This is a genomic window from Ornithinibacillus proteolyticus (genome assembly GCF_039581225.1).
Taxonomy (GTDB): Bacteria; Bacillota; Bacilli; order Bacillales; family Amphibacillaceae; genus Ornithinibacillus; species Ornithinibacillus massiliensis.
On record NZ_JBCPXV010000001.1, the window covers coordinates 57672 to 115342 of the forward strand.

Genomic DNA, 57671 nt, shown 5'->3' on the forward strand with positions numbered 1-57671 from the left:
AGGATTCTCCTATACTCACCGGTTTTTTTCTATTAGTAGTTAGTTAAATATTGATCTCTTTCCCATGGATGTACGCTTGTTCTAAACATATCCCATTCAATCTCTTTCGCTTCGATATAATGTTCAAATAGATGCTCGCCTAGTGCTTCTACAATAACTTCATCATTTTTAAGTTCTTGTAATGCATCAATTAGTGATGATGGTAAATCTTTAATTCCAACTTCATCACGCTCTTCTTTTGTCATAACATAAATGTTACGATCAACTGCAGGTGGTGGTGTCATATTGTTACGGATTCCATCAAGTCCCGCTGCTAATAAAACAGATAATGCCATATATGGATTAGCTGCTGGGTCAACACTTCTTGCCTCAACACGTGTACTTAAACCACGAGAGTTTGGAATACGCATTAGACAGCTTCTGTTTGCTGCAGACCATGCTACATAGCTTGGTGCCTCATAGCCAGGTACTAAACGCTTATAGGAGTTAACTGTTGGATTAGTTACTGCTGTAAATCCAGTCGCATGCTTCACAATACCTGCAATAAATTGATAAGCAGTTTCACTTAATTCTAAATCTCCACTTGGATTGTAGAATGCATTTTCTCCACCTTTAAATAGAGACATGTTCGTATGCATTCCAGAACCGTTTACTCCAAATAATGGCTTAGGCATAAACGTTGCATGAAGATTATGTTTTCTAGCAATTGTCTTAACAACTAGCTTAAACGTTTGAATATCATCCGCATGTTTTAATGCATCAGAGTATTTAAAGTCAATTTCATGTTGTCCAGGAGCAACCTCATGGTGAGATGCTTCAATCTCAAAGCCCATTTCTTCTAATTCCAATACGATATCACGACGGCAATTTTCCCCTAAATCAGTCGGTGCTAAATCAAAATATCCACCATGGTCGTTTAATTCTAAAGAAGGATCTCCCTTTTCATCTAATTTAAATAGGAAAAATTCTGGTTCAGTTCCAATATTAAAGGCATCAAAGCCAAGCTCTTCCATTTTCTTTAAATTACGTTTTAAGTTATAACGTGGGCACCCTTCAAATGGTGTACCATCAGGACGATAAATATCACAAATAAAACGGGCAACTTTTCCCTTTTCTGACGTCCAAGGGAATACGACAAATGTATCTAAATCTGGATATAAATACATGTCAGATTCTTCAATACGTACAAATCCTTCGATAGATGAGCCATCAAACATCATTTTGTTATCAAGCGCTTTTTCTAATTGACTTAATGGGATTTCCACATTTTTAATTGTTCCTAACATGTCTGTAAATTGAAGTCGAATAAATTTAACGTTTTCTTCTTTGATTTTTCTTTCAATCTCTTCTCTCGAGTAACCCATAAATTTCTCTCCTCCTAAATTATAATCAGTATATTTAATAGGAATTCACTTCCCCTATACCTACCTATTCACAAAAAATCTAGCAAGTTCCCCTTGTCGTAGATTAGCTTTACCATATCGATTCGCTTCGGTAATTTCTTGTCTTAAAATCGTTCGAAGCTGCTTATCTGTTAGAACAGATTTCTTCTCTTCTGGTAATGCCTTTTCCTTTTCTTCTGTTTTCTCTACATCAGAATCTTCATCAATTAGTAATAATTTAATCCCTGCAAGGTTTAGACCTTTATCTAGATAATTCTTAATTTCTAGTAGACGATCTACATCATTGAATGAGAATAGTCGCTGATTCCCTTTTGTTCGCTCAGGATGAATTAAATCATTTTCTTCATAGTAGCGAATTTGCCTTGCGGTTAACTCGGTAAGCTTCATTACAATACCGATTCCAAACAAAGGCATGGAGCGTCGATCCTTATCATTCATGATTATGACCTCCCTTATCTACAAAATTATTATATTAAATGTCAGTTATTCTGTCAACCGAATGTTAGGAAACTTAACATAAACAATGTGTGTTAAGTTCAATCCGTTATTTCTTATCTAAAATAGCTTGTACAGCTTCCATTAACGCAATCTTTACATGTGCATACGTAAGTCCACCCTGTACAAAGGCCGTATAAGGTTTTCGAATCGGGCCATCTGCTGACAATTCTATACTTGAGCCTTGAATAAATGTTCCAGCAGCCATAATGACATCATCCTCATATCCTGGCATTTCACTAGGGTATGGCGTTACAAATGAGTTGACAGGGGAGTTTTGCTGGATTGCTTGGCAAAAGGCTATCATTTGTTCTGCTGTTTCAAATGTTACAGACTGAATTAAATCGGTTCTTTTTTCTTGGTAATGTGGCGTTGTCATAAATCCTAGCAGTTCTAATAGTCTGGAAGTAAAGACCGCTCCCTTTAATGCCTCTCCTACCACATGCGGAGCTAAAAAGAAGCCTTGATACATTTCCTGCAGTAAATGGAAAGTAGCCCCTAATTCCTTCCCGAGACCTGGAGCAGTTAAACGATATGCGCATAATGTCACTAAGTCTTCTTTTCCTACAATATATCCGCCAGCTCGTACAATTCCACCACCTGGATTCTTAATTAATGAACCTGCCATGATGTCTGCTCCAACATGTAGAGGTTCTTTCTCTTCTACAAATTCCCCATAACAATTATCCACAAACACGATTAGATCATCCCGAATCTCCTTGACAAAGCGTACCATTTCTTCTATCTCTTCTATCGTAAAAGAAGGGCGATCGGCGTAGCCCTTAGAGCGTTGGATAGCAACCACTTTCGTACGATCATGGATTACTTCTTTTATTCTAGGGAAATTGATCTGACCTTCTTCTGTTAATGGTACTTCGTTGTATGTAATCTGGAAATCCTTTAATGATCCTGTCTTCTCCCCTGTAATGCCAATCACAGATTCCAATGTATCATAGGGCTTACCAGTAATATAGACTAATTCATCACCTGGTCTAAGTAACCCATATAACACCGTTGTAATGGCATGTGTTCCCGATACCAATTGTGGTCTAACGATTGCAGACTCCCCACCAAATACATCGGCATAGACTGATTCTAACGTGTCTCGTCCAATATCGTCATAACCATAGCCACTGGTAGAATTAAAGTGGCTATCACTAACTTTATTCCTTCTAAAAGCATCCAATATTCGTTTTTGATTTATTTCTACTGTTTTATTAATCTCTCGATGTATTTCTGCGATATCTTTTTCTGCTTGTTCTACGAATTTCTCTAACATGTTACGTATTTTTCTCCTTTACTATTCCATTAAGTGGATGCTCTGCACGAATAAATCCACTTAAGCTATATGATTCTGTTTCCTCATCAAAGTTTTTCTCCAAAAGAATTGTCTCATGCTCAAAGCGATTTAGCAAATCACCCTTATCCGCTTCTACTAAAACACGATAAGAATCCCATTCATTCGTTAATACTTCTTCTATCTTTTTTACTAATCGATGTAAATCCCTGCTCTCTAGTGCACTAAGGACAATATAAGGGCGATTTTTTGGAATGAAATCATCTTTTAGTAAGTCCTTCTTATTATAAACAGTCAGCATTGGTATCGTACTACATTCTAACTCATCCAATAATTTGAGCACGGTTTCTTGGTGTTGCTCATTATCCGGATGTGAACTATCGACAACATGGAGAATAAAGTCTGCTTCACTGACCTCCTCCAAGGTGGAGCGAAAGGCTGCGATTAACGTCGTTGGAAGCTGTTGAATAAAACCTACCGTATCGGTTAATAGCACATTCAAACCAGACGGTAATTGCAGCTTTCGAGTAAGTGGGTCTAGTGTTGCAAATAATTTATCTTCTTCTAAAGAATCGCTGTTCGTCAACCGGTTAAAAAGGGTTGACTTTCCAGCATTGGTATACCCGACAATGGCAATTTGAAACACTTCATTTTGTTTTCTACGTTTCCGATATTGATCACGCTGTTTCACAACTTGCTTCAAACGCCTTTTAATGTCATCAATACGCCTTCTAATATGTCTTTGGTCTGTCTCTAACTTAGTTTCACCCGGTCCTCGTGTACCGATACCGGCTCCCAAGCGAGATAATTGGACACCTTGACCACGTAATCTCGGTAATAAGTATTCCAGTTGTGCCAATTCGACTTGAAGCTTACCTTCTTTTGTTTTTGCTCTTGCTGCAAAAATATCTAATATTAGCTGGCTTCTGTCAATTACTCTTCTATCAAAGTAATCACTTAAATTCCGTGACTGCCCTGCAGATAATTCGTCATTTGAAATTACCAGATCAACATCTAGTTCATCTATCCTTTGCTTTATTTCCTCCATTTTACCTTCACCAATATAAAAAGCAGGATGAATTCGTTCCCTATTTTGCGTAATAACATCTACTACGTGACCACCTGCTGTATCGACAAGTGATACTAGTTCTTCTAGAGAAGACGCAAAATAATCATCCTGCAGCTGCGGCTTTTTTACAGCGATAACTACCACTTTTTCTTCGGGCATTGTGCTCATACTCTCCTTAAACTCCTATTATGATTCGTTTTCTCTTGTAAATGACACTTCTTACCAAATCGATTGAATGTCTTCTAGCTTTAAATCATTGCCTGTTAATAAAATAAGTTCATCTGGCGAAATGTTATCTTTGTATAATAATCGTACAGCTTGCATACGAATGGCGTGTTCCACTACATTACGGATAAAACGAGCATTGGAAAAGTTACGATTAGGATCGTTTTTTTGTTTATAGAGGAAATTTCTTAACTTCCATTCCGCATCCTTAGATAATTGATATTCTCTTTCCGATGCCATTTGTCTTGTTATATCCATCAATTGATCCACATCATAGTCAGGAAACTCAAGAATAAATGGAAAGCGCGACTTTAGCCCCGGATTTAATGTAAGAAATCGTTCCATTTCATCAGGGTATCCGGCTAGGATGAGGACAAAATCATTCCCATTATCTTCCATATGCTTTACAAGTGTGTCAATCGCTTCCTTACCAAAATCTCTTTCACCACCACGGGCCAATGAGTACGCTTCATCGATGAACAGTACTCCTCCAATCGCTTTTTGAATAAGAGCACGGGTCTTTTGAGCTGTTTGACCAATATATTCCCCAACTAAATCCGCTCTCTCCGCTTCAATAAAATGACCCTTTGACAGTAAATTCATATCAAAATATATGTTAGCTAATTTTCTCGCGACTGTTGTTTTACCAGTACCTGGATTCCCCTTAAAAAGCATATGCAACACTTGCTTCGTATTGGAAAGCCCCATTTGACTTCGTTTTTCATTTATGATGATCGTGGCATAAATTTCTTTTATTTTACGTTTTAAATCCGTTAATCCAACAAATGACGAAAGTTCTTGATCAATATGAGCAAAAGGGTCTTTGCCTACATATTCCTCATGATTATTGTTATCTATCTTAGTAACTTTATTATCTTGTAAAACAATATTAATTTTACCATTTTTGTGATGAATCTTTTGCGTAGCCAACTTTATCACTCCTTAGTCATGTTATTATACGTCTAGAAGGATAAAGTTGTGACAAATGCCTATAAGCCCCTAAACCATAGAGCAGAATAAAGGTCTGTCCTAGACGATACAACAAATGAGAAAGTTGCAATGTCAAGGACAGACCTATTGTGCTCCACACTTTATTTGAAGGATACACCCTGTTTATTCTTTATCAAGATTGACATTTTTAGCTGGTGCAAAAGTGGAAATAGCATGTTTAAAAATCAGCTGCTGCTTTCCTTCTGATTCTAACAATACAGTAAAATTATCAAACGCTTTGACGATTCCTCTTAACTGAAAACCATTTGTTAAAAATACAGTAACGGAAATATGCTCTTTTCTTAATTGATTTAAATATTGGTCTTGAATGTTTACTGATTGCGCCACCTAAGTTTCCTCCTCTTTTCTGTCTATACTATTATATTTCTACTTAACTTTTAAGAAATCCTGCTAAATCATGTAAAATCTCATTAACTTTTTCACTTACGGTTAATGGTGTAACTTGATACCAATGAACATCCATTTTGTTTTTAAACCATGTATATTGTCGTTTAGCATACCTTCTTGAATTACGCTTTAGTAATTCAACGGAGCTCTCTAATGACGTCTCTCCTTTAAGATACGGAATTAATTCTTTATACCCAATCGCCTTCATCGATGAAGCATTCTCATATCCGCAATTGATTAGTTGTTGAACCTCTTCTAACAATCCCGCACGAATCATCTCATCTATCCGCAGATTAATTCGTTCATATAACAAGGAACGCTCCATTTCTAAGCCGATTAACATCGAATCATAGGGCATTTCTTCTTGTTGTTGTGATTGATATTCCGTCATCGTTAATCCCGTTTTCTCATATACTTCTAATGCCCGAATAACTCTTCGATAATTATTAGGATGTATTTTTTCTGCTTGTGTTGGATCAACTTGTTTTAATCGATCATACAATGGCTCTATTCCATATTGGTTCATTTCGGCTTCAAGTGATTTCGTTAAAGCATCATCTCGCTTTTCTTTAGAAAAGTGGTAATCATATAGCACGGATTGTATGTAAAGACCACTTCCACCAACGATAATAGGAATGTGGTTTCGATCTGATATTTCCTTTATGTATTTTTGAACATAGTATTGAAAATCCGCAACCGAAAAGCTCTCGTGAGGATCTTTTATATCAATCATATGGTGCGGAATCCCTTGCATTTCCTCTTTCTTAATCTTTGCTGTACCAATATCCATGCCTCTATATACTTGCATGGAATCACCACTAATAATTTCTCCATTAAACTTTTTGGCAACTTCAATGCTTAAGTTTGTTTTCCCTACAGCAGTAGGACCAACAATAGCTATAACCTTTTGTTTCATTCATCTTCCCCTAATAATTCATTCTATTATTTATATGCACGATATGCAGATAGCATCCAAACATATTTTTCATAGCTTCCTAGAAGCGTAATTAATAAGTCCTTTGTAGGCTCGTCATTTCTTTCGTCTGCAAGCTTAAATCCGACTTCTTTAATCTCTGCAATGAGTTGTTTGTAATCGTCATGTAGTTGATCGAGTATTTCATCTTCTTTATCATCTGCGCTTGCTTCTACTAACGTCGCTTCTTTTAAGTATTTTGACATTGTTGCTAATGGTTTACCATCAATCATTAATATTCTCTCCGCTACTTCATCAAGGTCTTCTGCGAATTTGGCATACATTTCTTCAAACAATGCATGTAGTTGAAAAAAATGCCTTCCTTGAACAAACCAGTGATAACGATGTAGTTTTACATACATAACAAATTGATTCGATAGTAATTGATTTAAAAAATTTATCAGCTTTTGATTTTCCATCTGCACTCCACCTCTTTTGCTACTAAAAAAAGCAGTACCCTTCTAAAACTGGACATATCATCCCTTATTCTTAGGCTTTTATTACTAGCATTATCGAAGTGCAGATGAAATATACCTATTACATCACACGTTTAAACATTTTTTCTAACTCATACGTAGAAAAATGAATGATGATTGGCCGACCATGTGGGCATGTAAATGGATCAGTCGTTTTTCTTAAATCTTCCAGCAAGCGAAACATGTCATCATGGTTTAAGTGATGATTCGCTTTGATGGAACGTTTGCATGACATTAAAATGGCCGCTTCTTCCCGTATCGACTCTATATTAATTCGTTCATCATCCATAATTTGCTCTATCATTTCGCGAATGACCTCTTCTTCAAATCCCTTTGGAAACCAGTTTGGATAGGATCGAATAATATACGTTTGATTACCAAAATCTTCGAAGAATAGTCCAACATTTTCTAATTCATCTCGGTAATGTTCAATAAAGATAGACTCCTGCTTTGAAAACTCGAATGTTAATGGAATTAGCAGTTCTTGAACCTCATTGGTTGTGTTTCCTAACTTTTTCTTAAAGAATTCATATTTAATTCTCTCCTGTGCAGCATGCTGGTCAATCATATAAAATCCATTCTCATTTTGAGCAAGAATATAGGTGCCATGTAGCTGGCCAATTGGATACATGGTTGGAACTCGCTCTTCAGAAGGAATGACTTCTTCTTGTACTACAGGAGTCGGTGTAGTTACTTCTTCCGGTTCAGAATCAAATCGTTCTTCTTTTTCTTGATTATGATGGTGCTTCCCATCCTGTTCTACCATACTTTCTTGTTTTACTTCTGGTTGGTACGCTGGATAATTATCCAATTTACTCGTAGGTTCTATCGTTTCCTTTAAAAGGGTAGCAGACCGATCAAAATCCATTGTATGTTGAATCGATGGTCTAGGCTTTTCCACCGGTTTTTGTTCAATCTCTGGAATTAGTCTAGTTTGTCTAAATGTATCTTGTATCAGCTGCTCAACTAGTGTAAACAATTCTTTATCTTTACTAAAACGAGCCTCTAATTTCGTTGGATGGACATTAACATCAACTAAATAAGGATCCATTTCGATTGCTAGAACTGCAATCGGCGACCGCCCAATAGGTAGCAGCGTATGGTATCCACGAATTATCGCTTGATTCAACGGTATACTTTTAATATAACGACCATTTAATAGAATAGAAATGTAATTTCGTGATGCACGAGTGATTTCTGGCTTAGCGATAAACCCACTAATCTTGAAATCTAAAGTCTCCCCTTTAATAGGTAACATCTTCCTCGCGACACCCATTCCATATATTTGCGCGATTACTTGTAGTAAATCTCCAGTACCAGGCGTTTTAAATAAAGATTTCCCGTTATGTGTTGCCTCAAACCGAACTTCTGGATGGGATAATGCTAGCCTATTTAATAGATCTGTAATATGACCAAGCTCCGTGTGAATAGTCTTCATATATTTTAAACGGGCAGGTGTATTATAGAATAGGTCTGACACGGTTATCTCAGTACCTTTTCTAGCATCACTTTTCCCCCGCTCCGTTACGATGCCACCTTCAAGGGATAAGTACGTTCCAGCAGCATCCCCTTGAGAAGTTCTAATCGTTAATCTACTTACAGACGCGATACTCGCTAACGCCTCCCCACGAAATCCAAGCGTATGAACATGGAATAAGTCGGATTCATTTCTTATTTTACTCGTTGCATGGCGAAGAAAAGCTCGTTCCACATCCTCTTCAACCATCCCTTCACCATCGTCTGTAATTTTAATTTGCTCTAAGCCTGCTTCATGTAATTCTATTTTTATCCAGGTACTACCAGCATCAATACTATTTTCAACTAATTCTTTGACAACAGAGGCCGGTCTTTCCACAACCTCTCCTGCTGCTATTTTATTCGCTAGTGAATCTGGCATTTGAAATATTTTCATTAGAAAGAACCCTTTCTATTCATTACTACTTTGATATCATGTTTTGTTTCACTAATTTTTGCAAGCGATGTAATTCGTTCATGGCCTCTAACGGAGTCATATCAAATAAATCGATTTGATTTATTGCCTCTACTAGTTTCCTATCTTCCTGAGAAGGTGTAATCTTCTCCTTCACTGGTTTTTCTTCCTCCTCGAATAAGGAAAGCTGATTGGACTCTTGGATATTCTCCTTCACCTCATGACTTTCTAATTGCTCTAAAATAACACTCGCTCGTCCGATTAATTTATCAGGTAGGTTTGCAAGTTTAGCTACATGAATTCCATAGCTTTTGTCTGCTGCCCCTTCTTTTATTTGGTGTAAAAAGACGACATTTCCCTCATATTCTTCCGCACGTACATGAATATTTCGTAATCTAGCTAGATTTTCTTCTAGTGCCGTTAGTTCATGATAATGCGTAGAAAATAAAGTCTTAGCATGAATATGATCATGTATATATTCAACAATAGCTTGGGCAAGGGCCATACCATCATACGTACTAGTGCCTCGTCCAATCTCATCTAACAGGATTAGACTCCGCTCTGTTGCATGCTCAATGGCATGATTCGCCTCCAACATTTCGACCATGAAAGTACTTTGTCCGGATACAAGATCATCGGCAGCACCAATCCGAGTAAAGATTTGGTCAAAAATCATCAACTCCGCTTCATCACATGGTACGAAACAACCAATTTGCCCCATAATAGCGATTAATGCTAGCTGTCTCATATACGTGCTTTTACCAGACATATTCGGACCGGTGATTAATAGAATACTCTTCTCATCATCTAACACGATGTCATTCGGGACAAATGTTCCAACGTTCATCACCTGTTCAATTACAGGATGTCTACCATTTTTCACTTGAAGCTTATTTTCCGAAAACGTAGGACGATGATAATTATTAGCTTCACTGACAGTAGCAAAAGCTTGTAAAACATCAATTTTACTTACAACATCTGCCAAAAATTGAATTCTAGGAATTTGCGCTTTAATTTGCTCCCGTATTTCTGTAAATAATGTGTATTCTAATTCAACACTTTTTTCTTCTGCTTCTAAAATCAGCTGCTCTTTTTCTTTTAATTCAGGGGTAATAAATCGCTCTGCATTCGTTAACGTTTGCTTTCGCTCATATTTCCCTTCAGGTAACAGGTGTAAGTTAGCCTTCGTCACTTCAATATAATAACCAAACACCCGATTATACCCAATCTTTAATGATTTAATATTGGTTTCTTGCTTTTCCTTTTGCTCAAGTTCTGCAATCCATTTCTTTCCGTTTCTAGATGCGTCACGATAAGTGTCAAGCTGCTCGTTGTAACCATCCTTAATAATGGATCCTTCTTTAATGGAAATAGGTGGATCTTCCATAATACTTTGTTCTAGCAAATGAACTAAGTCCTCTGGATATTCTAGCGGTGTTGCTAAACTACTAATTTCTTTATTATCAATAGTCGAAAGTAGTCCTTTTATCTCTGGAATCCGTTTTAACGATTTTTTTAATTGTATAAGATCTCTTGCATTCACATTACCAAATGCAATCCTTCCAGCTAATCGCTCTAAATCATAGACAGATTTCAAACTATCTCGTAGTGCATCTCTCTCCATGAATGACTGATAAAATCCTTCCACCGCTTCTAACCGTTTCTCTATTTGTATGCGATCTAGTAGTGGACGTTCTAGCCATTTTTTTAACATACGCGAACCCATTGCAGTGACTGTCTTATCTAACACCCACAATAGACTACCGTGTCTTCCTTTGCGAAGTATTGTTTCTGTCAGCTCTAGGTTTCGTTTCGAAAACATATCCAGAGAAAGGAAGTGATCAAGCTCTAGTACTTCTGCCTGCTTTAAATGATCTAGTGACCTTTTTTGTGTATGTTGGACGTAATTTAATATCCTACTAAAAGCTTTCACTAATCTTTCATCATTTAGATTCTCACAAATGTCACGATACTCACCATTGAATGTAACCTCATCTTGATAGGATAATGTTACGTGTAACCGATCTGTTAATTGCTTTTGTAATTCCTCAGGGAGTTCAGAAGAGATAACAATCTCTTTAATCGGTTGATTATAAAACTCATGAATGACACGATCAAAATCAGAAGCAATCTGGGCAATGCGGCTCTCACCAGTGGAAAGATCACAATATACAATCACAAATGATCCATCATGAAAATGGGATAAACTGGCGATATAATTATTGTTCCGTTCATTTAACATAGCACTTTCCATTACAGTACCTGGTGTAATCAGTTGTACTACTTCACGCTTCACCACACCTTTGGCGGTCTTAGGATCCTCCACCTGCTCACAAATGGCTACTTTATACCCTTTTTCTACAAGATTCTTTATATAGTTTTCCGCTGCATGGTATGGTATACCACACATTGGAATAGGATCTTCTTTTCCTCCATCACGTTTCGTTAACGTAATTTCTAATTCTCTAGATGCCTGAATCGCATCATCAAAAAACATTTCGTAAAAATCGCCTAAGCGGAAAAATAGAAATGCATCTTTATATTCTGCTTTTATCTTTAAATATTGTTCCATCATCGGTGTATATTTTGCCATTACAAAATCCTCCAAAAGCCTACATATTATTCTATTATTATAGCATAAAATGAAAAGAAGGACTTATAGCTCAATTTACCAAAAAAAAACTTACGAGGAACATCCCCGTAAGTTGATTAATCTTTACTTCTACTAGTTGAACTACTTTCTAGAAAGTCTGGATTTAAATCACTCAATTCATCCTCGGTTAGTGCGTAATCCCAGCTTTCCTCTTCATCTTGATGTTTGTGAGCTTTAGGTTTTACTTTAACAAATACTTTTGTTTCGCCTAGCACTTGAACCAAAAATTCTCTTTCAATGTCTACAAGAATTTTATTTCCTTGGTTTGAAATTCTGCACTCCAAGCAATTAGGTTGTTGTAATACTTTACAAATCACATCATAATCATCGTTAATGCAATTCTCATCTAAAACACCTAGAGGGATATAGTCACAGTATGTTACTCGCTCTGTAACTACCTCTGTTTTTGTATTATCGTTATAAGAATACCAAATATTAATCTCATAGCTTCCGTTAACTTCAATGGTATCCTCTGATTTTTTCTTTGCATTATATAGATGATTTATTACCCAGCATCCAAGGATACTTGTAGGTCTATGTGATGGCGAAACGGAATGAGTTGCCTGTGTGAATTTTTTACCCTTACCGATAACCGCTTTTGTAATTATTTCTCGGTAGTCTTTATCTAGAAAACTCATAATGACGTAAACCTCCTCTTTTTTCATAGTCATTTTATGCAAGACAAATACCTAAAGTGCATAATGAATGAAGAAAGAGTAAAAAGGAATTTCGCAAAATGGGCAATAACCGTTTCACAGCAGGGCTTTTAAGGTTAATGGGAAAGCAAAAGAGCCTTTATAGCAGTCTCTTTAATTCTCACTTATTCCTAATTTATGTAAATGGTCACTATTATGATTTTTCAACTACTAACACGTTTAATCATGATTTCCTTATAGTACGATTTTACAAAGTCTTCGTAAAGTGAAAAAGTGGCTGAGAATAAAACTAAAAGAATTAAAACTAAATCCTCTTGTATCCCAGCCACTTCCGCTATTCTTTTCTATTTACATGCTTACTTCTTTAAGAGCGACCGCTTAATGGTCACAACCTACACTATTTTTTTCTCCTGTAGCTGTTTTCCCTGATAGTGGATCTCCACCAGTTGATTCAATTACTTTATTCGTTACTTCGCGTGCGATCGTTTTAGACACGAGCTGCAATACGTCATTGACAACGATTTGAGTTTCTTTAAATTCCTGTACAATTGGAATTTCGTCAATTTCTGCTTGTAGACGATCTATCTCTTCCTCTATACGTTTTAGCGCCTCTCTTTTTTCATAGGCTTGGAAGTTAACTGCTTGCTTCTGTAACGTCTTAATTTTTTGGATCAATTTTTGAACTTTTTTATTTTCATTGATCTTTGCTTCCACTTGCTTAAACCGATCAATTTCTTCTGTATTAGCAAGCATATCGGCTAATTTTTTTGCTTCTTCTAATATTTGTGTACGAGTATATTCAGCCATTTATTTCACCTCTACTGTATTTTCAACCATTACACCGTTCAATGACCATGTCTTTGCTTCGGTTATTTTTACCTCTACAATTTTACCAATTGCAGATTTTGGTCCTTTGAAGTTAACTAGTTTGTTCTTCTCTGTATATCCAGCCAGAACGTCAGGATCTTTTTTACTTTCGCCTTCAACTAGTACTTTGACAACTTTATTCTCATACGACTTCATGGAAGCCGCAGATTGCTTGTTGACAAGTTCATTTAAACGATAAAGACGTTTCTTCTTTACTTCTTCTGGCACATCATCTTTCTTCTTAGCTGCAGGTGTACCTTCACGAGGAGAGTAGATAAACGTATACGCAGCCTCGAACCCAACTTCTTCTACAAGTGACATCGTTTCCTCAAATTGTTCTTCCGTTTCATTCGGGAATCCTACTATAATATCAGTTGTTAATGTTACATTCGGAATAGCTTCACGGATTTTGCGAACTAACTCAAGATAATCTTCACGTGTATATTTACGATTCATTCGTTTTAAAACTTCATTACTACCAGATTGTACTGGTAGGTGAATGTGGTCAAGTAAGTTTCCACCTTTTGCTAGAACTTCAATCAGATGATCATCAAAGTCTCTAGGATGGGATGTTGTAAAACGAACACGTGGGATATCAATTTTATGGATATCATCCATTAAATCACCGAAACGATACTCGATATCCTCAAAATCCTTACCATAAGCATTAACATTCTGGCCAAGCAACGTAATCTCTTGATAACCTTGAGCAGCTAATTGACGGATTTCCTGTATAATATCTTCTGGTCTACGGCTTCTTTCCTTACCTCTTGTCATTGGAACGATACAGTAAGTACAGAACTTGTCACAGCCATACATAATATTTACCCATGCTTTAATCTTCCCATTTCGGACCTTTGGAAGGTTTTCAATAATGTCCCCTTCTTTGGACCACACTTCGACCACTTGGGCCTTTCCAAACATTGCTTCTTTTAATAAATGTGGTAAACGATGGATATTATGTGTACCGAATACTAAGTCAATATGCTGATGTTTCTTCATGATACGATCAACGACAGACTCTTCTTGAGACATACACCCACAAACACCTAGGATTAGATCCGGCTTCTCAACCTTTAGTGGCTTTAAGTGTCCGATTTCTCCAAACACCTTATTCTCCGCGTTTTCGCGTATAGCACAGGTATTGAGTAAGATAAGATCTGCTTCACTTGTTTCTGTAGTGGACTCATATCCCATTTCTGTGAGAATACCTGCCATGACTTCCGTATCATGTTCATTCATTTGACAACCATATGTACGGATGAGAAACTTCTTCCCTTTTCCGATTTCCTGCATATCTTCTGGAATACTAAAGTCATAATGAAATTGTACTTCTTCTCTACGACGCTTTCTAGCTTTCTTTAAATCAGGTGGTTGATAACTAGTTTGAAAATATTTGGCAATTAAATCATCACTAGACATTTTCTTTAAACGTTCCATATTATCTTGCTCTGAATTAAATTCAGTAGATTGAACTGGATTTATTTGTGCTTGTTCTAGTCGTTGTTTTTCATTCATCAGACGATCTCCTTTCTAATGGTCAGGAAAAAATATGTATCATTACTCATTATTACAGTATAAAGCCTTTCCAAGAATTTAACAATAATTGTGAGAAAACGACACAATTAAATTTAATCTATTCTTCACTTGTAATAGTGGCGGCTGGTGCTTAATATAAACCGGATAAAGGTACCGACTAGCAACTTTCTTACAACGAGATAAAATACTTGGACAATATAATGCTTCAAGCAAAAATAAAAGTGCTACGCATATTAGCGTAACACTATGTATTCAGTAGGCTATCTTGGTTCAACAATTAATTTAATTGCTGTTCTTTCCTCGTTGTCGATCATAATGTCTGTAAAGGCAGGAATACAAATTAAATCCACTCCACTAGGGGCCACAAATCCTCTAGCGATTGCAACTGCTTTGACGGCCTGGTTAAGTGCTCCAGCGCCTATAGCTTGAATTTCTGCTGTGCCACGTTCGCGTAATACATTCGCAAGTGCTCCCGCTACTGAATTTGGGTTTGATTTAGCTGAGACCTTTAATATTTCCAATACTAGTACCTCCTTCATTTCCTATTATAGTTCCTACTGCTACTATATTCTCTTAACCGTTAGCTTATAACCTCATTATGCATCAACAATTCGAAAAATTCAAATACCCCTACTACTTGAAGTCCTATGAAAAGAAAGGATGATCTTCATTAATCATGATTCTCTCAATTTTAGTTGCTTTTCCATTTTCCTCATTAATAGATACTAATACCCCATTTAATTGATTGCGCCCATTGGTATCTGGTTCAAATCGAACAGGTAAACTGGTTAAAAATCGTTTCAGTACCGCCTCCCGTTCAACTCCTAGAATTCCATCATAAGGTCCAGTCATCCCTACATCTGTAATATATGCCGTACCACCTGGTAAAATGCGATTATCTGCTGTTTGTGTATGTGTATGCGTACCAACTACTGCACTTACACGGCCATCTACATACCAACCCATCGCTTGTTTTTCACTTGTAGCTTCAGCATGAAAGTCTAAAAAGATTAGATTAGTTCTTTTTTTAGCTTCCGCAATTAATTCATCTGCTTTTGTAAATGGATCGTCTATTGCAGGTAAAAATGTACGCCCTTGTAAATTCATAACTGCAATTTCAATTCCATTTATGTTAATAAAGGTTAACCCTTTTCCTGGGGTTCCTTCTGGAAAATTAGCAGGTCTAATTAAATTCTTCGCATCATCTATAAATTCAAAGATGTCCTTCTTATCCCAAGTATGGTTCCCCATTGTAATCACTTGTGCACCAAGTCCCATAAATTGTTTATAAATTTTCTCGGTAATTCCCTTACCTGAAGCAGCGTTTTCTCCATTTATAATGATGGCATGCGGTTTATATTTGTCTTTTAATCTAGGTAAATATTCTTGTACCATATCTCTTCCAGGAGATCCAAAAACATCTCCAATAAATAAAATCTTCATCGTAATAATCATCCTTATCATTTCAATATGTTATTAGTTTTTCATATCCTTTAGCTAATGTCAAAGTAATCCAATGAAAAAAGGACATATAAAAAGTGGGGGCTATTATCCCCCACTTACTTCATTACCGGTTATTTAGCATATTCTACTGCTCTCGTTTCACGAATTACAGTCACTTTAATATGACCTGGATAATCAAGCTCACTTTCAATACGTTTACGAATATCTCTTGCAATACGTGCAGAATCTATATCATCTATTTCATCCGGCTTCACCATGATTCGAATCTCTCTTCCGGCTTGGATGGCAAATGATTTTTCAACACCTGCGAACGACTCAGAAATTTCTTCTAACTTCTCTAGACGTTTAATATAATTTTCCAATGTTTCACTTCTAGCACCTGGTCGTGCAGCAGATAAAGCATCAGCAGCTGCTACTAGTACTGAAATGATAGAAGTAGGTTCTTCATCACCATGGTGAGAAGCAATCGCATTGATTACAACTTCGTGTTCTTTGTATTTCGTTGCAAGCTCTTTACCAATTTCAACGTGGCTTCCTTCCACTTCATGATCAATTGCTTTCCCGATATCATGAAGTAATCCAGCTCTTCTTGCCAATCTTACATCTTCACCTAATTCAGCAGCAAGTAAACCTGATAAATATGCAACTTCTGTTGAATGTTTCAATACGTTTTGACCATAGCTTGTACGATATTTTAGGCGACCGAGAATTTTAATTAGATCAGGATGTAGACCATGTACACCAACCTCAAATGTTGTTTCTTCCCCAACTTCTCGTATATACTCATCCACTTCACGACGAGCTTTATCCACCATTTCTTCAATTCTCGCTGGGTGAATTCTACCGTCCTGTACGAGTTTTTCTAAAGCTATACGAGCAGTTTCTCTACGAATCGGGTCAAAACCAGATAGAATGACTGCTTCTGGTGTATCATCAATGATTAAATCGATTCCTGTTAACGTTTCTAATGTACGAATGTTTCGACCTTCACGACCAATAATACGACCTTTCATTTCATCATTAGGAAGATTCACAACAGATACAGTAGTCTCAGCAACGTGGTCTGCAGCACAGCGTTGTAAAGCTAAAGATAAGATGCTTTTTGCTTTCTTATCTGCTTCTTCTTTGGCACGATTCTCAGATTCTTTAACCATAATTGCTGATTCATGTGCTAATTCCTTTTCAAGTCGCTCTAAAATGATGCTTCTTGCCTGATCAGTAGTATATCCAGAAATGCGCTCAAGCTCCGTTTGCTGCTCATGTAACATTGCTTCCACTTTGCTTTCCATTTCTTCAATTTGTTGTTGTTTTTCTGTAAGCGATTGTTCACGTTTTTCAAGCATCAACTCACGCTTATCCAATGTTTCACTTTTTCTATCCAGATTTTCTTCTCTTTGCATCAGGCGATTTTCTTGCTTTTGTACTTCAGAACGACGTTCACGTAATTCTTGCTCTGTCTGCTGACGAAGTTTATGATTCTCATCCTTCGCCTCAAGAAGCGCCTCTTTTTTAGCGGCATCTGCATTTCGATGTGCTTCTTCAACTATTTGCTTTGCTAAATTCTCCGCACTGGAAATTTTAGCTTCTGCTATAGATTTACGAATCAGATAACCAACAAACAAACCGACTATAAGGAATAATAAGGCAAGCAAAATGGAGATGAGTAGATTTAAATCTTCCACGTTTTCACCTCCTCTTGCTATAAAATTGTTTCGGTTCATTCATTTAAATTGTCGGCATGTACCATATTCAATGAATAATTTAAAATCGTATAATAAAAATATAAAATTATACAATTTAATTTTATCTGTCCCGAAAAATAATGTCAAGGAATCGACAAAAATAAAGTGAATATATTTTCCAATAATTAGTATACAAAAAAAGGTCTATTCACCCAACATATACGCATTAAAGAATAGCATATATGGTAAAGGTGAAAGACCCTTTTACAATTTCAGTCAACAAATTGCTTAAACATCAAGTGTTTCTTGTTCTGGCTCGCCTTCTTCTCGTTCCACTTCACCATCTAGTTGATAGTGATCACGAATAGCCTGATGAATTTCATCCATAATATCTTGATTTTCTTTTAAGAATACTTTAGCATTCTCTCTACCTTGCCCTAACCTTTCACCTTGGTAAGCATACCAAGCCCCACTTTTCTGAACAACATCTAAATCGGAACCGATATCAAGTATTTCACCTTCTATAGAAATACCCTCACCATACATAATATCGACTTCTGCTGTTTTAAATGGTGGTGCTACTTTGTTTTTAACAACTTTTATTTTCGCTCTATTACCAATCATATCATTACCTTGTTTCAATGTTTCCGCACGACGTACTTCTAATCTAACAGATGAATAGAATTTCAAGGCACGTCCACCAGGAGTAGTTTCTGGATTACCAAACATAACACCGATTTTCTCACGGACTTGGTTAATGAAAATGGCAGTGGTTTTCGACTTATTGATCGCACCAGAAAGTTTTCTTAAAGCTTGTGACATCAGTCTAGCTTGTAGTCCCATATGGGAATCTCCCATTTCTCCCTCAATTTCTGCTTTCGGAACTAATGCAGCTACTGAGTCCACTACTAGAATATCTACTGCTCCACTACGCACTAATGCTTCCGCTATTTCTAATGCTTGCTCACCTGTATCCGGTTGAGATAGTAATAATTCATCTATATTAACACCTAGTGCTCTTGCATATGTTGGATCAAGTGCATGCTCCGCATCAATAAATGCAGCTTGTCCACCTTCTTTTTGTGCCTCGGCAATCGCATGTAAAGCGACGGTTGTCTTACCAGAAGATTCTGGTCCATATATTTCAATAATTCTTCCTTTCGGATATCCACCTATACCTAGTGCGATATCCAATGCTAGAGAGCCACTAGAGGTGGTCGCTAGTTTCTGACCCGCTTGTTCTCCTAATTTCATGACGGAACCTTTACCGAACTGCTTTTCTATTTGCTTTAAAGCCATGTCTAAGGCCTGTTTTCTATCACTCAACGAAACTACCTCCTTAAATTAACTATTTCTATCATACATTGTTTTTATCATTTTGCCAAGCAAAAAAACGAATAAATGTTCCCCTTTTTTTATAAGGTATTTTCCTTTTAAAAATCGATTACAGGCATTTCCATAGACCTATAATCGATTTTTATTGAAATATTAATCGAGTAAATTCTGTTTTAATAGATTAAATATAAGTTCAAAACCTTTCATAACAGCACGATGGCGTATACCAGCTCTATCCCCTATCAATTCAAATTTCTCGACAAGGTGAACTTTATCTTGCACAAACACAGAAACATAAACTGTCCCCACTGGTTTCCCTTCGACAGCATTTGGACCAGCAATTCCGGTAAAACTAATGCCAATACTAGAATGTAGCTTTTGAGCTACATTTTTAGACATTTCCAATGCACATTCTCTACTAACCGTCCCATAAGATGTAAGAATTTCCTCCGAAACCCCTAATACATCTCGCTTTACTGATTCGTCATAGCAAACAATCGAACCTTTGCAGACTTCAGAGGCACCAGGTACGGAGATGATTTTCTCGATAAACTTCCCACCGGTTAGACTTTCTGCTGAGGCAAGGGTTAGTTTTAGCTCTTTTAAATGATTGATAATAGATTGTTCAATCGTTTCATCATTCATTCCGACATAGAATGGATGAACCTTAGCTAATACGTTTGCCTTTGTTTCTTCTAACATAGCGATAGCTTCATCTTCACTGGCTGCTTTAGCTGTTAATCGTAGTACAATGCCATTACTTTGTGCTAATGGTGCAATGGTTGGGTTTTGTTGCTGCTCCATTATCTCTTTTAGTTCATGTTCAAGTTTCGATTCTCCAATTCCAATAAATCTTAGAACATACGATTTAATGATTTCCGTTAGATTCAATTCTTTTCTTAAAATGGGTAAGACCTCATCTACCATAATCGCTTTCATCTCACGAGGAACACCTGGCAAGAAAATCCAAATCGTATCATTGTAGTGAACGAGCATACCTGGTGCCATTCCAACTGGATTATGAAAAACTAGAGAATCCTTAAATACCCTTGCTTGTTTACGATTATTTGGGGTCATTTGACTATTCTGTTTAGCAAAAACAGCCTCTATTTTCTCCATGGAAGCAGGATGTTCTACCATTGTTAAACCGCTCATTAATTGAAATGCTTCTCGGGTTAAATCATCATCTGTAGGACCAAGCCCTCCCGTAACAATAACCACATCAGATCGGTCGTTAGCCAAAGCAAACGTATCTTTAACTCTGGTCAAATTATCTCCGACAACACCATGATAATAGACGTTTATCCCTTGGAGAGCGAGTTTTTCCGAAATCCATTGTGCATTTGTATTAGCTATTTGGCCTAACAAAAGTTCTGTACCAACAGCAATAATTTCTGCTTTAATCTGCTTCATTATTTAGAATCCCTCATAACATGAATATTTTTGGCAAAATAGTCGTAACCAGAAAGTACGGTAAAGAATAATGCCACATAAAGCATGATTGTAGCAAATGGAAAACCAACAAAAGAGAATGGGAAATTATGTAATAAAAGTGCTGCTATAGCAATCATTTGCGTAGCGGTTTTTAATTTTCCCATTTTCCCTGCCGCGAGAACAATCCCTTCACCAGCAGCAACTAGTCGAAGTCCTGTTACAGCGAACTCTCTACTAATAATAATAATCACTACCCATGCAGGTGCTGCTCCAATTTCAACTAATAAGATTAAAGCGGCAGAAACTAATAATTTATCTGCCAAAGGATCTAGAAATTTCCCTAAATTGGTAACTAGATTATGCTTTCTAGCATAATGACCATCAATCCAGTCCGTTGCAGAAGCAATAATAAAAAGTAAAGCAGCGATAAAATGGGATACTGGTAAAGTATTATCACCAATAGACCATTCTCCCCAATTTAAAGGAAGGCTCATTAATAGAATAAAAATAGGTATTAATAAAATTCTGGATAGGGTAATTCGATTTGGTATATTCATCTTTCATACTCCTTCATAATAAAGGGATAAAGAGGCTGGGACAAAACTAAAACAAAGGTAATAAAAAACGAACAATCACCACATTAGCCCCGGAAATATACGGAGACTCCTGTGGGAGGAAAGGCATCGGTGAGACTCCGGAAGAGCTTTAGCTCTGAGGAGGCTTACCAGCCGCCCACGGAACGCGTAGTATATTTCCGGGGCGGGTTTGATGCGCTAACTTTTATGTTCGGTTTATCCTATGTTCGAAATAGTTTTGTCCCATCCTCTTTTATCCTATTCATTTGATTCAACTACGTTTAACCATAAACGTTGATGGTCTGCTCCTCTTAATGTTGGATCAACAGGATATTCTAACTCAACACCATTTATTTTAACAGTTAAACCTGGTGTATTACCAATATTCAGTAAGATACGTGTTTCACCAGTTAAGTCTAATTCAACCGGTTCATTAGCTGTTACAATTGCTCCATAGAATTTTTGACCATTTGCATTATCTACATCAAGCCATACATCTTGAGTAGCAATAAACTCTAGATTTAATTCCTCACCAACATTGGTCAATTCAAGCTCAGATTGTGGTCTTGGTACTTGCCCTTCTTCAGTAACAACTATGCTAAGCTCTTGATCTTCTACATTTTCTTCTGTATCATCACCGGCATCAGTAGGATCTTCGGTAGACTCTTCATCTGTTTCGTTTTCACCATTCTCATCTACATTACCGGTATTCGGATTACTATTTTCGGATCGGTAAAACTCACCTTCATTTTGTTCGATTGGCGTCTCTTCATCTTTTGCATCATTCTTCGTTGTAAACCACCAAGCTAAAAAGAGAATACCAATGATTAATATAACAACAGTTAAAGTAGGAATAAATGAGAAGATAGCACTACTTTTCGTTGGCATATTATCCTTTCTCGACCGTTGAATCCTTGTATATTGCGTGGTAGTATCCTCCTCTGGCGAAGGGATATCTTCCTTATATTCCTCCATCAGTTCATTGGGATCTAGTCCAACCGCAATTGCATATTCCTTAATAAATGCCTTCGCATAAAACTTTCCTGGTAAAACAGAGAAATTTTCTTCTTCTATTGCAACAAGATATCTTTTCTGTATTTTTGTCGTATCTTGAAGCTCTTCAAATGAAATGTCATTTGCAATTCTTGCTTCTTTTAATCTCGCACCTATTCCCATATTAACACCATCCATTTAATAATCGAACATTGAAAAACCATTATCCTGATTAAATTGCGTATTTTCCACTACTTCATATGTAATTTCCTCGTCCTCATCACTTCGTAGTTCTATAATGTAATCAAAATCTTCAATATTATACTCTGTAGATTGTACAAATATATCCGGATGCTCCACTACTTTAATTGCTGGAAGCTGCATTATTTCACGAATTAATTGCCAATGCTTTTCACTTGCCTTTCGATGTGAAACAATACCATCAATAATAAAAATATTATCACTACTATATTCTCCAGCTATTAATTCATTACGTACTGTTTGTTTAATCAGCGTACTGGATACGAATAACCATCGTTTATTTGCACATACACTAGCAGCAACTATGGACTCCGTTTTCCCAACTCGAGGCATTCCTCTAATCCCAATTAATTTATGACCATCTTGTTTATATAATTCAGCCATAAAATCAACTAGGATTCCAAGTTCATCACGAACAAAGCGAACCGTCTTACGGTCATCTGCATCCCGATGTATGTATTTGCCATGTCTCACTGCTAAACGATCACGTAATTTTGATTTACGTAGCTTGGTCACTTGAATCGTGTCCATCGTTTGTAAGATTAGTCGTAAACGTGTAATCTGTTCGTTATTATCAGCAAGCAGCAACATACCTCTTCGACCGTTTTCGACACCGTTAATGGTTACAATAAAAATCGAAAGCATCCCTAGCAAAGAAGATATCTCCCCTAATAAACCAGGGCGATTAATTTGAATTTCATATTCTAAATACCATTCTGTTTTTGCCACTCAAAACTCTCCATTTCCCAAATTAACCCCAAAGTACCTATACCTTTATAATATATGATTTTGACTATTGTTTAAAGCTATTAATTCAAATTATCCTTAAAGATTTATATTTTTGAATATAAAAGAGGCCGGGACAAAAGAATTTATCTTAAAGAAAAACCGAATGATGAACAAGGACCCCGCTCCGGAAATATACTTCGCTTTCCGCGGGCGGCTGGTGAGCCTCCTCGTGCTACGCACTACGGGGTCTCACCTATGCCTATCCTCCCGCTGGAGTCTACGTATATTTCCGGAGCTAGTATCGTGTATCATTCGGTTTAACATTTAATTCTTTTCGTTTTGTCCTAACCTCTTTTATAGCAGTTGTTCGATTATTGATTAGCTTGATTTTGGACTAATTTTACCATGGAATTGGCGATTGCTTGCTGCTCTTCTTTGGAAGCTGCATTCCATAGTTCACGAAGCACCGCTTCCTCACTATTTTTTGCATCAACACTTTTGGCAAGATAATCTCCAACCTCATAAGCCACTTGTGAAATGGTGTCTTGAGACATCCCTTGTGACTGAGCTTGTTCTAATCTATTAGCTAAAAATTGCTTCCATGAGTCAAAGTTGTCAAGTACAGACATGTTCATTCCTCCTTCTCATAATACATCATGCATAGTATTTGATTTTTTTTATTGATTATGCATGATTTACTAGGAAGAAAGAAAATATTTAGTCCCATCCACCACTAATACGCAATATTTCTCCATGTATATATGCACCTTGCTGACTTAGCAAAAAAGTAACAGCATTGGCTACATCTTCAGGCTTCCCAGGACGATTAAGCGGAATTTCTTCCATTAATTGCGCCTTTTCTTCCTGTGATAATGGATTCATCTTAGTATCGATAAACCCCGGACTAATTGCATTGACTGTAATTCCACTTGGTCCAACTTCCTTTGCCAAGGCCTTTACGAATGCATTTTGCGCTCCTTTAGCAGTCGAATAAACCACTTCATAACTTGCGCCAATTTCCCCCCAAATAGAGGAAATCATAATGATCTTCCCAGATTTTCTTCTTATCATATCAGGTAGGATACTTTTCACTATAGCTAATGGCGCTTTTACATGAATGGATAACATGTCATCCATCACTTTTTCCGGCGTATCTTGTAATAGGCCGTAATATGCGATTCCACTTGAGAAAACTACTGCATCAATTGGATAAGCAATGTTTCCAATTAAACGGTTAATGCCTTGTTCATTCGTCAAATCAGCTTGAATACAGTCTACCAACTGATGATCTGGAAGCTCTTTTTTCAACTGATCGAGTGAGTGATAATTTTGATGATAATGAAGGATGAGAGAATAACCTTCTTGCCCTAATTGAAGCGCTATTTGACTCCCAATCTCTCCACTTGCTCCAATAATTAATACGTTCCCCATTTCTTCTCCTTACTCTGCTACAATTTTGCAAACACCTAATCGCTCTTCTGTAATCCATTGTTTTAAAAATTCATTTGCATCCTCCACGGATAAGCTTTGTATCATAGGAATTAATTCAAAGTAATCCACACCAACAGTATGATAATGAATGTACTTACTTGCAATATTTTCAAGTGAATTCATAGAACGTAATAATTGACCAATTTTCTTTCGCTTCATTCGTTCGAAGTCATCCTCACGTATTTCATGTGTTGTAGTCGAAAGTAACAATTCTTTCAGCTTCGAAACAAATTGGTCTGGGTTATCTGAGTTGCCACCAAGAATAGAATAACCAAAGTTTTTTTCTAAATTCGTTTCAAAATAAAAGCTCGAATCGATGATTTTTTCTTGATATAGTTCTTCATAGAACTGCCCGCTCTTCGAAAAATAATACGTTAGTATCATATCCTGTAGAAGGTCTTTCTTAACAAATTCTTCCCCTCTAAGTTCTTCTGTTGATTCTTTAATACCAACCGTACACTTAGCGACTGAAACCGGCATTACGATGTTGTTTTCCTTTTTAGCCACTTCAATAGGTTCTTTCGGATAATCGCGTTGAATCTCTTCCAGTTTATCAAAACTCTTTGAACGTTGATTATCTTCAATCAACTGCATCATTTCATCTGGATCAAATTTACCCGCAATAAAAAATGTCATGTTTTCCGGATGATAAAACGTGTTATAACATGTATATAAGTCATCCTTCGTAATTTCATTTATGGATTCGACTGTACCTGCAATATCGATATTAACAGGAGTTTCTTGAAATAAGCTTTTCAATGTTCCCATAAACGATTGCCAATCAGGCTGATCGTCATACATTTTGATTTCCTGTCCGATAATCCCCTTTTCTTTTTCAACTGATTCTTCAGAGAAATAAGGGTCTTGTACAAAGTCCAGTAATATTTTCACATTTTCTTCCACATTTGCTGTTGCGGAAAATAAGTAAGCCGTTTTAGTAAACGATGTATAGGCATTTGCGGATGCCCCATTTTTTCCAAAATCAGCAAAGACATCCCGGTCCTTCTTCTCAAACAATTTGTGCTCCAAAAAGTGGGCAATGCCATCTGGAACCGTAATTTGCTCGCTTTCGCCAATTGGTATAAATGTCCGATCAATGGATCCATAATTGGTCGAGAATATCGCGTAGGTTTTAGACATTTGTGGCCTTGGTAATAAAAATACGGATAATCCATTATCTAACTTGCGGTGATATAATGTTTCCTCAATATGCGTATACTGTTTCTTATCCATTATTTGATCCCCCTTCACTAGTGAGTAAGTAGACGGTATCTTCTACAACATGCTTACCTACTTCCACAACATCCTCCACGTTTACTGCTTTAATCTTTTCGATGAGTTGATCCGGCTGTAAGGTAGTACCTGCGATTACCTGCTGATACAGCATTTCTATTATTCCTTGGGGATGATCTAATGTTTCTAATAATTGATTGATAATTAAATCCTTTGTTTCTTTCAGTTCATCTTCTGTAATATCGCCATTTTTCATAGCTGTCATTTGCTTTTCTATAATATCTCTTGCTTTTTCATAATCCTGAGGAGCGATCCCACTGAATACTAACAATAAGCCTTTATGACTCTCTAATCTTGACGATGCATAATACGCCAGACTATTCTTCTCCCGGACATTTATAAACAATTTAGAGCTTGGAAAAGCACCTAATATGCCATTAAAAACTTGAAGGGCAGGATACTTTTCATCCTGAAAACGAATATTTGTACGATAACCAATATGAAGCTTTGCTTGTTGTACATGTTGTTTATCTATTACTTCCTTTGGATCTTTTGAAGTGTTTTTCGGTTCTTCTTCTACTACCTTATTGGCAGTACCTTCAATTTTTCTTTCAAAATTTGCTCCGATAAGCTCTTGGATTTTATCTTCCTTCACATCCCCAAGCACATAGATATCAATTTGGTCTTCTTTTAATAGCTTCACATAGTATTGATATAAATCAGTTGCTGATATATCATCTAAATCTTCTTCGTAACCACTAACATGTAATTGATATGCTTCCCCTTCACACATTTCATCAATCAATCTCATATTGGCATATTTCATTTTATCATCAATAACCGACTTTATTTTTTGTCTGAGGGTTTCTTTTTCCCGATTGATAATATCTTCATGAAAGGAATCATTCCTAACATTCGGATGAAAGATGACTTCATTAAGCAGCCTAATCGCCTCTTCTATAATATTCGACTCATTCGGGATGAATTTTTCATTGGCAACTTCTAATCGAAAACTGAGGATATGATGATTACCTTTTTTCCCACCATCAATAGACAATACAGCCCCGTAAAGATTATCTAATGCGATTTGCAATTCCTTTCGGCTTGGATATTCTTTAGGACCTTGCTGCAACACATAGGGTAACAATGCCCTTTTCGTAATGGTTTCACGATTTAATGGAGCCTTAAATTTTATAACGATGTTTACCGTTTTGAATTTACCATTTGGTATCAAATGTAAATTTAAACCATTCAGATTCTTCACATCTTCTTGAATCATAACCATATCTCTTCCTCCAATTTTATACATTCAAAACAAGCTAATCTTTAGTTTGTACCTTTTTTCATAATCAATGAATGTTTTATTAATAACCATAGTTTACCATTTATAAAGGAAACAACCAAAAAAAACTGACCTGAGTTTATAGCTTCAAGTCAGTTTTAATATAGATTATCTACTTCCCTTAATGTAAGGAACTCCACTTGCTTTCGGTGCTTCAGCACGACCGATAAATCCTGCTAAGGCAAGAATAGTCAACACATATGGAGCGATTAATAAGTAAATTTGTGGAATATCTCCAAGTACAGGAATTCCAGAACTTACGATACTCAAGCTTTGTGCAAAACCAAAGAATAGCGCAGCTCCCATAGCTCCTAGTGGATGCCACTTTCCAAAGATAACCGCTGCAAGTGCCATAAACCCTTGTCCGACAATCGTAGAATGGGAGAAATTAGAAACAATCGTTAGTGCAAATACAGATCCCCCTAAACCACCTAGCGCTCCAGATATAATAACTGCAGTATAGCGCATTCTAGATACATTTATACCATTCGTATCTGCCGCCATTGGGTGCTCACCCACCGCACGTAAACGTAATCCAAAGGTAGTTTTATACAGTACATACCATGCTATAAAGGCAAAGATAATGGCGATATAAGAAGTTATATAAACCCCGTCAAAAAAGATAGGACCGATAATTGGAATTTTTGACAAGAATGGTATTGTAGTGGAATTAAATGGTTCTGCTACCATATCGGTTTGACCCTTTCCATACCAAATCTTTGTCAGATAAATACCTAATCCAAGTGCCAACATATTGATTGCAACACCACTAACAGTCTGATCCGCATAAAATGACACAGATGCAACGGCATGGATTATAGAGAAAATAGCCCCTGCAATCATAGCGGCAATTAAAGAAATCCACGGTGTCCACGCGCCAAATACATCAGCAAATGTAAGATTGAAGACAATTCCAGTAAACGCACCGATGACCATTAAACCTTCAAGCCCAATATTGACGACACCGGAACGTTCACTAAAAACTCCTCCCAATGCAGTAAAAATAAGGGGAGCAGAAAAGAATAGTACAGTAGGTATTATGGAATCTAATATATGAAGCATTTATTTCCCCTCCTTTTTAACACGCTGTAATGTCCAACGAATGATATAACTAGAAGCGACAAAGAAAATAATGATAGCGATGATGATATCCACTAGTTCTGTCGGTACACCAGCACTAGGCATTTCTCCAGCACCCTCTTTTAACACTCCAAAAAGAATGGCTGCTAAAACTACGCCTATAGGATTGTTTGCACCTAGTAAGGCAACCGCAATTCCATCGAAACCAAGGTTCGTAAATCCTGAAATAACGGATACATTACCATACGTTCCTAATCCTTCCATCACACCAGCTAATCCAGCAAACGCTCCTGAGATAACCATGGACAGAATAATATTTTTATTAACGTTCATACCTGCATATTTGGATGCATGTTTATTAAAACCAACAGCTTTTAATTCATAACCAAGTGTAGTACGTTCAATGATAAACCACATAATGATAGCTGCAAATAATGCTATTAGGAATCCATAGTGCATACGCGAGTAAAATGTTAAGCTTTGCAACCATTCGGACCCTAAGGAGGCTGTGGATGCTATTCTATCTGTTGTTGTACTATTTTCAGTTAAAACAGAGCGAACAATTTCATTTGAAACAAACATAGCAATGTAATTCATCATAATCGTTACAATTACTTCATGTACACCGATTTTCGCTTTTAATAGACCAGGTATAAATCCCCATAGCCCACCAGCTATCGCTCCTGCTAGAACAGCTAATGGTAAATGAATAATCATTGGCGCATCAATGGCTAAACCAACCCAAACCGCAGCTAACCAGCCAACGATAACTTGTCCTTCTGCACCAATATTAAACAATCCAGTACGGAACGCAAATGCAATAGCAAGCCCTGTTAAGATTAAAGGAGTTATTCTTCTAATGGTCTCACCAATTGTAAACGCGTCATAAAAGGCACCATTCCAAAGTGCTTTATAACCATCTATCGGGTTGTGTCCCGAAGCAATCATAATAATTGCTCCAACAATTAACCCTAGAAATACAGATAATATCGGAACAATTATACCAAATAGTTTTTTATTTGATGTCACTTGAATCACCTGCCCCATTTATTGTACTACCTGCCATTAACAGGCCTAATTCCTGTTCATTTGTCTCTTCAGGCTTTAGATTAGCGACAATTTTCCCATCAAACATTACCGCAATTCGATCACTAACATTCATGATCTCGTCTAATTCAAAGGAAACTAGTAAAATTGCTTTTCCTTTATCACGTTCTTCTATTAACTTATTATGAATAAATTCGATTGCTCCAACATCTAATCCACGTGTTGGTTGAGCCGCAATTAATAAATCAGGAGAGCGGTCAATCTCTCGGCCAATTATCGCCTTTTGCTGATTTCCACCTGATAATGCACGGGCAGGAGTGTATTCACTCGGGGTACGTACATCATACTCATCAATAATTTCTTTTGCCTTCTTGTATATCGCTTTATAATTTAAAACGGAGACTTTTGAATAAGGCTTTTGATAATATGTTTGCAGTACAATATTAGCGCCAATTGGATAATCTAAGACTAAACCATATTTATGTCTATCTTGTGGGATATGCCCTAACCCACTTTTCGTAACATTCCTAGGGCTAAGATTCGTAATGTTTTTTTCTTTTAATTGAATTTTTCCAGAACGAGACTTTCGCAGTCCTGTAATTGCTTCAATTAATTCTGTCTGACCATTACCATCCACACCAGCAATTCCAACAATTTCACCGGCACGTACTTCTAAATCCAGGCCTTTTACTAAATCTACTTTTCTCACATCATGAACATATAAATCCTTAATATGAAGAACGACCTCTTTTGGATTAGCTGGTTGCTTCTCTGTCTTAAAGTTAACTTCTCTCCCAACCATTAGCGATGCAAGTTCATCTGGGTTAGTATCCTTGACCTCTACTGTACCGATACCCTTCCCTTTTCGAATTACTGTACAACGATCACATACTTCCATGATTTCTTTTAATTTATGGGTAATCAGTATAATAGATTTCCCTTCTTTAACTAAGGAACGCATAATTTCGATTAGTTCTTTTATCTCTTGAGGAGTTAACACTGCAGTTGGTTCATCAAAAATCAGCACCTCTGCACCACGATATAACGTTTTTAAAATTTCCACACGTTGCTGCATCCCAACAGAGATATCACTAATCTTTGCGGAAGGATCTACCTTTAATCCATAACGATCTGATATTTCTTGTATTTCTCTTTCCGCTTTCTTTAAATTAATGCTACCTAATTTTCCTTTAGGTTCACTACCAAGGATGATATTTTGTGTAACAGTAAATGGTTCAACTAGCATAAAGTGCTGATGTACCATCCCAATACCTAAATTATTGGCGATATTTGGGTTTGTTATTTTGACTGTTTCACCCTTCACTCGAATTTCTCCAGCTTCTGGCTGATATAACCCAAATAAAACGTTCATTAAAGTAGATTTCCCTGCACCATTTTCACCTAATAATGCATGAATTTCACCTTTTTTTAATTGGACTGTAATGTTATCATTAGCTACTATCCCTGGAAATTCTTTTCGGATATTTAACATTTCAATCACATATTCCACTAATGTCACCCCTCTAAAATCTCTATTCTATTGCTATTATTTTTTATAAAATATGATTTTATTGTAGAAAAAATAGGACATCTACCTTTCTGGTAAATCTTCCATCAAATCACTCATTCTGAGAACTTAAAACTTCAGGCTACTAATCAGAAACTAGTAACCATAGTAACCATTCTTCAGCAAAGTGTTCGTTTTTCTTATGCAATTGAAAAGGTTGCTAAACTTTCCTATGCGAATAAAATCACCAAATGAAAAAGATGCTTCGCATCTTCTTCATTTGAGGATCTTAGGTTTGTATAAAGATTGAGGTGCCCAAAAGGACTCCATTACCCAAGAGGGATTTGGTCCTTCCAGACAGCCTCAGGTGTTTCTTAAAGATTTTCTTCAAATGCTTTTAATTCATCACGAGTTGCTGGAACTGTTACTTCCCCGTTAAGGATTTTATCTTTCCATTCGTTAACTGTATTAATAATATCTTCAGTCATCGCGTCAGAGTTAGTAGTAGCAAAGCCAATACCATCTTCTTCGATACCAAATTCTAATTGCTCTCCACCAGGAAACTCACCATTTAGAGACATCGTAGAAACGGATTCTACAGCAATATCTACACGTTTAATCATAGATGTTAATGTTACGTTTTGATCGCCAACTTGTCCTTCTTCATGCTGGTCACGGTCTACACCGATTACCCAAATTTCACGATCTGGATTATTTTGTTTAATATCTTTTGCTTGGTTAAACACACCATTTCCTGTTCCACCAGAAGCATGATAAATTACATCGACATCATTGTCATACATGTTCGCAGCGATTAGCTTACCTTTTGCAGGATCACCGAAGCTCTCTGCATATTGCACTTCTACTTCAATATCAGGGTTTACAGATTTAGCACCTGCAATAAAACCAGCTTCGAATTTATTAATTAGTGGATAATCTAGTCCTCCAATAAAACCTAATTTATTCGTTTTTGTTTTAAGCGCTGCTGCAACACCTACTAAGAATGAACCTTGGTGTTCTTTAAATGTAAGACTAGCAACGTTTGGAAGATCAACTACTTCGTCTACCATACCGAAGTGAACATCTTTATTTTGTTCAGCGATTGTTGTTAAATCTTCTTTCAGTTCAAAACCAATTCCATAAATTAAGTCGTAGTCGTTACGGATAAGACGAGTTAAATTAGGAACATACTCTTCTTTTGCATTGGATTGTTCATAAGCATAACCTTCTCCTTCCGTTAAACCATTTTGTTCACCGAAAGATACTAAACCTTCCCATGCTGATTGGTTGAATGATTTATCATCTACGCCACCTAAATCAGTAACCATTCCGACTTTAAAATCTCCTGCATCTTCTGTTCCTTCTTTACTATCCGTATCTCCATTTGCTTCATTACTGTTGTTGCTATTGTCACTACTGTTGTCATTGTCTCCACCACAAGCAGCTAATACTAATCCTAAACCAAGGATAAGCACTAATAGAAAGCTTAATTTCTTCATAGAAAATACCCCCATTATCATTTTTAAATTAAGTATTTGTACGTTTACTACCAAGCCTTTATTCCTATATTCCGAACATCACCCCCTAAAAGTGATAGACATATTAAATCCGCTTCCTTAAAACGTGAAAACTAAATACATCAGACCGAAAATAATTTAAAGAATATAGAATTGGCTTATCATTTTCTGTATAATGCATTTGCTTTAGTAGTAAAAGTGATTGATCAAACTCACAATGTAATATATTATAAATTTTTTCATGATAGCTAACTGGCTCTATATAAGTAATGGCATAGCTTATTCGTTTTCCAGAATGTTCTTCCATAAGCTTAAACAATGAATCATCTTTGTGTGCTGCTTCAGTAGGAAATAATTCCTCTGGCACCTTATCTATACAAAACACTACTGGCTTTCCATCGGCAGTTCGAATTCTTTCCATTTTTACTAGTTTAGTAAGTTCATATGGTTTAAATTTAATTCTCTCTTCCTCTGTAGGCTCAATGAGTTCAGTAGAATAATATTGAGAACCCGGTTTCTTACCTGCGTGCTCAATCATGGACGTAACACTACTAAGCTGCTCGATGCCAGAAGATACGATTGGCTTTTGATTGACAAAAGTGCCTACTCCATGTCTTCTCGTCACAATATTATCCTCTTCTAATATTCGCAGTGCCTCGCGCAATGTTGCTCTTGAAACACCAAGCGATCTAGATAATTCAAATTCGGATGGTAATTTTTGATTTTCTTTATAATGTCCCGCTTGAATATCGTGTTTAATTTTATCAATTACTTGTAAGTATAAATGCCTAGAATCTGATTTTATGGACATAAGGTCCCCCCTAGTATTTGCTCAAAAACAGTAAGGTGTTTAAATTCCGACAAATACTGACAACTCATACCTTGAATAATATATCATTATTTTAAAAACAAATAAATAGTTTTAACTAAAATTACGAAGAATATTTGATTTAGTACATACTAATGGCCTATTCACTATCCTGAAGCGATTTCAATGTATCGAAAACTCATAATAATGGTGCAATTATTTTCCAAAAAAGAGGCTGAGACAAAACGATTTCGAACATAGGATAAACCGAACATGAAAGTTAGCGCATCAAACCCGCCCCGGAAATATACTTGCGGTTCGTGGGCGGCTGGTGAGCCTCCTCAGAGCTAAAGCTCTTCCGGGGTCTCAGGCAGTGCCCTTTCCTCCCACAGGAGTCTCCGCATATTTCCAGGGCTAATGTGCTGATTGTTCGTATTTTATTACCTTTGTTTTCGTTTTGTCCCAGCCTCATAAATTTACTCAAATAGGAGGGATATTATGAAGTTTTTTCTTCTGTTTGCGCTACAAGGACTGCTCTTGGTTTACTTCCCTCATATGGTCCAACAATTCCTCTTGCTTCCATAGCATCAATTAGCCTTGCTGCTCTCGTATAGCCAATTCTAAAACGTCTTTGTAGCATCGATACACTAGCACTCTGCATTTCTGTAACGAGTTGTACTGCTTCATCAAACAGTTCATCATCCACTTCTTCTACTACATCATTCGTATCTTCTGGAATCATCTCTTCTTGATAACTAGCTTTTTGTTGTTCAATACAGTGGTCAACGATTCGTTCCACCTCATCGTCTGAAAGAAATGCTCCTTGAACACGAATAGGCTTTGAGGATCCAACTGGAAGGAACAGCATATCACCGCGTCCTAATAGCTTTTCTGCACCACCAGAATCAAGAATAGTACGAGAATCCGTTGAAGAGGATACACTAAATGCAATACGCGACGGTATATTAGCCTTAATGACCCCGGTAATAACATCAACTGATGGCCGTTGTGTTGCGATGATTAAATGAATACCTGCAGCCCGGGCCATCTGTGCAAGCCTTGTAATAGAATCCTCAACATCACTGGAGGCAACCATCATCAGATCTGCTAGCTCATCGACAATAACGACGATATACGGAAGGTTCGGCTGTTGTTCTGTCTCATCAACGGTTCGGTTATATTTCCGAACATATTCATTATAGCCTTCAATGTTTCTCGTACCTGTATCCGAAAATAGTTCATATCGTCTTTCCATTTCAGAAACTACTTTCTTCAATGCTCTTGATGCCTTCTTTGGATCCGTAACAACAGGAGCTAATAAATGTGGAATACCATTATAAACATTTAATTCCACTTTTTTAGGATCAATCATCATCATTTTCACTTCGTGTGGCTTAGCACGCATTAATATCGTCGTAATAATCCCATTTACACAGACACTTTTACCACTACCAGTAGCACCCGCTATTAATAAGTGTGGCATTTTATTCAGTTCAGCTAATACTGCATCGCCGGAAATATCTTTCCCTAACCCTACTAATAGCTTGGAGGCTTGGTTTGTTGTAATCGTATCGAGCACCTCGCGTAAAGAGACCATTGCAATTTCTTGATTAGGAACTTCAATCCCAACAGCAGACTTCCCTGGAATTGGCGCTTCAATTCGAATATCCTTTGCTGCCAGTGCCAATGCCAAATCGTCATGCAGACTAACAATCTTACTCACCTTTACCCCTGCCTCTGGATAAACTTCATACTTCGTTACAGCAGGACCAACATTAACTTTTGTTACTCTAGCCTTCACACCAAAACTATGAAAGGTTCTCTCAAGCTTCCTTACAACGGATTGAATTTGTGCCTTATCATGGTATTGAGAATTCTGAGCAGGTTCTGTTAATAGACTTGGCGATGGTAAGATGTATTCCGGATTTTCCGCTTCTGTCATTGGCATGACTTCCACATCGTCATCCGCCTCCTCTTCTAATTCGGTATCTTTACTATCTCGTTGATTTTCTTTCGAATTAGCCGCTTGTTCAACCTGCTGCTCATCAAAAGCGTAGGTAACGGTAGGATAAGGCTCCTCTTTCGTCTCGATAATTGGTTCTGCTGGGACATAGTCCTCTTCTATCAGCTCGTCCACTTTATCATCTGATTTTCCTGCCTTACTATTTTTCAATTTATCTAGTAATTTATTCATGCTAGATTTACTTTGTGAAACTAGTTTTGCAACAAAATCCCCCAATGAAAATTCTGTAAGAAAGATGATTCCTATTAATATCGAAAAGATAGCTACGATTTTTGCTCCTACAGATGAAAACAAATAATAGCAAAATGCAAAAAGTATTGCCCCTATCATCCCACCACCAACTTGACCACTAGAGGCATTACCCGCTATGTAATCAAAAAAGGTTGTCCATGTCGCTTTTAAGATAGATGTATTACTGGATGAAGCAAGTAAATTCTCATAGGATTGAATATGTGTGTATAACAATGTTCCTAGTAAAATAATATAGATTCCAATCCATTTCCTGTTCCAAAAATTAGGATAACGCCTCTTAATCATAATAAATAGGCCAATACCTAATAAAAATAAAGATGCGGTAAAATACCATATCCCTAAAAAGAATCGAAAAATATGCTCTAAGCCACTTGGAATAGCACCTCCACTAATCGCAGTAGCACCACTACCAAATATTGCCAAGAACACAAATAAAAGTCCAAGTAATTCAAACTGAACTTGTTTCTTTAATGTGCTTTTTTTCCTATTTCTCCCTTTTTTCTTTACCATATACTCACCTCTTACAACTCGCTGCTGATATGAAAACAAACCCCTGCCGTGTTAGGCAAGGGTATTTATCATGCTGATTAACTATAGTATATCATAGACAACCTAATTAAACGATTCTCTTTTATGATAGAACCGTACCTGGTGTAAATTTTTGATTTAAATAATCTTGTGGATCAGTGGACAACAGTTGCACAATCTGGTATTCACCTTGATCATTCTTTTCTACAAAACATGTTTTCCCTTCATATGTAATACATTGTCTATTGCTGTATACATTTTCAGGTGTTGGGAATATCTCTGATTCTGAAAGAGGCGTATATAGAATCATTGAATAACCTCCTGTTCCTGATTCCCTTTTGTTTGATGGATAAGCTCCGTTACTTTTTGCATTGCTTCTTTCACACCACCAACTTCATCAATTAAGCCATATTCCACTGCATCTGTACCGACCACATTTGTTCCAATATCACGTGTTAAATTACCTTTAGCAAACATCAAATCTTTGAATTTCTCTTCTTTAATATTGGAATGATGAACGACAAAGTTAATTACTCTTTCCTGCATTTTATCTAAGTATTCAAATGTTTGGGGAACTCCAATAACAAGTCCTGTAAGACGAACGGGATGGATAGTCATCGTTGCAGTTGGCACAATAAAAGAATAATTAGTCGAAACAGCAATTGGTACACCTATAGAATGGCCACCACCTAATACAATCGAAACGGTTGGTTTAGATAATGACGCAATCATTTCAGATAAAGCAAGTCCTGCCTCAACATCGCCACCTACTGTATTTAATAAAATAATGACACCCTCAATTTTAGGATTTTGTTCAATTGCGATTAATTGTGGTAGTAAATGTTCATATTTCGTTGTTTTATTTTGTGGTGGTAGCTGTATGTGACCCTCGATTTGACCGATAATGGATAACACATGGATATTTGAATCTGGTGCTTGTGGGACATTCGTTTGACCTAGCGCCTGAATTTTTTGTACTAAGGAAGATGGGTTAGATTGTTCTTCTTGTCCCTCTTTCTTTTCTGTATCTTTTTCCATGAATAAACACTCCTTTCCAAAATTCACTATAAACATAGTATGGGCGTTTCCCTCCAAATACATTCCTATAGAAAAAAGGATTCCCGGTTAAGGAATCCTTTAAGTATATCTTTTATAACTCTCCTAGAAGCGCACATCTTCCATTTAGCCAAGCCTTTTTAATGGAGGTTTTCTAATAATGATTTTACTCTACTTTCTTCTTCTGCTGTTAGTGGCACTAGTGGCAGGCGAACTCCGCCTGTTTGTATGCCTTTCGTTTTAAGCGCTGCTTTTACTGGTGTTGGTGATGGTGCTTCAAATAATCCATTCATCACTGGTAGGAGCTTGCGATGGATTTTTGCTGCTTTTTTTGTGTCACCTTGTTCGAATGCCCGAATCATTTCTTGCATTTCATTACCAATTACATGCGATGCAACAGAGACTATACCATCTCCCCCAATGGAAAGCACCGGTAAAGTTAAACCGTCATCCCCGCTATATAAGGTAAAATCATCACTCGTATTTTCAATAATTTCTGCAGCTTGATCTAAGTCCCCACTTGCCTCTTTAACGGAAACGATATTGTCGATTTTACTTAATGCAATAATCGTTTCTGCAGACATTTTCACCACAGAGCGCCCGGGGATATTATATAACATAATTGGTAACGTCGTTTCTTCCGCTATAACTTTAAAATGCGTGTAAAGTCCTTGTTGATTTGGTTTATTATAATAAGGAGCCACTAACATGACGGCATCGACACCACATTTTTCCGCTTCTTTTGTTAGCTCTATGGAACTTTGTGTGTTGTTTCCACCTGTTCCAGCTATGACAGGGATACGCTTATCGACAATTTTCACGACATGTGAGAACAGCTCTAATTTTTCTTTCTTTGTGAGTGTTGGGGATTCTCCCGTTGTTCCTGCAACTACTAAGCCTTCTGTTCCATTGTCTATTAAATAATTTACTAATTTTGTTGTTTCATCATAATTGATTTCCCCATCTTGATTAAAAGGGGTAACCATTGCCGTTAAAATCTTACCAAAATTCATATATACTCACCTTTCTATAATAAAGTCATGTAAAATTGTCGGCCCTTTTGCTAATTCGAATTCCTCATGTAATGCATTTACTGCTTTATAGACATCTTTGCTAGGAATTAACACCCAAATTGTTGTATGACTATCTGCGGATTGTAATATTTGTACTCCTTGATTGGTTAAAGCTTGCACGATTCTAGAGGCAACACCCGGAACACCGCTCATTCCAGCACCAACTACTGAAACCTTGGTACAATCCTCTATGACAGTTGGATTAAAGCCTTTTTCTTGTAGCTTATTAATAGCCTTTTTACTTTGTAAATCTGGAACAGTATACACGACACCAGTGGGAGAAATATTGATAAAATCAATCGATATCCCCGCATCTGCCATTACCTTAAACACTTCCGATTGTAGTCTATAAGCTTCCTTCTCTTTTGTTTGAACTTTAATCTGGGTAATATGAGCTAAATGGGCGATTCCAGTAACTAATCGATCTGATACATCGACTGCCTTATTTTTACTCGTTATATTGGTTACCAATGTTCCTCCGTCCTCCTCGTAAGTGGAACGAACTACCATTGGGATTTTTTCTCTCATAGCAATTTCTACTGCTCTCGGATGAATAACCTTAGCACCTTGATAAGCTAAATTACAAATCTCCTGGTATGTTACCACATCAAGAGCACGGGCATTTTTAACTACTCGTGGATCGGCTGTCATAATGCCATTAACATCTGTAAATATTTCTATTCGTTCTGCATGTAAAGCTACACCTAAAGCAGCAGCTGTTGTATCGCTCCCCCCACGTCCTAATGTTGTGAGTTCGCCAATTTCATTCTTACCTTGAAACCCTGCAACAACTACTACATCATGTGTCTTTAACTCATTATAAATACGAATTGGATTCACTTCTTTTATTTTCGCTTGATTATAATCTGAATTCGTCATGATGCCTGCTTGCGCCCCGGTCAGCGCAATTGCTTTAATCGATTTTCTTCTTAGCTCATTCGATAAAACAACCGAAGAAATAATCTCACCACAAGCCATTAGCATATCCAGCTCACGATCTGAGATGGCATGATCTGGATACTGAACTAAATTTAATAATGAATCCGTAGCATAGGCCTCTGGACTTCTTCCCATTGCAGATACGACTACTACAAGCTTATTATCATTCAGTAGTGCATGTTCTATATGATGAATAACATGTTGTCTAGTGCGTTCATTTTGTACAGAAGTTCCACCAAATTTCTGAACTAATATCTGCACGTTTCAAACACCTCTACCTAACTATTTTAATAAGAACCCCTTTTCAATCATACGTTCAGCAATTTGAACGGTATTCCATGCAGCTCCTTTAAGCAGATTATCTGATACAATCCATAAGTGGAATCCTTTATCATCATCTAAGTCCTTCCTTACACGACCAACAAATACTTCCTTTTCTCCAGCAGCGCTTTGGGGTGTTGGATAGACTTGGTTAGTTGGATCGTCCTGTAAAACAATCCCCTCCGCATTTTCTAATACCTTCCAAAGATCCTCTGTTCGTACCCCTGCTTTTTCTACCTCAATATAAACACTTTCAGCATGAGAGGTGAAAAATGGTAGACGAACACAAGTTGCTGTGACTTTCAGTTCAGGGGCATGCAATATTTTTCTCGTTTCATTAATCATCTTCATCTCTTCAAATGTATAACCATTATCCTGGAATACATCGATTTGTGGTAGTGCATTAAAGGCAATAGGGTAATGGTTACGACCTGCTTTTACTGGTAAGATTTCTGGTGTAACCTCTTCATTATTCAAAAATCCCTCTGTTTGTCTTCTTAGTTCATCTACAGCCTGATTTCCTGCTCCAGAAACAGCTTGGTAGGTAGATACGATAACTTTCGTCAAACCAAAAGCTTCTTTTAATGGCTTTAATGCTGCTACCATTTGGATTGTCGAACAATTCGGATTGGCAATAATACCTTGATGCAATGCCAAATCCTCCTCATTTACTTCTGGTACAACTAGTGGTACTTTCTCATCCATCCGATAGGCACTTGTGTTATCGACTACTACAGCACCGCGTTTCACTGCTTCTGGTGCAAACTGCTTAGACACTGATCCACCAGCTGAAAATAAAGCAATATCTATATCGTTAAAACTTTCGTTCGTTGTTTCTTCTACCGTATATTCTTGCTCTTTGAACATAATCTTTGTTCCTTGAGAACGCTTTGAGGAGAGAAGCTTTAGTTCATTAATTGGAAAATTTCTTTCCTCTAGTAATTTCACTATGTTTTGACCAACAGCCCCTGTTGCTCCAACTACTGCTACATTATAAGTTTCTTTTGTCATGATGATGACCCCTTCCCCCAGAAGAATAAAAATTATTAAATACTATCTGAATCTTAACTATATATTCTATCACAATTTATTTCGAAAATGGTACTAATATCGGTTGTAATTGCTTACCTTCCAAAGCTAACGAAACTGTATCAGATAATAATTCCATGTTAGCAACTAGTGAATTAGGCTTCTTGTACGGATCGTCTTGGCCATAGGGAACAAAATAAATATGTTTACTTGCCATTAAACGCATTAAATTAACACCATTTAGACCTAAAGCATCATTCGTAGATATTCCTAGCACGACTGGAGATCCGTTTCTTATAGTCGCCTTAGCGGCCATAAGTGGTGGAGAATCGGTCTGCGCATTGGCAAACTTACTCATAGAATTACCGGTTAAAGGAGCAATTACCATACAATCAAGTGGATTTTGTGGACCAAGTGGCTCCGCTTCTGGCATCGTAGAAATTACTTTCTTTCCTGTAATGGATTCGATTCGTTCAATATGATCCTTCGCTTTACCAAATTTCGTATCAACATTCATTACCGTATAAGTAACAACTGGAACAACCTCCGCGCCTAATTCCATTAGTTGTTCCATTGGACCAAATACTGCCTCATATGTGCAATGTGAACCTGTCACACCAAATCCAATTCTTTTCCCTTTTAAATCCATCATAATAACTCCTTTTCCTTTGTTAATATTTGAATGATGACATCTGCTAGTATTTTACCAGCAGTCTTAGGGGCTACTATACTAGGCAAACTTCTTGCTAGAATTGCCTCAATACCTCGTTGCTTTGCATAATCAAAATCTGTACCACCAGGCTTTGAAGCTAAGTCTATAATGATTGCACTTGCTGGCAAATTTTGAATGGCATCCTTATTAATTACCTTAGCTGGTATCGTATTAATCAAAAGATCACATTCATTCGTATAAGAAGGTAATTTATTTAAGGCGATTGGGGTTAGACCCATTTCTGTAATTCTCGCTAAATCTGTTGAATTCCTAGTTGCTACTGAAACTTTTGCACCAAGCGCTGCAAATTTATTGGCAACCGTATTTCCTACCCTGCCAAAGCCAGCAACAATTACTTTAGATGAATGAATGGTATAGTCCGTATTCTCTATAGCCATCATGATTGCACCTTCAGCTGTTGGAATTGAATTGTAAATTGCTACATCGTCCCGGTCCAGTAGAGGAATTAATGTTTTATCGGAATTATCAACTAATTCCGATAAATGATTGGTAGTTATTCCGGTAAAAATAACCGCACTCTCTTTCAGTCGATCAAGCCAATCCTTTGTAATATAAATATCTTGATCAGAAAAGACCGTCTCTACCTTGCCCTCTTCATCTGCACCGGTAATAGGTAAAATAATAATATCTATATTTTCAACATCTAACTCATTAAAATCTTTTTGATTTAATCCTGTAAATCCTTGTTCTAATTTGTCGTAGCCTACTAGAACTAACTCTATATTTTCAATAGCTTGCAGTTGTCTAATTAGCTCTAAATATCTAGCATCTCCACCTATAACAGCTATGATTTGTTTCATTACCTAGAACACCCTCCAACCTCAAAATAAAAAGTCATCGATAATAGCCAATATCTCCATATCAAGTTAAAGCATTTTCTTTATAGCTTATGATTTTATAGGCGGATAGTGAATGCTAGTTATGAAAAGGGACAAAAAAAGGCTAGTATCTCTGTTGATACTAGCCGTCATAACACTATTCTGCTTCAATCATAATCATATCCTCGCCAATCTTTTTTATCGAATTCCAATGAATTTTAGCTACTTCGCCTTCTTTCTTTAGACCGAACCATTTATAGTTTGGCAAAATGAACGAATGAATTTGCCCCGTATGTTCATCGATTTCCAAGTCTGTCTGCCCTAATATTCCTAATCGTTTACCGTTAGAAATATTCACTATTTCCTTATTACTTATATCATTATAGCGCACGGATTCAGCCCCCCAATTCCTCCCGTTTTTATATGTATATGCTAAAAAAACTAGCCCTATGTTACATTCTAATCATGAAGCGAAAGTTTTCCATTAAAAGGCATGTGATTTTTCATACTATTCTTTATACTATAAATTAGTACAAATGGAGGGAATGAAAAGTGTGATCACACATGATTATCGAAAAAAGTACCGAGAAATTTACCTACCAAAAACAGAAGAGATTACGATTCAACAACAACCAGAATTAACCTATGTATCGCAACGAATGATTACATCATATAATATGGATTGGAACGGGAGACCAGAGCCAATTGACGAAAAATGGCTAGCTTGGAAAGTAGTTAACCAAATTAAACAGATAACCAAAACAGAGCTAGACTATAAGTTCAAGCTAATGCCTCCAGAAGTTATCTGGGTTGAGAAAACAGAGGCCGATAAGTGGGTAGTAGATCAAATGATGCTAGTAGCAGACTGTGTTACAGAAGAAATGTTTGAACGAGCTCGAGAAAAGGTTAAGAAAAATCTACGCGTCAAGGATCTACCTCCTATTACATTAGTAAAACGTAATCCAACCTTATTCGCACAAAAATTACATATCGGTCACTATAAAGATATCGATAATGTATATAGCAAGATGGTAACGGAACTAGCTAAACAGGGATATCGACCAACAAAAGACTACCGTGCAATCTACCTATTAGTGGCCATGGAGTGCTATCCATCCCACAACAGTAAAACCATTGTTTCAGTAGATGTGGAGAAAATACAGTAATGACTTATAAGGAAAAAGAGGCTTGAGTCAAAGCTATTTCTTACATAGGGATAAACCGAACATGAAAGTTAGCGTATCAGACCCGCCCCGGAAATATACTTGCTGTTGCTTCCAGTATAAGTGCGACATCTGCTCGAAAGGACCTCGCAGTGTCCTCTAAACCTCCAGGCGTCTGGTGAGGCTGTTCGAGCTTTCTTTCACTTCTAACTATTCCTCTAAAAAGAAAAATAGTGGGTAATGTCACCCGTCGATGACCTTACCCACTAATCTTAGTATGTTTTAAAACTTATACACAAATGAATTTAAATTGGTTAACCAATTTTCGGAGCAATGAGTGCAGTAGATGGTGCTTTACTACCAAAGGTCAACTCGATAACCTGTTTAATCGACTCATGACTAACCGCGTCAATCTCCTGAATCATTTCATCCAATGTTCGATGGCGGTTTAGCAACAACTCATTCTTCCCATTTCTGCTCATCCGACTATTAGTGCTTTCCAAACTCAACATTAAGCTTCCCTTTAATTGCTCTTTGCTATTTCTTAATTCCTTATCTGTTAAACCTTTTTCCATTAAGTTTTCAACCGTTTGTTCAATCGTATCTTTTAACAATGGTAATTGTTCTTTCCCAGTTCCTGCATAAATAGTAAGTAACCCATGATCTAAAAACGATGAGTGATAAGAAAATACAGAGTATGCAAGCCCACGTTTTTCTCTTACCTCCTGGAATAGTCTGGAGCTCATACTTCCTCCAAGAACATTGTTAAGAATAATAAGACTATACACATCTTCTGAATCAACCGGTAAGCCATTATAACCAATACATAAATGAGCTTGTTCTGTATCTTTATGCCTTTCAATTGTATCACTTAAGAAGGTTGGTTTCGTTACCATAGAACGTGTCGCATTGGAGCTATAGTTTCCGAAGTAACTTTCAACTGTAGAAATAAACTCTACATCGACGTTACCTGCTACGGAAATAACGACATTTTCTGGTGTATAATGACTAGATATGTACTCCCTTAATGTATCTGGAGTAAAGGTTTTCAAGTGTTCTTCGGTTCCAAGTATTGAATAGCCTAATGGATGTCGACCATACGATGCTCTAGCCAGTAAATCATGCACTATATCATCCGGGGTATCCTCATACATTTTGATTTCTTCATAAACAACTTTCTTCTCGCGTTCCATTTCGTCTGAATCAAACGATGAATTAAAAAACATATCTGCTAAAATTTCTAAAGCATGCTCCTTATGTGTATCCAGTACTTTCGCATAAAAACATGTATATTCTTTTGATGTAAAAGCATTCACTTGACCACCTATGGAGTCAAAAGCTTCCGCTATGTCTGTTGCTGTACGTGTCTTTGTCCCTTTAAAGAACATATGCTCCAGAAAATGCGATATTCCATTATTTATTTCATTTTCATTCCTTGAACCAGTTAACACCCACACACCAATCGTCACTGATCTTACGGAAGGTATTTTTTCTAGTACAATTCGTAGTCCATTTTTGCTAGTATGTTTTTCTATCAAGTTCGTTCCTCCTGTAACCAAGCTATCGTGTTTCTGATAATAATTTATCGATTGAACCTATTTTGTAATCCCTCGCCTTAATCTCTGTAATTAAGGAAGGTAATCCCTTCGCAACAGAGGCTGTTGGATGCATTAAAATCGTTGCACCAGGATGAAGTTTTCCAATTACACGATTCATCATAACATCTACTGTTGGATTCTTCCAATCAATCGTATCCACACTCCAAAGGATTGTATTCATATGTAATTCATCAGCAACTTTTACTACCTCGTCTGAATAGCTACCACTTGGTGGGGCAAACCATTTTGGATCTTCGCCTGTAATAGCATGGAGTACTTCATTTGTATCTTTGATTTGCTTTTCTATTTCAGCTCTCCCTAATCTTGCCATATCAGGATGGTTATAGGCATGATTACCAATAGTATGCCCTTGTTCCTTAATCATTTTCACGTATTCTACATTCTCTTTAGCCCATTTTCCTTCTATGAAAAAGGTGGCTTTAACCTTTTGTTCCTTTAAGGTGTTTAATATGTCCGGAATGTACTCTGTTCCCCATGAAACATTTATTAGGAAAGATACCATCTGCTTATCAGGATGTCCACGGTATATTGGGGCTGGCCCTAAATCGTTTAACGAAACCTTTGGTGGTATTGGTTGATAAACTAGTAAATCTTCATTAAATTCTCCAGCTTTTTTCATTCGTTCGTATGATGCAGCAATATCCACTTGGCGACCATTTCTTCCTGGTATTTTCTTCCACACTCTATCTATGTAGGCATCTTCCGGTTCCTCATTATATCGCTCACTTTTCTCCTCAATTTCTTGATATAGTGGATCTTGTCCTTTTACTATTTCCACTGGAGAGAAAGTGGCCTGACTTTCCACTTGAAACGGATTATGATCTATATTAAACGATACCATTACGATTATGACAAAAACAATGACATGTATATGTTTTCGATAGTTATACATTAACCTCACTCCTCCCTTTCATTTATATGAAGGAGGAGGACAAGATATGAAATCTAGACATGAAAAAAGAAACTGGATTTCCAGCTTCTCTTCTTAGTCTTTATAATGTTGATTTTTCAGCTTTCTCTTTTTGTTCCTTTAATACTGCTTTACGAGAAAGATTTACTCTTCCTTGGTGATCAATTTCTTTTACTTTTACCATAATTTGGTCACCAATTTTCACTACATCTTCCACTTTGTTCGTTCTTTCCTCAGCTAATTCGGAGATGTGTACTAATCCATCTTTACCTTTAAAGATTTCTACAAATGCTCCAAATTTTTCAATGCGTTTCACGGTCCCTAAATAAACTTGACCTATTTCCACTTCTCGAACGATATCTTCTATAATCTGTTTCGCTTTTTCATTCATAGCTGAATCAGTAGAAGAAATAAACACACTACCATCCTGCTCAATATCAATTTTTACACCAGTTTCCTCAATGATTTTATTGATTTGTTTTCCACTTGGTCCAATAACATCACGGATTTTGTCTGGATTAATTGACATCGTTAAAATCTTAGGAGCATATTTTGATAATTCGTTTTTCGGTTCACTTATTGTTTGCATCATCGAATCTAAGATCTGCATACGACCTTTCTTCGCTTGTGTTAATGCTTCCTCTAGAATTTCTTTCGATAAGCCATCGATTTTAATATCCATTTGAAGCGCTGTAACACCTTTTTCCGTTCCAGCAACCTTGAAATCCATATCGCCTAACGCATCTTCCATCCCTTGAATATCGGTTAGGATCGTATAATCATCACCTGATTTAACAAGACCCATTGCAATACCGGCAACTGGGGCTTTAATCGGAACACCAGCATCCATCATTGCCAATGTACTTGCGCAAATACTAGCCTGTGAAGTTGAACCATTGGATTCTAACACTTCAGATACTAAGCGAATCGTATATGGGAAATCTTTTTCAGATGGAACAACTTTTTCAAGTGCCCTCTCACCTAATGCACCATGTCCAATTTCACGACGACCAGGTCCACGCATTGGTCCTGTTTCCCCTACACTGTATTGTGGGAAGTTATAATGATGCATGAATCGTTTAGATTCCTCTAAATCTAACCCGTCTAAGATTTGAACATCTCCTAGAGCTCCTAGCGTACATACACTTAAAGCTTGAGTTTGTCCACGTGTAAATAATCCTGAACCATGTGCACGTGGTAGGACACTAACACGTGATGATAATGGACGAATTTCATCTACTTTACGGCCATCTGGACGAATTTTCTCTTTCGTAATTAAGCGACGTACTTCTTCTTTCACCATTTTATCTAAAATAGCGCTCACTTGTGAGATAACATCCGCTTCTTCTTCTTCGTATCGTGCCAAAATTTCTTTTTTCACTTCACTAATAGCATCTTCTCTAGCATGCTTTTCTTTTACTTGAATAGCAGCAAGCAACTTATCCTTTGCTTCTGATTCAACTTTTTCTAGTAGAGCACTATCATATTCAAATAATACTACTTCTGACTTTTCTGGTTGGATAGCTTGTACAATTTCTTCTTGGAAAGCAACTAAACGTTTTATTTCCTCATGCCCAAACATAATCGCTTCCAGCATGACTTCTTCTGGTACTTCATTTGCACCAGCTTCCACCATATTGATAGCATCCTTTGTACCAGCGACTGTTAATTCAATATCACTTTTTGCCTCTTGTTCAATTGTCGGGTTAATAATGAACTCCCCATCCACGCGTCCAACATGAACCCCTGCAATTGGCTGTTCAAATGGGATATTGGAAATGGAAAGTGCAATAGAAGACCCAATCATCGCAGCGATTTCAGTAGAGCAATCTTGATCTACACTCATTACAGTACTAATTACCTGTACTTCATTACGATATCCATCTGGAAATAGCGGACGAATCGGTCTGTCAATCAATCTTGATGCTAATATTGCTTTCTCACTAGGTCTACCTTCTCTTTTAATAAAACCACCTGGGATTTTACCTACTGCATATAGTCGTTCTTCATAATTAACTGTTAACGGGAAGAATGGTAAATCCTTTGGTTCTTTCGATGCGGTTGCAACGGCGAGTACTGATGAATCACCATATTGCACCATACAAGCACCATTTGCTTGCTTTGCTAATTCTCCGATTTCTACAACGAACGGTTTACCGGCGATTTCTGTGGAGAATACTTGTTTATCTTCTGCCATTATTTATAGTACTCCTTTCATAAAACACTTCTATTCTTATATTTTATACTTAATGAACAGGAATGTAAATTTCGTCTATGTATGAACGTAGAAAAAAAGCAGGATTACTCCTGCTTTTTACATTATCTACGTAAGCCAAGCTTTTTAATTAGTTCACGATAACGTGTAACGTCTTTATTACGTAAGTAGTTTAGTAAGTTACGACGTTTACCAACCATTTTTAAAAGACCACGACGTGAATGATGATCTTTTTTATGAATTCTTAAGTGATCATTTAATGTATTGATTTCTGCAGTTAGTACAGCAATTTGTACTTCTGGAGAACCAGTATCATTCTCATGTACTTTGTATTCATTAATGATTTCATTCTTACGTTCTTTTGTAATAGCCATGTTAGGCCACCTCCTAAATTCATTGATATCCCCTGTCCCCTAGCAAACGTCGGAGTTTCGATTTGCCAAGCGAAGGTTTTAACTGTTATATCTTACAACTTTTTGAGCAAAAAAGCAAGGGATTAATAGAAACAATCCCATCTTTTACTTAAATTTGTTTAGATAAATAGTTTCGGATTAATTGTTCATCTTGTTTCATTTGCTCGATTAATTCTTCTACTTGATTAAATTTTTCCTCATTACGGAAGAACTTATACCACTCAATGACAATTTCTTTACCATATAAATCATCGTGAAAATCTAAAATGTTCACTTCAAGTGATAGGTCCGTACGATTTTCTGTAAAAGTAGGGTTTAGACCAAGACTAGCCATCCCATTCAATCGTGATCCGTTAATCATTACACCTACCGCATAAATCCCCGGCTTCGGAAGTAACGCTTCTTCGGAATAGTCTATATTAGCAGTTGGGAAACCAATTTCTCTTCCACGTTTATCCCCTTCGATTACGGTACCACTCGTTACAAGTGGTCTTCCTAACAGTTCCGTTACCTTCTCTACCTCACCATCAGCTAATAAACTTCTAATCCTTGTAGAACTCACCTTTTCATTATCGATGGAAACTTGGTCAATAACGGTATACCCAAACTTACCACGAGAATACATCTCGATATTATCCATATTCCCTTTACCTTTATGGCCATATGTAAAATCAAATCCAGCAACTACATGTTTAATATGTAATCCGATAATAAAATGATCGATAAATTCTTGTGGTGATAACGATGATAATTGTTTATTAAAAGTCACGATATATAATCGGTCAACCCCAAGGCGCTCTAAAACCTCTTGTTTTTCTTTAAGCGGGGTAATGTACTTTACATCATGGTTATTTTTCAAAACGACAGAAGGATGTGGATAGAACGTAATGACTGCACTTTCCATATGTTCCTCTTCTGCTTTAGATACTGCGTGTTTAATTACTGTTTGGTGACCTTTATGGATACCATCAAAGAACCCTAAAGCAACAACCGTCTCCGGCAATTCATTTGCTTGCATCGAATGGGGATAGGTTAATTCAATTGTTTTCATGTTTTCACCTGCACTTCCGTTATTCGTTAAATACACGAATTGGCTTAATCTCATCTTCCTTTTCAGGATGTATCGTGTAGATTGCCAATAATTCTTCACCATACATTACTTTAAAAGGCTTCGTTTGCAACACTTGGTCTGGTCTTTTGAGTTTCTGACCATTCAATACTTTTCGCTTTACATTATCATCAACATAATACGTATCTAGATGGGTCAACCCTCTAGTAATTGGTAAAAGTAGTTCTTGTCCTTTTCCTACTAAGCATGCATTTTCGATGGTATCAAAATCTACTGTATCATTCTTTTTAATATCACCGGTTTCTTCCCGTACTAGCTGCGACATATGTGCCGGATAGCCAAGTTTTTTTCCTATGTCAACACATAAGGTCCGAATATACGTCCCTTTCGAACATGTCACTTGGAAACGAATGACTTCATCATCAGTTGGAAGATACGTAATCTCATGTATCGTCACCTTTCTTACAGGACGCTCCACCTCTTGATTAGCACGTGCATACTCATATAGCTTCTTCCCTCGAACCTTTACAGCTGAATACATCGGAGGAACTTGTAAGATTTCTCCCTTAAAAGATTGTAACACGTTTTTAATTTCCTGTTTAGAAGGAAATTGTTCTACGCTTACTTTTTCGATTATCTTTCCATGTGCATCTTCCGTTTCCGTTGCCACACCTAACGAAAGCTCTGCCACGTATACTTTTGTAGTATCCGTAAGAAATTGGACGATTTTAGTTGCTTGACCTATACATATTGGTAAGACACCCTCTACCTCTGGGTCAAGTGTTCCTGTATGACCAACTTTTTTTGTTTTAAATAATTTCCTGACTTTCATCACACAATCATGTGACGTGAAACCTTTTGGCTTCCAAAGTGGTAAAATACCATCCATTCCATTATAACCCCCAAAGGTCTATACTTTAAGCTATTTCAAAATTTCCTTATGTAAAAGGGAATGAGACAATGGGGTTATACTAAAATCCAAGCAATTGTATTTGCTTCATTGAAATGCTACTTAAACCTCAGTTGTCCCAAATCTCTACCCTTTTCCTAATAAAAATCTGACCCAAAGGAGCCAGATTTTTATCCGAGACATATTCACTTATTGCTTATTTATATCACGTAATATCGTTTCAATACGATTTCCATATTCAAGTGCTTCATCAAATTCAAAGGTAATTTCTGGTGTTTTTCTTAAACGAATTCGATTCCCAATTTCTGAGCGGATAAATCCTTTCGCCTTTGCAAGGCCAAGTAATGTATCCTGTTTCTTAGCATCATCGCCAAGAACAGAAATATATACCGTTGCTTGTTGCAAGTCACCTGTCACTTCAACATCGGTCACTGTTACAAAACCAACACGGGGATCTTTAATTTTTCTAGTTAAGATTTCACCAAGTTCTTTTTTCATTTGCTCTGCAACTCGATTAGCTCGTAAATTACTCATAGTAATCACCTCTTTACTTAAACACATGTATTCCCGATTGCTTATACGACTTCCATCGTAGTAATCGTTCTTTCCAATTCGGAATACGTATCGATAACTCGAAGTACTTCCTGCATTATTTGCTCACCATGGGTACGCTCATTGGTTATCGTAACAACACCAAGCTTTGTTCGTTGCCATAGATCATGATAATCAAGCTCCGTTACTGCGACATTGAAATCATTCCGCAACTTAGCCATTATCCTTTTGATAACCGAACGCTTATCCTTAAGCGAGTGACCATCATACATCATGCATTCTACTTCAAGATAGAAGATCATTTCCGTTCAATTTCCTCCATGACAAATGCTTCGATGATGTCGCCTTCTTTAATATCGTTATAATTTTTGATCGTTATACCACACTCATAGTTTTGTGCGACTTCTTTCACATCATCTTTAAAGCGTTTCAATGTATCGATTTCACCTTCGAATATAACGACACCATTACGGATTAAACGAATGCCCGCATCACGTGTAAGTTTTCCATCCGTTACATAACCACCGGCAATTGTTCCAACTTTAGAAACTTTGAATGTTTCACGTACTTCTGCTTGCCCGATAACTTTTTCTTCAAATTCAGGATCAAGTAATCCTTTCATTGCGGATTCAATTTCTTCAATAACTTTATAAATAATGCGGTGAAGACGAATATCCACTTTTTCATTCTCAGCAGTGCTCTTAGCATTTGCATCTGGACGAACATTAAAGCCGATTACAATAGCATTAGAAGCAGAGGCTAAAATAATATCTGATTCTGTAATAGCACCTACACCTGTATGGATAATCTTAATTTTAACACCTTCCACTTCAATCTTTTGAAGTGAAGAAGCTAACGCCTCAACAGAGCCTTGAACGTCCGCTTTAATAATGACATTGATTTCTTTCATTTCACCTTGCTTAATTTGCTCGAAAAGATCATCCAAGCTAACCTTATTTGTTTCAGAGCGATTTTCTTGGATTTGTTTTTGTTGACGAGCTTCTCCGATTTGACGGGCAGTTTTTTCGTCATCAAATACAAGGAATTGATCTCCTGCTTGCGGTACATCATTTAATCCAGTAATCTCTACCGGAGTAGACGGACCTGCTTCTTTTACACGTTGACCAAGATCGTTAACCATTGCACGGACACGACCAAATGTATTACCTACAACGATCGGATCACCTACGTGTAATGTTCCATTTTGAACTAATAAAGTTGCTACGGAACCGCGACCTTTATCAAGCTGTGCTTCAATTACGGTACCAGTTGCATTACGATTAGGATTTGCTTTTAGTTCTTCAACTTCTGAAACAAGGATAATCATTTCTAGAAGATCATCGATTCCTTCGCCTTTAAGCGCTGATAGTGGAACGAAAATTGTATCCCCGCCCCAATCTTCAGGAACCAATTCATATTCTGTTAATTCCTGCATAACGCGATCTGGGTTTGCTGCTTCTTTATCCATTTTGTTAACAGCAATAATAATTGGAACTTCCGCTGCCTTAGCATGGTTAATAGCTTCAACTGTTTGTGGCATGACACCATCATCTGCCGCTACTACGATAATCGCGATATCTGTTACTTGCGCACCACGTGAACGCATGCTTGTGAATGCAGCATGTCCTGGTGTATCAAGGAAAGTGATTTTTTTACCATCTTTTTTAATTTGATAAGCACCAATATGCTGTGTAATACCACCAGCTTCACCAGCAGTAACCTTCGTATTACGAATAGAATCAAGTAATGTTGTTTTACCATGGTCAACGTGCCCCATAATCGTTACAACTGCAGGTCTCTCTACTAAAGCTGATTCGTCATCTTCTTCCATATATTTATCTAGGTCTGTATCTTCTAGAATAATTTCTTTTTCTACCTCAACATCATACTCAGCGCAGATTAACTCGATAGCATCGTCATCAAGGTCTTGGTTTTTGGTTGCCATAACACCAAGGAACATTAGCTTCTTAATTATTTCCGAAGCTTCCTTATTTAGCTTATCAGCTAGCTCACTAACTGTAAGTGTTCCAGAATATTTAATTTCTTTTGGTGTTTCCTTAACAGCAGGCTGCTCGACAAACTGCTTATTCTGCTGTTTGTTCTTTTTATTCTTTGGTCCTTTATTCTGCTGTTTATTATGATTAGGTTTTGGTTTGTTATGGTTCATTTGTTTTTTATTATGTTGTTCTTGTTTATTACTATTCGGTTTTGAATTCAAATTAGTTCCTTTTTCTTTCTTCGTATCCTGGTCATTTGACTTCTTCTCAGGACTTGATTGTTTTTCTGAAGGATTACTTTGGTTTTTCGAGAACTTTTGATCTAGTTTCGCTATCGTGTCGCCTTCAATCGTAGACATGTGATTAGAAACTTCAATATTATTCTCTTTTAAAAAGGTTATAACATCCTTGCTTGTAATATTTTGCTGTTTTGCATATTCATATACACGCATTTTACGCATACGTTCACCCCCGAATTTATTTACCCGAGTAGAGATTCTAGTTTATTTGCAAAACCTTCATCTAATATTGCAATAGCTACTCTATGGGATTTTCCGATAGCATTTGATAATGTTTCTCGATCATCGGATACAATCACATATGGAACGCCATATGTGTGACATTTATCTGTCAGTTTTTTACGTGTTTGGGGACCTACATCATTTGCTATAAGTACTAATTTTGCTCTAGTTTTTTGTATGTCTTTAACAATCGTTTCTTCCCCTGTAGAACATTTACCGGCTCGAAATGCTATCCCAATAATATTTAAATAATTACTTTTCATGATTATCACGAACAAATGCTCTTAGTTCTTCATAGATGGATGCATCTATTTGTACATTTAAATGCTTACTAAGTACACCTGTCTTCTCTGCCTTATTAATGACTTCTAGGTCTTTTGTTAAATAAGCTCCTCTACCATTTTTCTTTCCGGTAGCATCTACAAAGACCTCTCCATCTTTATTCCGAACAACACGGATTAACTCTTTTTTAGGCTTCATTTCATTTGTTACTACACATTTACGCTCTGGAGTTTTTCGTTTTGCTACCATACATTTCTCTCCCCTATTCGAATAAATCCTCTTCGACAGCTGCGTAATCTGTATCGCTTTGCTCTGTTAACAGGCCTTCTTCACGAGCTTCTGTTTCACTCTTAATATCAATCTTCCAACCGGTTAGCTTAGCTGCAAGCCTTGCGTTTTGACCGCGCTTTCCAATTGCAAGTGATAACTGATAGTCGGGAACAATGACAGTAGTAGATTTCTCTTCTTCATTGACTAGTACTTCAATGACTTTAGAAGGACTTAGTGCATTAGAAACATACACTACTGGATCTTCTGACCATTCTACTATATCAATTTTTTCCCCTTTTAATTCATTCACAATTGTTTGTACACGTTGCCCTTTTTGGCCAACACAAGAACCAACCGGATCAATCTCCGGATCCTCTGCAAATACTGCAATTTTAGAACGATCTCCCGCTTCTCTAGCTACAGATTTGATTTCAACAATTCCATCATAAATTTCAGGAACTTCCATTTCAAATAAACGTTTCAATAAACCTGGATGTGACCTAGATATAAAGATTTGCGGTCCTTTACTCGTGTTTTCAACTTTTGTTACGAACACTTTAAGGCGATCATGAACCTGGTATTCTTCGGTTGGCATTTGTTCAGACTCAGGTAATTTCGCTTCAATTTTACCTAAATTCACATATACGAATCTAGGGTCAATGCGTTGAATAATACCGGTCATGACATCTTCCTCGCGGTCTGAATACTCACTGAAGATAACCCCTCGTTCAGCCTCACGCACACGTTGTGTAACTACTTGCTTAGCAGCTTGTGCAGCAATTCTACCAAAATCCTTTGGTGTTACTTCAACTTCTATAATATCTTCAATTTCGTAATTAGGATCAATTTTCTTAGCTTCCTCCAACGAAATTTCTTGTTGATTATCCAATACTTCCTCTACAACTGTCTTACGTGAAAACACACGCATCGTACCAGATTTTTCATCTAATTCAACACGAACATTTGTAGCGGATTTAAAATTCTTCTTATAAGCAGATATTAATGCAGCTTCTAGAGCTTCAATTAAGATCTCCTTATCAATACCTTTTTCTTTACCTAAATTTTCAATTGCATCAAACAATTGACTACTCATTTTCCTCTTTCCCCCTTATAATGTAACTGCGAGTCTCGCTTTTGCAATTTTCTCAAATGGTATCTCTACTTGCTGCTTACGTGTTTTCACTTTGTATTCAATAGTAGCAATATTATTTGAGAAATTTACTAGGATACCTTCGTATGCCTTTTCACCATTAATTGGTTCAAATAACTTTACATAAACATTTTTGTTTATACTTTTAGCAAAGTCTTCCACAGTTTTGATGGGGCGTTCCACTCCTGGTGAAGATACCTCTAGGAAATACGCTTCCTGTATAGGATCAACATCATCTAGCTTTTCACTCAATTGCTCAGACACTTCGCCACATTCGGTGATGTCTATTCCGCCTTCTTTATCAATAAAGACTCTTAAAAACCAATTTTTTCCTTCTTTTACATATTCAATATCGACTAACTCTAGATTCTTTTCTTCTAGTATTGGCCTAACTAGTTCTTCTGTTGTTTTGACAACCTGAGAGCTCAAGTCTAACCCTCCTCCTTTTAACTCTAGCTGTACTTACTATATCTTATTATTGACTAACTGCCTATTTTTCATTTAAAAAGATAAACCAATATAAAACCCTTGCCAATAGGCAAGGGAATGTTACACAACGTAGGCAGATTACGAAGAAAGAGTGGGAATGCCCACTCTTTTGTCCGATACTATCGATACTTACTACTAAAATATACCATAAGTAATATGGCTATGCAAGAAAATAACGAAGAAATAGCCCTTACATTTCTTTATTTGGAAAATAAATCAACTAAGGATTCCCTACTATGATTAGTTTCGATTTTTAAATAATTTTGTAAAGCTTTTTGAAGGGAGGCCTTTGTAGTTGCTTTACCACCGAATTCTACATCTAGTTTAATCATATTGCGAACAATCTCTGGACTTAAACCAGTGATAACTAATTTACTTCCCATCATACCTACACCATCTAGCAATTTTAGGAATAATCGAATTGCTTCGTTGTCCATTTCAGCTATGCCAGATAGATCCATAATCAGTGTTTGGATTCTCATTCGACCAACTTCAAATAAGACTTTCTCCTCGATTACATTTGCCCGATTCGTATCAATCGTACCGATCAGTGGAAGAATACTAACGTCTTGCGTTATCGGAATTATTGGTACAGAAAGGTTATTTACTAATTTTTGCTGTTTCTCAATTAACTCATCTTTATACTTGGAATAGCTAATAAAAAAGCTATTCGTGAATGAGTCGACCAGCTCATTATATATACTTGTTTCTGTATAGAAGTTTTCACTACTCTTTACCTTATGACCTGTTAACGTATCAAAATGGTATAAAAACTCCCAAAAAGTTTTTCGGATTGCTCGAATCCACTCCAATTTGAAGCTGAGCGTCATGGCATGCTTAGCCCAAACTATGCCTTCTTTTTTCGCAAACTCTTCTACTTCATTAAGCTTACCATCTACGATTAAAAGTACAAGTTGATGTGCATTATCTAGTAGATTTATATTACCAATTACATGTATCTCATTAATCTTATCTCGTACATTAACAGCAACACTAAGTAACCTTTCTTCAAATGAAGGTCGATTTAAAACTAGAAACTCATGAAGATCTTCACTTTTAATCAAATTAGGCACTAGACACACTTCCTTCTATAATTTGAAATTATTGTATCTGGATACAAACGTTATTTTCAAGCAAAATTATAGGTAGAACTTACTACAGCTAGGGTAGATGACATAGAAAAAAAGAGAGGTAGCACCCCAATGTATATACCACATTAAGTCACCTCTCAAACCTAATTCAAACTATAGTTAGAATAATGAAAGCTGGTTTTTCTCTTCCATGCCTTCTAAACAACCATGATTATCTAAATACTCTAGTATTGTTTTAGAAATTTTACTTCTTTCCCGCAAATCTTCCTTGGATAAGAATTCTCCCTCTTCTCTTGCTTTTACAATGTTGATAGCCGCGTTCGTTCCTAGTCCTTCCACTGCATTGAATGGTGGAATTAACGTATTACCTTCTACAACAAATTCACTAGCCTTCGATTTATATAGATCCACTTTTTGGAACGAAAATCCACGCTCACACATTTCAAGGGCAACTTCTAAAACCGTTAATAAACTCTTCTCTTTAGGTGGAGCATCATTTCCTTTTGCATTAATCCCTTCTATACGTTTGCGAATAGCTTCCGATCCTTTAACCATTGTGTCCAAGTCAAAGTCACTTGCACGAACAGTAAAGTAGGCAGCATAGAAGAAAATTGGATAATGTACTTTGAAATAAGCAATACGTACTGCCATTAAGACATAAGCAGCCGCATGGGCTTTAGGGAACATATATTTAATCTTCTTACAAGATTCAACATACCAATCTGGTACATTATGCTTCTTCATTTCCACAATCCACTCATCCTGCAGG

55 protein-coding genes (1 of these 55 only partly in view) are annotated in these 57671 nt (G+C 36.9%); 1 reads left to right on the forward strand and 54 read right to left on the reverse strand.

Features of this window, described 5'->3' with window-relative positions; genetic code table 11:
• Positions 1–32: 32 nt before the first annotated feature.
• The 39 genes from glnA to AAIB49_RS00515 form a co-directional block, all read right to left on the reverse strand.
• A complete protein-coding gene (gene glnA, locus AAIB49_RS00325) occupies positions 33–1364 on the reverse strand; it encodes a type I glutamate--ammonia ligase (protein WP_339215163.1) in 1332 nt (443 codons plus the stop codon).
• Positions 1365–1424: 60 nt separating this feature from the next.
• Positions 1425–1841, reverse strand: a complete 417-nt coding sequence (locus tag AAIB49_RS00330; RefSeq protein WP_339215165.1) for a MerR family transcriptional regulator — start codon at positions 1839–1841, stop codon at positions 1425–1427.
• 106 nt (positions 1842–1947) lie between these two features.
• Complete coding sequence (locus AAIB49_RS00335; RefSeq protein ID WP_343456895.1) at positions 1948–3177, reverse strand: methionine gamma-lyase family protein; 1230 nt, start codon at positions 3175–3177, stop codon at positions 1948–1950.
• Position 3178: 1 nt separating this feature from the next.
• Positions 3179–4423 (reverse strand): GTPase HflX, encoded by a 1245-nt coding sequence (gene hflX / locus AAIB49_RS00340; RefSeq protein WP_339215169.1) that lies wholly within the window; start codon positions 4421–4423, stop codon positions 3179–3181.
• Between the two features lie 60 nt (positions 4424–4483).
• Positions 4484–5419, reverse strand: coding sequence for a stage V sporulation protein K (gene spoVK / locus AAIB49_RS00345; RefSeq protein ID WP_339215171.1), 936 nt, complete (start codon positions 5417–5419; stop codon positions 4484–4486).
• 183 nt (positions 5420–5602) lie between these two features.
• Positions 5603–5827, reverse strand: a complete 225-nt coding sequence (gene hfq, locus AAIB49_RS00350) for an RNA chaperone Hfq (protein WP_186868752.1) — start codon at positions 5825–5827, stop codon at positions 5603–5605.
• Positions 5828–5870: 43 nt separating this feature from the next.
• Entirely contained in the window at positions 5871–6803 is a 933-nt protein-coding gene (gene miaA / locus AAIB49_RS00355) for a tRNA (adenosine(37)-N6)-dimethylallyltransferase MiaA (RefSeq protein WP_339215176.1), read from the reverse strand.
• A gap of 26 nt (positions 6804–6829) precedes the next feature.
• A complete protein-coding gene (locus tag AAIB49_RS00360; protein WP_339215178.1) occupies positions 6830–7279 on the reverse strand; it encodes a Dps family protein in 450 nt (149 codons plus the stop codon).
• 118 nt (positions 7280–7397) lie between these two features.
• Positions 7398–9248, reverse strand: coding sequence for a DNA mismatch repair endonuclease MutL (gene mutL, locus AAIB49_RS00365; RefSeq protein WP_343456896.1), 1851 nt, complete (start codon positions 9246–9248; stop codon positions 7398–7400).
• 25 nt (positions 9249–9273) lie between these two features.
• Positions 9274–11859 carry a DNA mismatch repair protein MutS gene (mutS, locus tag AAIB49_RS00370; protein WP_343456897.1) on the reverse strand — a complete coding sequence of 862 codons (2586 nt, stop codon included), beginning with the start codon at positions 11857–11859 and terminating at the stop codon, positions 9274–9276.
• Positions 11860–11975: 116 nt separating this feature from the next.
• Positions 11976–12557 (reverse strand): outer spore coat protein CotE, encoded by a 582-nt coding sequence (cotE, locus tag AAIB49_RS00375; RefSeq protein ID WP_339215184.1) that lies wholly within the window; start codon positions 12555–12557, stop codon positions 11976–11978.
• A 396-nt stretch (positions 12558–12953) separates the two neighbouring features.
• Positions 12954–13382, reverse strand: coding sequence for a YlbF/YmcA family competence regulator (locus tag AAIB49_RS00380; protein ID WP_211741469.1), 429 nt, complete (start codon positions 13380–13382; stop codon positions 12954–12956).
• Positions 13383–14960, reverse strand: a complete 1578-nt coding sequence (gene miaB / locus AAIB49_RS00385) for a tRNA (N6-isopentenyl adenosine(37)-C2)-methylthiotransferase MiaB (protein ID WP_186868745.1) — start codon at positions 14958–14960, stop codon at positions 13383–13385.
• Between the two features lie 281 nt (positions 14961–15241).
• A complete protein-coding gene (gene spoVS / locus AAIB49_RS00390; protein ID WP_010093295.1) occupies positions 15242–15502 on the reverse strand; it encodes a stage V sporulation protein SpoVS in 261 nt (86 codons plus the stop codon).
• Positions 15503–15626: 124 nt separating this feature from the next.
• Positions 15627–16424, reverse strand: coding sequence for a TIGR00282 family metallophosphoesterase (locus AAIB49_RS00395; RefSeq protein ID WP_339215193.1), 798 nt, complete (start codon positions 16422–16424; stop codon positions 15627–15629).
• 131 nt (positions 16425–16555) lie between these two features.
• Positions 16556–18166 carry a ribonuclease Y gene (gene rny, locus AAIB49_RS00400; RefSeq protein WP_186868743.1) on the reverse strand — a complete coding sequence of 537 codons (1611 nt, stop codon included), beginning with the start codon at positions 18164–18166 and terminating at the stop codon, positions 16556–16558.
• 249 nt (positions 18167–18415) lie between these two features.
• The gene (recA, locus tag AAIB49_RS00405; protein ID WP_186868742.1) at positions 18416–19453 is read right to left on the reverse strand and encodes a recombinase RecA; all 1038 of its coding nucleotides are present in this window, start codon (positions 19451–19453) and stop codon (positions 18416–18418) included.
• A 162-nt stretch (positions 19454–19615) separates the two neighbouring features.
• Positions 19616–20875 carry a competence/damage-inducible protein A gene (locus AAIB49_RS00410; protein WP_339215196.1) on the reverse strand — a complete coding sequence of 420 codons (1260 nt, stop codon included), beginning with the start codon at positions 20873–20875 and terminating at the stop codon, positions 19616–19618.
• Positions 20875–21453, reverse strand: coding sequence for a CDP-diacylglycerol--glycerol-3-phosphate 3-phosphatidyltransferase (pgsA, locus tag AAIB49_RS00415; RefSeq protein WP_339215198.1), 579 nt, complete (start codon positions 21451–21453; stop codon positions 20875–20877). Before pgsA ends, AAIB49_RS00410 begins: the two co-directional genes overlap by 1 nt.
• Positions 21454–21729: 276 nt before the next feature.
• Entirely contained in the window at positions 21730–22647 is a 918-nt protein-coding gene (locus AAIB49_RS00420; RefSeq protein ID WP_339215200.1) for a helix-turn-helix domain-containing protein, read from the reverse strand.
• Positions 22648–22662: 15 nt separating this feature from the next.
• Positions 22663–23454, reverse strand: a complete 792-nt coding sequence (locus tag AAIB49_RS00425) for a DUF3388 domain-containing protein (RefSeq protein ID WP_339215202.1) — start codon at positions 23452–23454, stop codon at positions 22663–22665.
• A 371-nt stretch (positions 23455–23825) separates the two neighbouring features.
• The gene (locus AAIB49_RS00430; protein WP_186868737.1) at positions 23826–24083 is read right to left on the reverse strand and encodes a DUF3243 domain-containing protein; all 258 of its coding nucleotides are present in this window, start codon (positions 24081–24083) and stop codon (positions 23826–23828) included.
• Between the two features lie 88 nt (positions 24084–24171).
• Positions 24172–24885, reverse strand: coding sequence for an elongation factor P 5-aminopentanone reductase (gene ymfI, locus AAIB49_RS00435; RefSeq protein ID WP_339215204.1), 714 nt, complete (start codon positions 24883–24885; stop codon positions 24172–24174).
• A gap of 9 nt (positions 24886–24894) precedes the next feature.
• Positions 24895–26178, reverse strand: coding sequence for an EF-P 5-aminopentanol modification-associated protein YfmH (gene yfmH / locus AAIB49_RS00440; RefSeq protein WP_343456899.1), 1284 nt, complete (start codon positions 26176–26178; stop codon positions 24895–24897).
• A complete protein-coding gene (gene yfmF, locus AAIB49_RS00445; protein WP_343456900.1) occupies positions 26171–27463 on the reverse strand; it encodes an EF-P 5-aminopentanol modification-associated protein YfmF in 1293 nt (430 codons plus the stop codon). The genes yfmH and yfmF overlap by 8 nt, the downstream gene beginning before the upstream one ends.
• Positions 27464–27628: 165 nt before the next feature.
• The gene (locus tag AAIB49_RS00450; RefSeq protein WP_339215210.1) at positions 27629–28582 is read right to left on the reverse strand and encodes an ABC transporter permease; all 954 of its coding nucleotides are present in this window, start codon (positions 28580–28582) and stop codon (positions 27629–27631) included.
• The gene (locus AAIB49_RS00455; RefSeq protein ID WP_343456901.1) at positions 28583–29629 is read right to left on the reverse strand and encodes an ABC transporter permease; all 1047 of its coding nucleotides are present in this window, start codon (positions 29627–29629) and stop codon (positions 28583–28585) included.
• Positions 29616–31157 (reverse strand): ABC transporter ATP-binding protein, encoded by a 1542-nt coding sequence (locus AAIB49_RS00460; RefSeq protein WP_339215212.1) that lies wholly within the window; start codon positions 31155–31157, stop codon positions 29616–29618. Before AAIB49_RS00460 ends, AAIB49_RS00455 begins: the two co-directional genes overlap by 14 nt.
• A gap of 371 nt (positions 31158–31528) precedes the next feature.
• On the reverse strand, positions 31529–32653 hold the full coding sequence (locus AAIB49_RS00465) for a BMP family lipoprotein (RefSeq protein WP_343456902.1): 1125 nt from the start codon (positions 32651–32653) through the stop codon (positions 31529–31531).
• Positions 32654–32756: 103 nt separating this feature from the next.
• Positions 32757–33482 carry a GntR family transcriptional regulator gene (locus AAIB49_RS00470; protein WP_339215216.1) on the reverse strand — a complete coding sequence of 242 codons (726 nt, stop codon included), beginning with the start codon at positions 33480–33482 and terminating at the stop codon, positions 32757–32759.
• A 493-nt stretch (positions 33483–33975) separates the two neighbouring features.
• Positions 33976–36264, reverse strand: a complete 2289-nt coding sequence (locus AAIB49_RS00475) for an FtsK/SpoIIIE family DNA translocase (RefSeq protein ID WP_343456903.1) — start codon at positions 36262–36264, stop codon at positions 33976–33978.
• 121 nt (positions 36265–36385) lie between these two features.
• Positions 36386–36592: a YlzJ-like family protein gene (locus AAIB49_RS00480; protein WP_343456904.1), complete on the reverse strand. Its 207-nt coding sequence runs from the start codon at positions 36590–36592 to the stop codon at positions 36386–36388.
• Complete coding sequence (locus AAIB49_RS00485) at positions 36589–37320, reverse strand: ClpP family protease (RefSeq protein WP_339215221.1); 732 nt, start codon at positions 37318–37320, stop codon at positions 36589–36591. Before AAIB49_RS00485 ends, AAIB49_RS00480 begins: the two co-directional genes overlap by 4 nt.
• A gap of 158 nt (positions 37321–37478) precedes the next feature.
• Positions 37479–38351 carry a 4-hydroxy-tetrahydrodipicolinate synthase gene (dapA, locus tag AAIB49_RS00490; RefSeq protein ID WP_343456905.1) on the reverse strand — a complete coding sequence of 291 codons (873 nt, stop codon included), beginning with the start codon at positions 38349–38351 and terminating at the stop codon, positions 37479–37481.
• Positions 38352–38357: 6 nt separating this feature from the next.
• Positions 38358–39611 (reverse strand): aspartate kinase, encoded by a 1254-nt coding sequence (gene dapG / locus AAIB49_RS00495; RefSeq protein WP_343456906.1) that lies wholly within the window; start codon positions 39609–39611, stop codon positions 38358–38360.
• Between the two features lie 21 nt (positions 39612–39632).
• Positions 39633–40682 carry an aspartate-semialdehyde dehydrogenase gene (gene asd, locus AAIB49_RS00500; RefSeq protein WP_343456907.1) on the reverse strand — a complete coding sequence of 350 codons (1050 nt, stop codon included), beginning with the start codon at positions 40680–40682 and terminating at the stop codon, positions 39633–39635.
• 76 nt (positions 40683–40758) lie between these two features.
• A complete protein-coding gene (gene dpaB, locus AAIB49_RS00505) occupies positions 40759–41349 on the reverse strand; it encodes a dipicolinate synthase subunit B (protein ID WP_343456908.1) in 591 nt (196 codons plus the stop codon).
• On the reverse strand, positions 41349–42233 hold the full coding sequence (gene dpaA / locus AAIB49_RS00510) for a dipicolinic acid synthetase subunit A (protein WP_339215231.1): 885 nt from the start codon (positions 42231–42233) through the stop codon (positions 41349–41351). The genes dpaB and dpaA overlap by 1 nt, the downstream gene beginning before the upstream one ends.
• Before the next feature lie 175 nt (positions 42234–42408).
• Complete coding sequence (locus tag AAIB49_RS00515) at positions 42409–42642, reverse strand: YlmC/YmxH family sporulation protein (protein WP_343456909.1); 234 nt, start codon at positions 42640–42642, stop codon at positions 42409–42411.
• Between the two features lie 154 nt (positions 42643–42796).
• On the opposite strand from AAIB49_RS00515, the gene AAIB49_RS00520 reads away from it, so the two are divergent.
• Complete coding sequence (locus tag AAIB49_RS00520) at positions 42797–43417, forward strand: hypothetical protein (protein WP_343456910.1); 621 nt, start codon at positions 42797–42799, stop codon at positions 43415–43417.
• 311 nt (positions 43418–43728) lie between these two features.
• Here AAIB49_RS00520 and AAIB49_RS00525 read toward each other — a convergent pair whose 3' ends face one another.
• From AAIB49_RS00525 to AAIB49_RS00595, 15 genes are all read right to left on the reverse strand, one after another.
• Complete coding sequence (locus AAIB49_RS00525; protein WP_343456911.1) at positions 43729–44952, reverse strand: M16 family metallopeptidase; 1224 nt, start codon at positions 44950–44952, stop codon at positions 43729–43731.
• Between the two features lie 22 nt (positions 44953–44974).
• Positions 44975–45925, reverse strand: coding sequence for a polysaccharide deacetylase family protein (locus tag AAIB49_RS00530; protein ID WP_343456912.1), 951 nt, complete (start codon positions 45923–45925; stop codon positions 44975–44977).
• Positions 45926–46025: 100 nt separating this feature from the next.
• Positions 46026–48140: a polyribonucleotide nucleotidyltransferase gene (locus tag AAIB49_RS00535; RefSeq protein WP_339215241.1), complete on the reverse strand. Its 2115-nt coding sequence runs from the start codon at positions 48138–48140 to the stop codon at positions 46026–46028.
• A 122-nt stretch (positions 48141–48262) separates the two neighbouring features.
• The gene (gene rpsO, locus AAIB49_RS00540) at positions 48263–48532 is read right to left on the reverse strand and encodes a 30S ribosomal protein S15 (RefSeq protein ID WP_339215242.1); all 270 of its coding nucleotides are present in this window, start codon (positions 48530–48532) and stop codon (positions 48263–48265) included.
• Positions 48533–48680: 148 nt separating this feature from the next.
• Positions 48681–49622 carry a bifunctional riboflavin kinase/FAD synthetase gene (locus AAIB49_RS00545; RefSeq protein ID WP_339217985.1) on the reverse strand — a complete coding sequence of 314 codons (942 nt, stop codon included), beginning with the start codon at positions 49620–49622 and terminating at the stop codon, positions 48681–48683.
• Between the two features lie 19 nt (positions 49623–49641).
• Complete coding sequence (gene truB / locus AAIB49_RS00550; protein WP_339215244.1) at positions 49642–50529, reverse strand: tRNA pseudouridine(55) synthase TruB; 888 nt, start codon at positions 50527–50529, stop codon at positions 49642–49644.
• A 210-nt stretch (positions 50530–50739) separates the two neighbouring features.
• A complete protein-coding gene (gene rbfA / locus AAIB49_RS00555; protein WP_186868713.1) occupies positions 50740–51084 on the reverse strand; it encodes a 30S ribosome-binding factor RbfA in 345 nt (114 codons plus the stop codon).
• Positions 51085–51125: 41 nt separating this feature from the next.
• Positions 51126–51404, reverse strand: a complete 279-nt coding sequence (locus AAIB49_RS00560) for a DUF503 domain-containing protein (RefSeq protein ID WP_339215245.1) — start codon at positions 51402–51404, stop codon at positions 51126–51128.
• Positions 51401–53560 (reverse strand): translation initiation factor IF-2, encoded by a 2160-nt coding sequence (infB, locus tag AAIB49_RS00565; protein ID WP_343456913.1) that lies wholly within the window; start codon positions 53558–53560, stop codon positions 51401–51403. Before infB ends, AAIB49_RS00560 begins: the two co-directional genes overlap by 4 nt.
• A 20-nt stretch (positions 53561–53580) precedes the next feature.
• The gene (locus AAIB49_RS00570; RefSeq protein WP_339215248.1) at positions 53581–53883 is read right to left on the reverse strand and encodes a L7Ae/L30e/S12e/Gadd45 family ribosomal protein; all 303 of its coding nucleotides are present in this window, start codon (positions 53881–53883) and stop codon (positions 53581–53583) included.
• Positions 53873–54151, reverse strand: a complete 279-nt coding sequence (gene rnpM, locus AAIB49_RS00575) for an RNase P modulator RnpM (RefSeq protein WP_339215250.1) — start codon at positions 54149–54151, stop codon at positions 53873–53875. Before rnpM ends, AAIB49_RS00570 begins: the two co-directional genes overlap by 11 nt.
• Positions 54152–54164: 13 nt before the next feature.
• A complete protein-coding gene (gene nusA / locus AAIB49_RS00580) occupies positions 54165–55265 on the reverse strand; it encodes a transcription termination factor NusA (RefSeq protein WP_339215252.1) in 1101 nt (366 codons plus the stop codon).
• A gap of 15 nt (positions 55266–55280) precedes the next feature.
• Positions 55281–55751, reverse strand: a complete 471-nt coding sequence (gene rimP / locus AAIB49_RS00585) for a ribosome maturation factor RimP (protein ID WP_339215254.1) — start codon at positions 55749–55751, stop codon at positions 55281–55283.
• Between the two features lie 260 nt (positions 55752–56011).
• Positions 56012–56884 carry an STAS domain-containing protein gene (locus tag AAIB49_RS00590; protein WP_343456914.1) on the reverse strand — a complete coding sequence of 291 codons (873 nt, stop codon included), beginning with the start codon at positions 56882–56884 and terminating at the stop codon, positions 56012–56014.
• Between the two features lie 177 nt (positions 56885–57061).
• Positions 57062–57671: the 3' end of a PolC-type DNA polymerase III gene (locus AAIB49_RS00595; protein ID WP_343456915.1), read on the reverse strand. Its footprint extends 3680 nt past the window's final position; only the last 610 of its 4290 coding nucleotides appear in the window; its start codon lies beyond the right edge, outside the window — the gene reads right to left on this strand; it ends in the stop codon at positions 57062–57064.

Bases quoted from the DNA above. Each gene is read 5' to 3' on its own strand.
- AAIB49_RS00530 (WP_343456912.1), bottom strand. From the start codon at position 45,925: ATGTATAACTATCGAAAACATATACATGTCATTGTTTTTGTCATAATC.
- cotE (WP_339215184.1), bottom strand. From the start codon at position 12,557: ATGAGTTTTCTAGATAAAGACTACCGAGAAATAATTACAAAAGCGGTT.
- dapA (WP_343456905.1), bottom strand. From the start codon at position 38,351: ATGAATTTTGGTAAGATTTTAACGGCAATGGTTACCCCTTTTAATCAA.
- AAIB49_RS00465 (WP_343456902.1), bottom strand. From the start codon at position 32,653: ATGAAGAAATTAAGCTTTCTATTAGTGCTTATCCTTGGTTTAGGATTA.
- miaB (WP_186868745.1), bottom strand. From the start codon at position 14,960: ATGAATGAAAAACAACGACTAGAACAAGCACAAATAAATCCAGTTCAA.
- rpsO (WP_339215242.1), bottom strand. From the start codon at position 48,532: ATGGCTATTACAAAAGAACGTAAGAATGAAATCATTAATGAATACAAA.
- AAIB49_RS00420 (WP_339215200.1), bottom strand. From the start codon at position 22,647: ATGGGAATAGGTGCGAGATTAAAAGAAGCAAGAATTGCAAATGACATT.
- dpaA (WP_339215231.1), bottom strand. From the start codon at position 42,233: ATGAAACAAATCATAGCTGTTATAGGTGGAGATGCTAGATATTTAGAG.
- AAIB49_RS00480 (WP_343456904.1), bottom strand. From the start codon at position 36,592: ATGATTCTATATACGCCTCTTTCAGAATCAGAGATATTCCCAACACCT.
- AAIB49_RS00520 (WP_343456910.1), top strand. From the start codon at position 42,797: ATGAAAAGTGTGATCACACATGATTATCGAAAAAAGTACCGAGAAATT.
- AAIB49_RS00535 (WP_339215241.1), bottom strand. From the start codon at position 48,140: ATGGCAGAAGATAAACAAGTATTCTCCACAGAAATCGCCGGTAAACCG.
- AAIB49_RS00475 (WP_343456903.1), bottom strand. From the start codon at position 36,264: ATGGTAAAGAAAAAAGGGAGAAATAGGAAAAAAAGCACATTAAAGAAA.
- asd (WP_343456907.1), bottom strand. From the start codon at position 40,682: ATGACAAAAGAAACTTATAATGTAGCAGTAGTTGGAGCAACAGGGGCT.
- AAIB49_RS00360 (WP_339215178.1), bottom strand. From the start codon at position 7,279: ATGGAAAATCAAAAGCTGATAAATTTTTTAAATCAATTACTATCGAAT.
- AAIB49_RS00395 (WP_339215193.1), bottom strand. From the start codon at position 16,424: ATGAAGATTTTATTTATTGGAGATGTTTTTGGATCTCCTGGAAGAGAT.
- AAIB49_RS00450 (WP_339215210.1), bottom strand. From the start codon at position 28,582: ATGCTTCATATATTAGATTCCATAATACCTACTGTACTATTCTTTTCT.
- yfmF (WP_343456900.1), bottom strand. From the start codon at position 27,463: ATGGTTATGATTCAAGAAGATGTGAAGAATCTGAATGGTTTAAATTTA.
- AAIB49_RS00380 (WP_211741469.1), bottom strand. From the start codon at position 13,382: ATGGCTGAATATACTCGTACACAAATATTAGAAGAAGCAAAAAAATTA.
- AAIB49_RS00330 (WP_339215165.1), bottom strand. From the start codon at position 1,841: ATGAATGATAAGGATCGACGCTCCATGCCTTTGTTTGGAATCGGTATT.
- mutL (WP_343456896.1), bottom strand. From the start codon at position 9,248: ATGAAAATATTTCAAATGCCAGATTCACTAGCGAATAAAATAGCAGCA.
- infB (WP_343456913.1), bottom strand. From the start codon at position 53,560: ATGCGTAAAATGCGTGTATATGAATATGCAAAACAGCAAAATATTACA.
- hflX (WP_339215169.1), bottom strand. From the start codon at position 4,423: ATGCCCGAAGAAAAAGTGGTAGTTATCGCTGTAAAAAAGCCGCAGCTG.
- AAIB49_RS00560 (WP_339215245.1), bottom strand. From the start codon at position 51,404: ATGATCTTCTATCTTGAAGTAGAATGCATGATGTATGATGGTCACTCG.
- AAIB49_RS00335 (WP_343456895.1), bottom strand. From the start codon at position 3,177: ATGTTAGAGAAATTCGTAGAACAAGCAGAAAAAGATATCGCAGAAATA.
- truB (WP_339215244.1), bottom strand. From the start codon at position 50,529: ATGGATGGTATTTTACCACTTTGGAAGCCAAAAGGTTTCACGTCACAT.
- rbfA (WP_186868713.1), bottom strand. From the start codon at position 51,084: ATGAGTAATTTACGAGCTAATCGAGTTGCAGAGCAAATGAAAAAAGAA.
- rny (WP_186868743.1), bottom strand. From the start codon at position 18,166: ATGAACCGAAACAATTTTATAGCAAGAGGAGGTGAAAACGTGGAAGAT.
- nusA (WP_339215252.1), bottom strand. From the start codon at position 55,265: ATGAGTAGTCAATTGTTTGATGCAATTGAAAATTTAGGTAAAGAAAAA.
- ymfI (WP_339215204.1), bottom strand. From the start codon at position 24,885: ATGGGGAACGTATTAATTATTGGAGCAAGTGGAGAGATTGGGAGTCAA.
- pgsA (WP_339215198.1), bottom strand. From the start codon at position 21,453: ATGAATATACCAAATCGAATTACCCTATCCAGAATTTTATTAATACCT.
- AAIB49_RS00470 (WP_339215216.1), bottom strand. From the start codon at position 33,482: ATGTCCATAAAATCAGATTCTAGGCATTTATACTTACAAGTAATTGAT.
- miaA (WP_339215176.1), bottom strand. From the start codon at position 6,803: ATGAAACAAAAGGTTATAGCTATTGTTGGTCCTACTGCTGTAGGGAAA.
- AAIB49_RS00570 (WP_339215248.1), bottom strand. From the start codon at position 53,883: ATGAAAAGTAATTATTTAAATATTATTGGGATAGCATTTCGAGCCGGT.
- AAIB49_RS00485 (WP_339215221.1), bottom strand. From the start codon at position 37,320: ATGGAAAAAGATACAGAAAAGAAAGAGGGACAAGAAGAACAATCTAAC.
- AAIB49_RS00430 (WP_186868737.1), bottom strand. From the start codon at position 24,083: ATGTCTGTACTTGACAACTTTGACTCATGGAAGCAATTTTTAGCTAAT.
- mutS (WP_343456897.1), bottom strand. From the start codon at position 11,859: ATGGCAAAATATACACCGATGATGGAACAATATTTAAAGATAAAAGCA.
- dpaB (WP_343456908.1), bottom strand. From the start codon at position 41,349: ATGGATTTAAAAGGGAAAAGAATTGGATTTGGTGTGACAGGTTCACAT.
- yfmH (WP_343456899.1), bottom strand. From the start codon at position 26,178: ATGGATAAGAAACAGTATACGCATATTGAGGAAACATTATATCACCGC.
- AAIB49_RS00410 (WP_339215196.1), bottom strand. From the start codon at position 20,875: ATGAAGCAGATTAAAGCAGAAATTATTGCTGTTGGTACAGAACTTTTG.
- glnA (WP_339215163.1), bottom strand. From the start codon at position 1,364: ATGGGTTACTCGAGAGAAGAGATTGAAAGAAAAATCAAAGAAGAAAAC.
- AAIB49_RS00545 (WP_339217985.1), bottom strand. From the start codon at position 49,622: ATGAAAACAATTGAATTAACCTATCCCCATTCGATGCAAGCAAATGAA.
- rnpM (WP_339215250.1), bottom strand. From the start codon at position 54,151: ATGGTAGCAAAACGAAAAACTCCAGAGCGTAAATGTGTAGTAACAAAT.